General features: G+C 65.0%; 46 protein-coding genes and 2 rRNA genes (2 of these 48 running past the window's edge). 18 read left to right on the top strand and 30 right to left on the bottom strand.

The features are described 5' to 3' along the window. The 4 genes from ACN9MX_RS16750 to hmgA form a co-directional block, all read right to left on the bottom strand. Positions 1–385, bottom strand: the 5' portion of a protein-coding gene (locus ACN9MX_RS16750) for a formate dehydrogenase subunit gamma (RefSeq protein ID WP_363755824.1). It extends 83 nt beyond the left edge of the window; only the first 385 of its 468 coding nucleotides appear in the window; it begins with the start codon at positions 383–385; its stop codon lies beyond the left edge, outside the window. Positions 386–491: 106 nt separating this feature from the next. Further along, a complete protein-coding gene (maiA, locus tag ACN9MX_RS16745; RefSeq protein ID WP_363829650.1) occupies positions 492–1136 on the bottom strand; it encodes a maleylacetoacetate isomerase in 645 nt (214 codons plus the stop codon). Beyond that, a complete protein-coding gene (gene fahA, locus ACN9MX_RS16740; protein ID WP_363829649.1) occupies positions 1133–2434 on the bottom strand; it encodes a fumarylacetoacetase in 1302 nt (433 codons plus the stop codon). Before fahA ends, maiA begins: the two co-directional genes overlap by 4 nt. Then, a complete protein-coding gene (hmgA, locus tag ACN9MX_RS16735) occupies positions 2431–3738 on the bottom strand; it encodes a homogentisate 1,2-dioxygenase (RefSeq protein ID WP_363830432.1) in 1308 nt (435 codons plus the stop codon). Before hmgA ends, fahA begins: the two co-directional genes overlap by 4 nt. 158 nt (positions 3739–3896) lie before the next feature. Here hmgA and ACN9MX_RS16730 point away from each other — a divergent pair, with 158 nt between their 5' ends. Next, positions 3897–4346 (top strand): MarR family winged helix-turn-helix transcriptional regulator, encoded by a 450-nt coding sequence (locus ACN9MX_RS16730; RefSeq protein WP_363829647.1) that lies wholly within the window; start codon positions 3897–3899, stop codon positions 4344–4346. A 22-nt stretch (positions 4347–4368) separates the two neighbouring features. On the opposite strand, the gene ACN9MX_RS16725 is transcribed toward ACN9MX_RS16730, so the two are convergent. Next, positions 4369–5265: a LysR family transcriptional regulator gene (locus ACN9MX_RS16725; protein ID WP_363829645.1), complete on the bottom strand. Its 897-nt coding sequence runs from the start codon at positions 5263–5265 to the stop codon at positions 4369–4371. A 98-nt stretch (positions 5266–5363) separates the two neighbouring features. Here ACN9MX_RS16725 and ACN9MX_RS16720 point away from each other — a divergent pair, with 98 nt between their 5' ends. The 5 genes from ACN9MX_RS16720 (at position 5364) to ACN9MX_RS16700 (ending at position 12699) form a co-directional block, all read left to right on the top strand. Further along, positions 5364–5972 carry a TetR/AcrR family transcriptional regulator gene (locus tag ACN9MX_RS16720; RefSeq protein ID WP_363829643.1) on the top strand — a complete coding sequence of 203 codons (609 nt, stop codon included), beginning with the start codon at positions 5364–5366 and terminating at the stop codon, positions 5970–5972. Between the two features lie 347 nt (positions 5973–6319). Further along, complete coding sequence (locus ACN9MX_RS16715) at positions 6320–6688, top strand: hypothetical protein (RefSeq protein WP_363755816.1); 369 nt, start codon at positions 6320–6322, stop codon at positions 6686–6688. A 40-nt stretch (positions 6689–6728) separates the two neighbouring features. Continuing rightward, positions 6729–7979, top strand: a complete 1251-nt coding sequence (locus ACN9MX_RS16710) for an efflux RND transporter periplasmic adaptor subunit (RefSeq protein ID WP_363737393.1) — start codon at positions 6729–6731, stop codon at positions 7977–7979. Positions 7980–8083: 104 nt separating this feature from the next. Further along, positions 8084–11281 carry an efflux RND transporter permease subunit gene (locus tag ACN9MX_RS16705; protein WP_363829641.1) on the top strand — a complete coding sequence of 1066 codons (3198 nt, stop codon included), beginning with the start codon at positions 8084–8086 and terminating at the stop codon, positions 11279–11281. 11 nt (positions 11282–11292) lie between these two features. Next, complete coding sequence (locus ACN9MX_RS16700) at positions 11293–12699, top strand: TolC family protein (RefSeq protein WP_363829638.1); 1407 nt, start codon at positions 11293–11295, stop codon at positions 12697–12699. 25 nt (positions 12700–12724) lie between these two features. On the opposite strand, the gene ACN9MX_RS16695 is transcribed toward ACN9MX_RS16700, so the two are convergent. From ACN9MX_RS16695 to ACN9MX_RS16685, 3 genes are all read right to left on the bottom strand, one after another. Beyond that, positions 12725–14512 carry a glycoside hydrolase family 127 protein gene (locus ACN9MX_RS16695; RefSeq protein WP_363830430.1) on the bottom strand — a complete coding sequence of 596 codons (1788 nt, stop codon included), beginning with the start codon at positions 14510–14512 and terminating at the stop codon, positions 12725–12727. A gap of 312 nt (positions 14513–14824) precedes the next feature. Continuing rightward, entirely contained in the window at positions 14825–15712 is an 888-nt protein-coding gene (locus ACN9MX_RS16690) for a hypothetical protein (protein ID WP_363829636.1), read from the bottom strand. Further along, positions 15709–16704 carry an isopenicillin N synthase family dioxygenase gene (locus tag ACN9MX_RS16685; protein WP_363829634.1) on the bottom strand — a complete coding sequence of 332 codons (996 nt, stop codon included), beginning with the start codon at positions 16702–16704 and terminating at the stop codon, positions 15709–15711. Before ACN9MX_RS16685 ends, ACN9MX_RS16690 begins: the two co-directional genes overlap by 4 nt. Positions 16705–16807: 103 nt before the next feature. Here ACN9MX_RS16685 and ACN9MX_RS16680 point away from each other — a divergent pair, with 103 nt between their 5' ends. The 5 genes from ACN9MX_RS16680 (at position 16808) to ACN9MX_RS16660 (ending at position 21239) form a co-directional block, all read left to right on the top strand. Then, the gene (locus ACN9MX_RS16680; RefSeq protein WP_363829632.1) at positions 16808–17746 is read left to right on the top strand and encodes a LysR family transcriptional regulator; all 939 of its coding nucleotides are present in this window, start codon (positions 16808–16810) and stop codon (positions 17744–17746) included. Positions 17747–17895: 149 nt separating this feature from the next. Further along, a complete protein-coding gene (locus tag ACN9MX_RS16675) occupies positions 17896–18843 on the top strand; it encodes a sterol desaturase family protein (RefSeq protein WP_363737399.1) in 948 nt (315 codons plus the stop codon). Beyond that, positions 18840–20408, top strand: coding sequence for a tetratricopeptide repeat-containing sulfotransferase family protein (locus tag ACN9MX_RS16670; protein WP_363829629.1), 1569 nt, complete (start codon positions 18840–18842; stop codon positions 20406–20408). Before ACN9MX_RS16675 ends, ACN9MX_RS16670 begins: the two co-directional genes overlap by 4 nt. Before the next feature lie 19 nt (positions 20409–20427). Next, positions 20428–20787, top strand: coding sequence for a hypothetical protein (locus tag ACN9MX_RS16665; protein ID WP_363829627.1), 360 nt, complete (start codon positions 20428–20430; stop codon positions 20785–20787). Positions 20788–20906: 119 nt separating this feature from the next. Next, positions 20907–21239: a UrcA family protein gene (locus ACN9MX_RS16660; protein ID WP_363737402.1), complete on the top strand. Its 333-nt coding sequence runs from the start codon at positions 20907–20909 to the stop codon at positions 21237–21239. Between the two features lie 225 nt (positions 21240–21464). Here ACN9MX_RS16660 and ACN9MX_RS16655 read toward each other — a convergent pair whose 3' ends face one another. From ACN9MX_RS16655 to ACN9MX_RS16615, 9 genes are all read right to left on the bottom strand, one after another. Continuing rightward, complete coding sequence (locus ACN9MX_RS16655) at positions 21465–22445, bottom strand: DUF6923 family protein (protein WP_414714647.1); 981 nt, start codon at positions 22443–22445, stop codon at positions 21465–21467. 2 nt (positions 22446–22447) lie between these two features. Then, positions 22448–24217, bottom strand: a complete 1770-nt coding sequence (atzF, locus tag ACN9MX_RS16650) for an allophanate hydrolase (RefSeq protein ID WP_363829625.1) — start codon at positions 24215–24217, stop codon at positions 22448–22450. After that, positions 24214–27810, bottom strand: a complete 3597-nt coding sequence (gene uca / locus ACN9MX_RS16645) for an urea carboxylase (RefSeq protein ID WP_363829623.1) — start codon at positions 27808–27810, stop codon at positions 24214–24216. Before uca ends, atzF begins: the two co-directional genes overlap by 4 nt. Then, positions 27807–28442 (bottom strand): urea amidolyase associated protein UAAP2, encoded by a 636-nt coding sequence (locus tag ACN9MX_RS16640; RefSeq protein WP_363829620.1) that lies wholly within the window; start codon positions 28440–28442, stop codon positions 27807–27809. The genes uca and ACN9MX_RS16640 overlap by 4 nt, the downstream gene beginning before the upstream one ends. Before the next feature lie 110 nt (positions 28443–28552). Beyond that, positions 28553–29377, bottom strand: a complete 825-nt coding sequence (locus tag ACN9MX_RS16635) for an urea amidolyase associated protein UAAP1 (protein ID WP_363829618.1) — start codon at positions 29375–29377, stop codon at positions 28553–28555. After that, positions 29374–29847, bottom strand: coding sequence for a CopG family ribbon-helix-helix protein (locus tag ACN9MX_RS16630; protein ID WP_133652750.1), 474 nt, complete (start codon positions 29845–29847; stop codon positions 29374–29376). Before ACN9MX_RS16630 ends, ACN9MX_RS16635 begins: the two co-directional genes overlap by 4 nt. After that, positions 29840–30643: an ATP-binding cassette domain-containing protein gene (locus ACN9MX_RS16625; protein ID WP_363829616.1), complete on the bottom strand. Its 804-nt coding sequence runs from the start codon at positions 30641–30643 to the stop codon at positions 29840–29842. The genes ACN9MX_RS16630 and ACN9MX_RS16625 overlap by 8 nt, the downstream gene beginning before the upstream one ends. Continuing rightward, the gene (locus ACN9MX_RS16620; RefSeq protein ID WP_363829613.1) at positions 30640–31455 is read right to left on the bottom strand and encodes an ABC transporter permease; all 816 of its coding nucleotides are present in this window, start codon (positions 31453–31455) and stop codon (positions 30640–30642) included. Before ACN9MX_RS16620 ends, ACN9MX_RS16625 begins: the two co-directional genes overlap by 4 nt. A 36-nt stretch (positions 31456–31491) precedes the next feature. Next, positions 31492–32574 (bottom strand): putative urea ABC transporter substrate-binding protein, encoded by a 1083-nt coding sequence (locus ACN9MX_RS16615; protein ID WP_363737410.1) that lies wholly within the window; start codon positions 32572–32574, stop codon positions 31492–31494. A 775-nt stretch (positions 32575–33349) separates the two neighbouring features. On the opposite strand from ACN9MX_RS16615, the gene ACN9MX_RS16610 reads away from it, so the two are divergent. Further along, entirely contained in the window at positions 33350–35776 is a 2427-nt protein-coding gene (locus tag ACN9MX_RS16610) for a TonB-dependent receptor (protein WP_363829611.1), read from the top strand. A 177-nt stretch (positions 35777–35953) separates the two neighbouring features. Next, the gene (locus ACN9MX_RS16605; protein ID WP_363829609.1) at positions 35954–36892 is read left to right on the top strand and encodes an MBL fold metallo-hydrolase; all 939 of its coding nucleotides are present in this window, start codon (positions 35954–35956) and stop codon (positions 36890–36892) included. Between the two features lie 145 nt (positions 36893–37037). On the opposite strand, the gene ACN9MX_RS16600 is transcribed toward ACN9MX_RS16605, so the two are convergent. The 5 genes from ACN9MX_RS16600 to ACN9MX_RS16580 form a co-directional block, all read right to left on the bottom strand. Beyond that, a complete protein-coding gene (locus ACN9MX_RS16600; protein WP_363829607.1) occupies positions 37038–37643 on the bottom strand; it encodes a hypothetical protein in 606 nt (201 codons plus the stop codon). Between the two features lie 31 nt (positions 37644–37674). Further along, positions 37675–38670 carry a sterol desaturase family protein gene (locus ACN9MX_RS16595; protein ID WP_363829605.1) on the bottom strand — a complete coding sequence of 332 codons (996 nt, stop codon included), beginning with the start codon at positions 38668–38670 and terminating at the stop codon, positions 37675–37677. 250 nt (positions 38671–38920) lie between these two features. Continuing rightward, entirely contained in the window at positions 38921–40519 is a 1599-nt protein-coding gene (locus ACN9MX_RS16590) for a HAMP domain-containing sensor histidine kinase (RefSeq protein ID WP_426387721.1), read from the bottom strand. Then, complete coding sequence (locus tag ACN9MX_RS16585; protein ID WP_363829600.1) at positions 40492–41202, bottom strand: response regulator transcription factor; 711 nt, start codon at positions 41200–41202, stop codon at positions 40492–40494. Before ACN9MX_RS16585 ends, ACN9MX_RS16590 begins: the two co-directional genes overlap by 28 nt. A gap of 11 nt (positions 41203–41213) precedes the next feature. Continuing rightward, a complete protein-coding gene (locus ACN9MX_RS16580) occupies positions 41214–42830 on the bottom strand; it encodes a DUF4153 domain-containing protein (RefSeq protein WP_363829598.1) in 1617 nt (538 codons plus the stop codon). A gap of 254 nt (positions 42831–43084) precedes the next feature. Between ACN9MX_RS16580 and ACN9MX_RS16575 the strand changes: the two genes are divergently transcribed. Beyond that, entirely contained in the window at positions 43085–44614 is a 1530-nt protein-coding gene (locus ACN9MX_RS16575) for a vWA domain-containing protein (protein ID WP_363829595.1), read from the top strand. 33 nt (positions 44615–44647) lie between these two features. Here the strand turns inward: ACN9MX_RS16575 and ACN9MX_RS16570 are convergent, their stop codons facing one another. Together ACN9MX_RS16570 and ACN9MX_RS16565 are read right to left on the bottom strand one after the other, a co-directional pair. Further along, positions 44648–45454 (bottom strand): OmpA family protein, encoded by an 807-nt coding sequence (locus ACN9MX_RS16570; RefSeq protein ID WP_363755784.1) that lies wholly within the window; start codon positions 45452–45454, stop codon positions 44648–44650. Next, positions 45429–47414, bottom strand: coding sequence for a YadA family autotransporter adhesin (locus ACN9MX_RS16565; protein WP_363829593.1), 1986 nt, complete (start codon positions 47412–47414; stop codon positions 45429–45431). The genes ACN9MX_RS16570 and ACN9MX_RS16565 overlap by 26 nt, the downstream gene beginning before the upstream one ends. 325 nt (positions 47415–47739) lie before the next feature. Between ACN9MX_RS16565 and ACN9MX_RS16560 the strand changes: the two genes are divergently transcribed. Then, positions 47740–48636, top strand: a complete 897-nt coding sequence (locus tag ACN9MX_RS16560) for a PAS domain-containing protein (protein WP_363737421.1) — start codon at positions 47740–47742, stop codon at positions 48634–48636. Positions 48637–48646: 10 nt separating this feature from the next. Here the strand turns inward: ACN9MX_RS16560 and ACN9MX_RS16555 are convergent, their stop codons facing one another. Genes ACN9MX_RS16555 through ACN9MX_RS16540 form a run of 4 tightly spaced genes read right to left on the bottom strand, consistent with a single transcriptional unit; the run spans position 48647 to position 52779 of the window. Continuing rightward, on the bottom strand, positions 48647–49123 hold the full coding sequence (locus ACN9MX_RS16555; protein WP_363829591.1) for a Csu type fimbrial protein: 477 nt from the start codon (positions 49121–49123) through the stop codon (positions 48647–48649). Then, positions 49120–51438 (bottom strand): fimbria/pilus outer membrane usher protein, encoded by a 2319-nt coding sequence (locus ACN9MX_RS16550; protein WP_363829589.1) that lies wholly within the window; start codon positions 51436–51438, stop codon positions 49120–49122. The genes ACN9MX_RS16555 and ACN9MX_RS16550 overlap by 4 nt, the downstream gene beginning before the upstream one ends. Before the next feature lie 58 nt (positions 51439–51496). Next, positions 51497–52234: a fimbrial biogenesis chaperone gene (locus ACN9MX_RS16545; RefSeq protein ID WP_363829586.1), complete on the bottom strand. Its 738-nt coding sequence runs from the start codon at positions 52232–52234 to the stop codon at positions 51497–51499. Between the two features lie 14 nt (positions 52235–52248). After that, positions 52249–52779 (bottom strand): Csu type fimbrial protein, encoded by a 531-nt coding sequence (locus ACN9MX_RS16540; RefSeq protein ID WP_363829584.1) that lies wholly within the window; start codon positions 52777–52779, stop codon positions 52249–52251. A gap of 35 nt (positions 52780–52814) precedes the next feature. On the opposite strand from ACN9MX_RS16540, the gene ACN9MX_RS16535 reads away from it, so the two are divergent. From ACN9MX_RS16535 to ACN9MX_RS16525, 3 genes are all read left to right on the top strand, one after another. Continuing rightward, a complete protein-coding gene (locus ACN9MX_RS16535; RefSeq protein WP_426387720.1) occupies positions 52815–53120 on the top strand; it encodes a hypothetical protein in 306 nt (101 codons plus the stop codon). Positions 53121–53321: 201 nt separating this feature from the next. Beyond that, positions 53322–55475, top strand: coding sequence for a hypothetical protein (locus tag ACN9MX_RS16530; RefSeq protein WP_363829580.1), 2154 nt, complete (start codon positions 53322–53324; stop codon positions 55473–55475). Between the two features lie 3 nt (positions 55476–55478). Then, positions 55479–56216, top strand: a complete 738-nt coding sequence (locus ACN9MX_RS16525) for a DUF3142 domain-containing protein (protein WP_363829578.1) — start codon at positions 55479–55481, stop codon at positions 56214–56216. A 354-nt stretch (positions 56217–56570) separates the two neighbouring features. Here ACN9MX_RS16525 and rrf read toward each other — a convergent pair. Then, positions 56571–56685: ribosomal RNA gene (gene rrf / locus ACN9MX_RS16520) — 5S ribosomal RNA — on the bottom strand. Between the two features lie 119 nt (positions 56686–56804). Further along, positions 56805–57671, bottom strand: a 23S ribosomal RNA gene (locus ACN9MX_RS16515) (it continues 1934 nt past the right edge of the window).

Raw genomic sequence — 57671 nt, 5'->3', positions numbered from 1 at the left:
GTCCGATGGCGCACAGGCCCAGGCAATAGACAGGTTCCAGCGTCACCTGACCATCGCGCCGCGTTTCGCCCATGGCGACGCCCAGCCGATCGGCCGCCGCCCTTTCCATCGCTGCGCCGCCGCGGGCCTGGCAGCTTTCGGCGCGGCAGAGTTTCACCACATGGCGGCCGGCGGGGGCGCGGCGGAAATCATGGTAGAAGGTCACGACTCCATGAACGTCCGCGCGAGAGAGGTTGAGTGCAGCGGCGATGGCGGGAATGGCCGCGTCATCGACAAAGCCTATCTCTTCCTGCAACATGTGCAGCAGCGGCAGCAGGCGGTCGCGGGTGCGGCCATGAACCTGCGTCCATTCCTCTATCAGCCTTGTCGTCTCTTCCTGCTGCATCTTCCTCGCCTTTCCGGGGCGCTATGCTGCGCCCTGGAAGAGGCTGCGTCAAATTGAAGAGGATCATGTTTGATAGAAATTATCTATCAAACTCCTGGAAGGGTGCTCATGGATCGGCATCGGGCTGGACCGAGGGATGGGCGGCCGCGAACGGGGCTAAGGCCCGCGCCTTCTCTCCTGCCGCGACGAGCGCGGGAAAGGGCGACAGGTCGACCTTGAACCGCTCCGCCGAATAGAGCTGCGGCACCAGATAGCAGTCCGCCAGTCCCGGCCGGTCGCCAAATGCGAAACCCCGGCCGTGGCGCGCCACCCATATTTCCAGCGCGGCGAAACCCTCGGTAATCCAGCGGGCCATCCACCTGTCGATCGCGCCCTGATCCCCGCCGAGATCGGCCTTGAGGGCCTTCAGCACGCGCAGATTGTTGAGGGGATGGATGTCGCAGCCGATCAGCGCCGCCATGGAGCGCACGATCGCCCGCTGGTCCCGGTCGGACGGCAGCAGGGGCGGCCGGGGCCAGCGTTCCTCGATCCATTCCAATATCGCCGGGCTCTGCGCGAGGATGAGGCCGTCCGCCTCGATCACCGGGACCAGCCCCTGGGGCGACAGCGCCTGATAGCCCGCATCCCGCTGGGCGCCGACGCGCAGGTCATGGGCCACCTGGTCATAGGCCAGGGCCTTCAGGTTGAGCGCGATCCGCACGCGATAGGCGGCGCTGGACCGCCAATAGCCATGGAGCGTCAGCGCGCTCATCGCGCAGGCCCGACCAGGGCGCGGCATTCGCCAAAGCCGATGGATATATGGCCCGGCGCCCGCGCCACCGCGGTCAGCGCCAGTTCGTCGCCATCCTCCAGGAAGGCGCGTTCCTCGCCGGTCGGCAGGGTGATCCGCACCTTGCCGCCTTCGGTCAGTTCCATGAGGCTACCATAGCTGTCCGGGGTCGGGCCGGAGAGCGTGCCCGTGCCCAGCAGGTCGCCGGGATTGAGATTGCAGCCGTTGGAGGCGTGGTGGGCGACGATCTGCTGCGCGGTCCAGTACATCCACGAGGCAGGCCCGCGCGAAAGGCGCATCGGCGCCATGCCGGCCGCCCGCATCCTTGCGCTCGACAGATGGACCTCCAGGTCGAGGGCCAGCGCGCCGCCGGCCTGATCGGCTTCGTCCCACAAATAGGGCAAGGGCCGGGGATCGCCCTGCGGCCGGGGAGGCTGGGCGATGCGGAAGGGGGCCATCGCCTCCGCCGTCACCACCCAGGGGGAGATGGTCGAGTGGAAATTCTTGGCAAGGAACGGGCCCAGCGGCACATATTCCCAGGCCTGGAAGTCGCGCGCCGACCAGTCGTTGAGCAGGCAGAAGCCGGCAATATGGTCCGCCGCCTCGGCGATCGGCACGGTTTCGCCCAGCGCATTCCCGGCGCCGATCCAGATGCCCAGTTCCAGTTCATAGTCCAGCCTTTGGCTGGGTCCGACGACGGGCACTTCGGCATCGGGGGCCTTGCGCTGGCCCTGGGGGCGGATCACCGGCACGCCGGACGGGCGGATGGAGGATGCCCGTCCATGATAGCCGATCGGCACATATTTATAATTGGGCAGCAAGGGATTGTCGGGACGGAACAGCCTGCCGATATTGGTCGCGTGGTGAATGCCGACATAGAAATCGGTATAGTCGCCGATCGCGGCGGGCAGATGCAGCGCGCAATCCGTCGCCCGGTGCAGCAGGGGTTCGACCGCCTGCCGCTGTTCCTCATCGCTGAAAAGCGCGCTCAACCAGCGACGCAGCGCCAGCCGGTCCGCCGCCGGGAGCGCCATCAGGGCGTTGAGGGTGGTTCCGCCCAGCACGGCGGCGGCCGAGGCGGGAAGCAGGCCCGCCTCCGCAGCGACACGCAGGTCGAATATCCGGTCCCCTATCGCGACGCCCGCCCGCGCTTCCCCGCCGGGGGGCGAGAAAATGCCGTAGGGCAGGTTCTGCACCGGGAAGTCGGTATGGCCATTGGCCCCCTCCACCCAGCTCGACCGGGCAGGGTCATGGGTTTCATCGATCTGCGGAAAGCTCATGCCCCCTCCTCTTCTGTCGAACCATCCCCCTGCGGCAGTTGCGCCTTGGCAAAGCCAGACCAGCAATCGTCATAATCCAGTTGACCGAGGGGCGTTTCCATCGCGAAACGGGTCGGGCGGAAAGGGAAGCGGCTTTCGAACATGAAGGCCATGGTGTCGCTGATCCGGTGCGGCTTCAACTGCGCGGCGAGCGCGCCTTCATAGCTGGCCCTGTCCGGGCCATGCCCGGCCATGCAATTGTGCAGCGAGGCGCCGCCGGGCGCGAAACCGCCCGCCTTCGCATCATAGGCGCCGTGGACCAGCCCCATGAACTCGCTCATCACATTGCGGTGAAACCATGGCGGGCGGAATGTATCCTCTGCCACCATCCAGCGCGGCGGGAAGATCACGAAGTCGCAATTGGCGGTTCCGGCGCGATCGCTGGGGGAGGTCAGCACGGTGAAGATCGACGGATCGGGATGGTCGTAGCTGACCGTGTTCATCGTGTTGAACCGCCGCAGATCGTAGCGGCAGGGGGCGAGATTGCCGTGCCAGGCCACCACGTCGAAGGGAGAATGGTCCTGCGTCGTGACCCACAGGCTTCCGCCGTATTTCTGGACGATTTCATGAGGGGTATCGTCATCCTCATAGCAGGCGACGGGCGTTTCGAAATCGCGGGCATTGGCAAGGCCGTTGGCGCCGATCGGGCCGAGATCGGGCAGGCGGAACAAGGCCCCGTAATTTTCGCAGACATAGCCGCGCGCCGTCCCGTCGGGCAGGTCCACGCTGAACCGGACGCCACGGGGGATCAGCGCGACCTGTTCCGGCGCGACCTCCATCACGCCCAATTCGGTGGTGAGGCGCAGCCTGCCCTGCTGCGGCACGATCAGCATTTCGCCGTCGGCATTGGTGAAGGCGCGCTTTTCCATCGGGCGGTTGGCGGCGTAGAGATGGACGGCCAGCCCCTCGCCCGCCGCCGGATCACCCGCGCCGCAATAGCTGACCAGCCCGTCGAGGAAATCGACCGGATGTCCGGGCAGCGGCATCGGATCCCAGCGCAGGCGGTTGGGCGTGGGCGGCACTTCATCGAAGGGGCCGCTGCGCAGCAGCGTATCGCGGGCATAGGGCCGATAGGGCGGATGGTTGGCCGCCGGCCGCAGGCGGTAGAGCCAGCTTCGCCGGTTCTCGCCGCGCGGGGCGGTGAAGGCGGTGCCCGAAAATTGCTCGGTAAAAAGGCCATAGGGCGCATGTTGCGGCGAGTTGCGGCCCACCGGCAGCGCGCCGGGCACGGCCTCCGTCGCGAAATGATTGCCGAAGCCGGGCATCATGCCTGTCATGCCGGCGGCGTCCTGCCCGGCGTTCCGTGCCATCCCATCCTGCCTCACTTGACCGAACTCCTGGCCGATTCCCCGGCCGCTATCTGGTATCAATTGTTACCATCATAGCGCTTTGCCAGGGAAGTATCAAATGTTACCAGATGGCAATGACCGGGAAAACGCTGCGCCTTGACGATTTCATCCCCTATCGCCTGTCCTTCACGGCGGCGTTGCTGAGCGACAGCATCGCGCAAAGCTATGAACGGCTGTTCGGCATCAGCATCGCCGAATGGCGTGTCATCGCCTGGGTGGCGGAGCGGGGGACGATCACGCAGCAGCAGATCTGCGCGCAGAGCCGCATGGACAAGGTGACGGTCAGCCGGGCCGCCATCGCGCTCACCGAACGCGGGATTGTCCAGCGCCTGCCCCATGCGCAGGACCGGCGATCGCATCTGCTGGCGCTGACGGAGGAAGGGCAGCGTCTGCATGACGCCATCGCCCCCAAGGCGCTGGAACTGGAAGGCCGGGTTTTTTCGCATTTCAGCGCGGAGGAAGTGGAGACGTTCGTCGCCATGTTGCGGCGGATCGATGCGATCGTGCTGGGTGATGCGGGATGAGGAGCGGAGGGGGAGATGCTCCTTAAATCCCGTCGATCCGCCCCGAAATGTCCCGCGCCACGGCCAGTACCGCCTGGGCTAGCGGCCCCAGCGGCGCACGGTCCGAGACGATCACGCCGATGCGGCTGCCGTCCTCCGCGTCGGGCAGGGCGAAGGTGCGTACCCAGTCCAGCCCGTCCAGCAGCATCGCATGGCTGTCGGGCACGATCGAGCAGAGCCGCCCCTGCCGGACCAGCGCGAACAGGGCGACATAACTGTCCGCCGTCACCACCGGACGCAGCGCGAGGCCCCGCTCGCCCAGGCGCGCGTCCAATATGCGCCGGTTCTGCATGCCCTGGTGCAGCAGGCACAACGGCAGGGCGGCCACATCCTCCCATTCGGGCGGACGCTTTTCATCCAGCACGCCCCGCGCCGCCACGAGCATGTAGCGTTCGACATAAAGCGGGGCGGCCAGCATGTGGGAGGGCGGCTCGAAATCCAGATAGGTGAGGCCCGCATCCAGTTCGAAGGCGGACAGTTCCCGCTCGATCTGGCGCGAGGTCAGCGCACGCACCGAGATGTTGAGGCCGGGATGCCGTTCCAGCAGCGACTCGACCAGCGGGCCGACGGCCGGCATCGCCGCGGGGATCGCGCCCAGCCGCAATTCGCCCTGCAACGGCCCCTTGGCGACGGCGGCCGCCTGCATCAGATTGTCGGTCGCCGCGACAAGCTGCTGCGCCCAGGGGAGGATCGCCCGGCCTTCCTCCGTCAGGCCCGCATAGCGGCGGTTGCGCAGGATCAGCCTTTTGCCCAGTTGCGCCTCCAGCGCGGAAATGCCGGCGGAAAGCGTGGGTTGCGACACATGGCATGCGGCCGCCGCCCGCGCGAAATGCCCCTCCCTCTCCAGAGCCAGGAAATATTGAAGGAGACGGGTCTGCATGCGTTTTACTCGCTGTTTTCCGGCTGATAGGACAAAGTGGCGCGCGGTAGAAGCCGGGTCTGGACGATGGGCGCCATCCGCACTATATACCGCTCGGTATGGAAACACAGACTCAGACAACGAGGGGAAGGCCGAGGGAGTTCGATCCCGAACAGGCGCTTAGCGCTGCGCTCACCGTTTTCTGGCGGCGCGGCTATGAAGGCGCGTCCATGGCCGAGCTGACCGAGGCGATGGGCATCACCAAGCCCAGCCTCTACGCCTGTTTCGGCAACAAGGAGTCGCTGTTCCGCAAGGCGCTCGACCTCTATGAGCGCGACAAGCTGTGCTACATCAGGTCGGCGCTGGATGAACCCACGGCGAAGGGCGTGGTCGAGCGGCTGCTGCGCGGTTCGCTGGCGATCCAGACCGGGGCGACCGATCCGCATGGCTGCCTGGGCGTGATCAGCGCGGTCGCCTGCGCCACCCAGGCCGAGTCGATCCGCGACGAGGTCATTGCGCGGCGCGCCTCATCCGACGCGGCCCTGGTCGCCCGGCTGGAACGGGCGCGCGAGGAAGGCGACTTCCCCGAGACGATCGAGCCGCAGGCGCTGGCCACCTATCTGACCGCCGTGATGCAGGGCATGGCCGTGCATGCCAGCGCCGGAATGTCGCGGGAGCTGCTGGAGCAGCTTGTGGAGACGACCCTGGCCGTCTGGCCAGGCAAGTGACGGAAAAGCAAGCCTTTCGGAATTAGATACCGAAAAATTACCAATCGGTATAAAAGTCCCTTGACCCTGCTGCTGCAGTACATTATATACCATTCAGTATTGAATGGACCTGCCACCGCAAAGGGGTCATAGGATGCGGACATTTCTGAAACTCTGTCGTCGCTGACGACCTGACGCGTGCAGCCCACCGGGGCAGCGCGACCTGACCATCATTTCATCCTTCGACGCGTGGCCCGACGGTCGCGCGGCGGAGAGGTTTTTTCCACGTTCGGCCGGGATGGCTTGCAGCGGACGACGACTTGTCGGCCCGGACATCCCGCCCTTGCGTCCTTTACAGGGGAATTGCCATGGCATTTCTGCAACTTGCCACGCTTGGCGAAGATGGCGGGACGATCGGTGCGGCAGCGGCGCCGAATGCCGGTTTCGCGCCCGTCGAATGGCAGATCATCCAGCTTGCACGGCGGGACGGGCTGGCGTCGCTGCGCGCGCCGAACCGTTGGGACCGGCTGATAAGCTGGATATTCGGAGAGCGGGCCAATCCGCGCCTTGCCAACGGGCGGCTGGAAAGCCTGCGCCGCCTGGCGGTCGACGCCTGGCATCGCGGCTATACGGTGCGCCCGTCCTTCCTGAAGGCGTTTCTCAAGGCTGGCTTCAGCGAAGGCCAGCTTGAGACGCTGCTCGCCAATATCAGCGCGCAAAGACGCGCCGCCTTTTGATCAGGGCGCCTGCCGCCCCAAGGTTCCCGGAGTTGACACTATGAACATGCACAGCCCCATCGACATCGACACCCGGTCGGCAAGCCCCCTTGTCCGCTGGCGAAAGCGTCATGTTTCGCTGGGCGTCATCGCGCTGGCCCTGGTCGGGGGCGTGACGTGGAAGCTGCTCGACAGGCCGGAGGCGCAGGCCGCCGCCACCCCGCTGGTCACCGTGGGCATATCCGCCCCGCTGACCCGCGCGGTGACGCAATGGGACGAATATGTCGGTCGCTTCGCCCCCAGCCAGACGGTGGAGATCCGCCCGCGCGTCTCGGGGTCGGTGACGGCCATTCATTTCAGGGACGGCGACTATGTGAAGGCCGGGCAACTGCTCTTCACCATCGACCAGCGGCCCTTCCTGGCGGCCCTGGCGGAAGCGAAGGCCAGCACCGCCAGCGCCCGCAGCGCGCTGCTGCTGGCGCAGAATGACTATAGCCGCGTCCAGCGCCTGACCGGGGACGAGGCGGTTTCGGCCAGCGAGGTGGATTCGCTGAGGTCCCGCCTGCAGGCGGCGCAGGCCGCGCTGGCGGGCGCGCAGGCACGCGAGCGGCAGCGGGCGCTGGACGTCGAGTTCACGCAGGTCCGCGCGCCGATTTCGGGGCGCGTTTCGGACCGGCGGGTGGATATCGGCAATCTGGTCTCGGCGGGCGAAGGCACCGGCGCGACGCTGCTGACGACGGTCAACAAGCTGGACCCCATCTACTTCAACTTCGACGCGTCGGAGGCGCTGTACCTGAAGTCGCAGCGTGACAAGGGCGCGGGCGGCGCGGTCGAGGTCCGGTTGCAGGACGAAGCCGACTACCGGCACAAGGGCCGGCTCGACTTCACCGACAATGGGCTGGACCCGCGTTCGGGGACGATCCGGGTGCGCGCCGTGTTCGACAATGCGGACATGTTCCTGACGCCGGGGATGTTCGGCAATATGCGGCTGGCCAATGGCGGCAAGGTCAATGCCCTGCTGGTGCCTGACGAGGCCATCCAATCCGATCAGGCGCGCAAGACCGTGCTGGTGGTCGGGCGGGACGACAGCGTCGCGGCCAAGCCGGTGGAACTGGGCCCCGTGGTCGACGGGCTGCGCATCATCCGGTCGGGGCTGACGCCCGGCGACCGGGTCATCGTGTCGAACATCCAGGCAGCCATGCCCGGCGCGAAGGTCGCGACCAGGCCGGTGGTCATCACGGCCAGCCCGGCGCCGGTTGCGCCGACGGATAGCGCCGCGCCGATAGCTGCCCAGGCAACCTTCGCGCGATAGCCCCCGGAACAGCGTGCTCCTGCCTTCGCAGGGGCACCGAGAATATAGCCGATCCGTCCCCCCGGATCGCAAACCCCTTTTCACGCCATCGAGGAATTCGTCCGATGCGCCTCTCCCGTTTCTTCATCGACCGGCCGATCTTCGCCGCCGTGATCGCGGTGGTCATCACCGTGATCGGCGGACTCGCCTTTGTCGGCCTGCCCGTTTCGCAATATCCCGACATCGTGCCGCCCACGGTCACGGTTTCGGCCCAATATCCCGGCGCCTCCGCCGAAACCGTCGCGTCGACCGTTGCCGCGCCGATCGAGCAGGAGATCAACGGCGTCGACGACATGCTTTACCAGAGCAGCCAGTCGACCGGCGACGGCAAGGTCACGATCACCGTCACCTTCAAGGTCGGCACCGACCTGGACGCCGCGCAGGTGCTGGTCCAGAACCGCGTCGCCGTCGCCATTCCGCGCCTGCCGGAAGAGGTGCAGCGGCTGGGCGTCGTCACCCGCAAGACGACGCCGGAATTCCTGATGGTCGTCAACCTGCAGTCGCCCGACGGGACGTTCGACCGCAATTATATCTCCAACTATGCGCTGACGCAGGTGCGCGACCGGCTGGCGCGGCTGGACGGCGTGGGCGATGTGCAGCTTTTCGGATCGCGCGACTATGCCATGCGCATCTGGATCGACCCCGATCGCGCCGCCGCGCTCAACCTGACGGCGGGCGAGATCGTGCAGGCCCTGCGCGCCCAGAATGTGCAGGTGTCCGCCGGGGCCATCGGCCAACCGCCCTATGACGCCGGTTCGCATGGGAGTGAAGCCTTCCAGCTTGGCGTCGAGATGCAGGGCCGCCTGACCGAGCCACAGCAATTTGCCGACATCGTCATCCGCAGCGATGCGGACGGCCGCCAGGTGCGCGTGGGCGACGTCGCCCGCGTCGAGCTGGGCGCGCAGGATTATGGCATCAACACCTATCTGTCGAACAAGCCCACCGTCGTCATCGCGGCGATGCAGCGTCCCGGCTCCAACGCGCTGGACGCGGCGGAGAAGGTGAAGGCGGAGATGGAGCAGCTGTCCAGGCGCTTCCCCAAGGGGCTGGAATACAGCGTCATCTACAATCCGACCGAATTCATCAGCCAGTCCATCGACGCCGTCTATCACACGCTGTTCGAAGCCGTGATCCTGGTCGTCATCGTCATCCTGGTCTTCCTCCAGAACTGGCGCGCCGCGGTCATCCCGATCATCGCCATTCCGGTTTCGCTGATCGGGACGGCGGCGGTCCTGGCCGCCCTGGGCTATTCGCTGAACAACCTCTCCCTGTTCGGGCTGGTGCTGGCCATCGGCATCGTCGTCGACGACGCCATCGTCGTGGTGGAGAATGTGGAGCGCAATATCGAGCGGGGCATGTCGCCGCTGGAGGCCGCCCGCATCTCCATGGACGAGGTCTCGACGGCCCTGATCGCCATCGTCCTCGTCCTGTGCGCGGTGTTCGTGCCCACGCTGTTCATCACCGGCATTTCGGGCGCCTTCTACAAGCAGTTCGCCGTCACCATTTCGACCGCGACGATCATTTCGCTGATCCTGTCGCTGACGCTGTCTCCGGCGGCGGCCGCGCTGCTGCTGAAGTCGAAGCATGACGGACATGACCTGCGCGATGCGCCGCGCTGGCGCCGGCTGGCGGCGCGGGCCGCCGACCGCTTCAATCGCGGCTTCGACCGGCTGAGCGCGGGCTATGGGCGGCTTACCCGCTTCCTCGTCGCGCGGCCCAAGAAGATGCTGCTGACCTATTCGGGGCTGATCGCCGCCACCATCGCCCTGTTCTGGGTGACGCCCGGCGGCTTCATCCCGGCGCAGGACCAGGGCTATTTCCTGGCGGTGGTGCAGCTTCCCTCCGGCGCGTCGCTGGAGCGCACCGACAAGGTGACGCGGGACGTCGCGGCGAGGATCCTGCCCATCAAGGGGCTGCGCGGCGCGGTGATGTTCGCCGGGTTCCACGGGCCGTCCCAGACGCAGGCGCCCAACAGCGCCGCCATCTACTTCCCGTTCAAGACCTTCGCCGAGCGGAAGGCGGAAGGCGTCACCTATGCCGGGATCATGGAGCAGGCGAGCAAGGCAGTCGCCGGTTATGACAAGGCCCGCATCCTGTTGCTGCCGCCGCCGACCATCACCGGCCTGGTGCCGCCGGGCGGTTTCCGCATGATGATCCAGGACCGCGAGGACCATGGCTATGCCGAACTGAACAGGCAGGCGCAGGACTTCATCGCCAAGGCCAACCAGACCCCCGGCCTCAAGATGGTCTACACCCTGTTCGACGTCGGCACGCCCCGCATCTATGCCAATGTGGATCGCCGCAAGGCCGACCTGCTGGGCGTACCGCCGGAACGCGTGTTCGAAGCGATGCAGGTCTATCTGGGTTCGGCCTTCGTCAACGACTTCAACCTGCTGGGCCGCACCTATCGCGTCACGGCGCAGGCCGATGCCGGCCATCGCGACACGGTGGCGGACATCGCCAACCTGAAGACCCGGTCGAACAGCGGGCAGATGGTGCCGATCGGTTCGGTCTCGACCTTCAGGGACAAGACCGGCCCCTATCGCGTGGTCCGCTACAACCTGCTTCCCGCGGTGGAGATCGACGGCGATACGGCGCCCGGCTACAGCAGCGGCCAGTCGCTGACGACGATGGAGAAGCTCGCCTCCACCACCCTTCCCGCCGGTTATGGCAGGGAGTGGACAGGCGTCGCCTATCAGCAGGTGATCGCCGGCAACACCGCCGGGATCGTCTTCGCCATGGCGGTCTTCTTCGTCTTCCTGGTGCTGGCGGCGCAATATGAAAGCCTGACCCTGCCGCTGTCGATCATCCTGATCGTGCCGATGTGCCTGTTCGCGGCCATGCTGGGCGTGAACCTGCGCGGGATGGACAACAACATCCTGACGCAGATCGGGCTGGTCGTGCTGATCGCGCTGGCGGCGAAGAACGCCATCCTGGTGGTCGAGTTCGCAAAGCAGGCCGAGGAGGAACAGGGGCTGTCACCCGTCGACGCCGCGGTGCAGGCCGCCCAGACCCGCCTGCGGCCGATCCTGATGACCAGCTTCGCCTTCATCCTGGGCGCGGTGCCGCTGGTGATCGCGAGCGGGGCCGGCGCGGAACTGCGGCAGGCCTTGGGTACGGCGGTCTTCTTCGGCATGACCGGCGTGACGGCGTTCGGCCTGCTCTTCACCCCCACTTTCTATGTCGTGTGCCGCGCATTGGGCGACCGCTTTTCCCGCAAGGGCAAGGGTCAGGCCCCCGCCGCGCTGCAACCCGCCGAATAAGGAACGGCACGATGATCAAGACTCTCCTCCCCCTCCTGCTGGGCGCGTCCGCCCTGACGGCCTGCGCCGCGGGGCCGGACTACAAGGCCCCGGCAACACCCACCGCCGCTGCGGGCGCGTTCATCGGCGCGACCGGCCCGGCAGTCAGCACGGCGCAGGCCGACGACCATTGGTGGCGGCTCTACAGCGATCCGGTGCTGGACGGGCTGGTGCAGGATGCGCTGAAGGCCAACACCGACATCCGCGTGGCGGTCGCCCGGCTGGAAAAGGCCCGCGCCCAGTTGCGCGGCGCCCGTTCCGACAGATTGCCGCAGACGAGGTTGAGCGGTTCGCCCAGCTATGGCCGGGCGTCGGCCGCGCAGACGCTGCCTGGTGCAGACCGCGAAAACTGGACCATCGATGCGGGGATGAACGTCGCCTATGAGGTCGATCTGTTCGGGCGCGTGAAGCGCAGCATCGAGGCGGCCAGGGGCGACGTCAACGCCGCGTCGGCCGATGCCGACGCCGTGCGCGTGGCGGTGGTCGCCGACACGGTGCGCGCCTATGTCGACGCCACCAGCTCGGCCGAGCGCATCGCCGTGGCGCAGCGCACGGTCGCCCTGCTCGACAACAGCATCCGCATCACCAACGCCCGGTTCGAGGTCGGCCGGTCGGACCGGCTGGACGTGATCCGCGTGACGGCGCTGCGCGACCAGCAGGCGGCGATCATCCCCAGCCTGATCGCGGACCGGGACGGCGCGCTGTTCCGGCTGGCGACGCTGACGGGCCGGGCGCCGCAGCAATTGCCCGCCCCCATCCGCGACCAGGAGAAGACGCCCGACCTCAGCCAGCCCATCCCGGTCGGCGACGGCCGCGCATTGCTGGCCCGCCGGCCGGACGTGCGCGCGGCGGAACAGAGGCTGGCCGCCGATACCGCACGGATCGGCGTGGCGACGGCGGATCTCTATCCGCGCATCACGCTGGGCGGATCGATCGGCACGACGGCCATTGGTGGCGGCGATATTCTGGGCGGCGGCCCCTTTCGCTGGCTACTGGGGCCGCTGATCAACTGGGCCTTTCCCAACCAGGAAGCCAATCGCGCCCGGATCGCGGCGGCCAGGGCCGATGCCGACGGATCGCTGGCGAGCTTTGACGGGACAGTCCTGCAGGCGCTGGAGGAAACGGAAACGGCGCTGTCGGTCTATGCCCATGCGCTGGAGCGCCGCGATACGTTGAAGGCGGCGCGGGAGGCGGCGGACAGGGCCGCGCGCATCAGCCTCGCCCGGCAGCGGGAGGGGCAGATCGACTTTCTGACCGTGCTGGATGCGCAGCGGACGCTGGCGGCGGCGGAAGGCGACCTTGCGGCGGCCAACCGCGCCGTGGCCTTCGCGCAGGTCGACCTGTTCAGGGCATTGGGCGGAGGGTGGACGACAGGCTGACCGTTTGGGACTTGGCGGGGACGCTCTATGCCGGCTCCACCCGCCAATAGGTCGCATAGCGTTCATGCGCGATGCGGTGATAGGGGATGAGCCGGACCGGCGTGCCGTCCTTCGCCGCGATGGTGAATTCCAGCGGGGCTGCGCCGGGCCTGATCTGTTGCGCCAGCGCCTTCGGATCGCCGGCAAGGGTCGGCACGGCGACGGCGCCCCCATTATATTCGCCATATTTGCGTTCGTTGACGATGATGTCGGCGCCCGGGGCCAGGCCCTGCCTGCCAAGCGCGCCCGCCAGGACGATCGGTCCATAGGTGAAGGCGACGATGTCCGGCGCGGCGGGTGTGCTTTCGACCACAGCTTCCATGGCGAGGCGCAGCTCCACCCGGTCGCCGTCCTGCCACAGGCGGTCGACCTCGACATAGCTGCCGGGCGTCGAGGAGCGCAGCACCTCCTGTCCGTTGACCGACACCGTGGCGGTGCGGCTCCAGCGGGGATGGCGCAGGCGCAGCGCGATCTGCGCTGGGGCGCGGAGTTTCCATTGCAGGCTGGTCACGGGTGCGTCGGGGAAGGCGGTGCGCTGGACCAGTTCCGCGCCCTTTTCCCGCCACAGCACCGAGGATGGCAGGAACAGATTGACATAGAGCGCGCGGTCATCGTGAAAATAGATGGAATCCCGGTATTTCACGTGATTTTCCATGCCGGTCCCGGTGCAGCACCAGAAGCTGTCCTCCGGCGTGTGGTAGAGCTTCATATAGCCGGGCCGCGCGCCCTGGAAATAGGTCGTCATGCCGCTGTCCGGATCCTGCGAGGCGAGGATGCCGTTATAGAGCGTGCGTTCATGATAATCGGCGTAATCCGCCTGCGGATCCTGCATGAAGAGCAGCCGCGCCAGTTTCAGCATATTGTGCTGGCAGCAGGTTTCCGATCCCTTGGCCGAGAAGACGTGCCGGTCGAAATCCGCCATGGCGAAGAAATGTTCATTGTCGCCATGGCCGCCCGTCGCGAAGGAGCGGGTGTGGGCGACCGTGCGGAAGAAGAAGGCGGCCGCCCTGGCGTAGCGATCATCGCCGGTTACTTCATAGACGCGCTGGAAGCCGACGACCTTGGGCACATTGGTGTTGGCGTGCATGCCGTCCAGCAGGTCGCGGCCCTCCGCCAGGGGTTCCATCACCGCCTGGTGGGAGAAGCGCCGGGAGAGATGCCGATATTCCTCCCTGCCGGTCATGGCGAAAAGGTCGGCATAGATTTCGTTCATGCCGCCATGTTCGGTGGCCAGCATCGCTTCGAACTGCGCGGCGGAAAGCGGGCGGGTGGCGGCCACGCCCCAGTCGGCCAGCCGGATCAGCACGTCGCGCGCCGCTGCGCTGTCGGCCAGCAGCGCGCCGTCGCGAAGGCCCGCATAGACCTTGTGCAGCGTGTACCAGGGAACGCCGGTGATCCTTTCCCCGCGGATGTGCGCAGCCACCAGCGCCGGGCCGTCGGGAAAGGCACAGACCAGCCCCGATCCCGCCGCCTTCTGACAGGCCGCCAGTTCGCCCGCTATATAGTCGACGCGCTGCCTGAAGCGCCGGTCCTTCGTGGAGCGATAGGCAAGCGCGCAGGCGGAAAGATAATGGCCCAGCGTGTGGCCGTGGCAGTTTATGTCAGCCCAGGTCGGTTCCGATTCCCATCCGCCATAGACCGGCGCCTTTGGCTTCAGCCCCGCATTGGCGCGGAAATTATGCAGCATCCGGTCGGGCTGGAGCCGCAGCAGATAGGCCTCCGTCATGCGCTGGGCGTGGAGGAACGGCCCCTCCCCCAGGGTCACGTCCGCCATGTCGAAGGCTTTGAGCCGGGGCGGCCGCGCCACGCTGTCCGCCGCACCCGCCTGCGCCGCGAAGGATGGCTGCACGCCGCCGAAGCCGGCGGCGATCGCGGCCGCACCCGCGCCGCCGAGCAGCCCCCGACGCGTGGGTTGGATGCTGGGCAGTTGGTGGGACACGCGCTTCTCTCCTGGCCGGGCATGGGTCGCCATGCCGCTGCCGAGAATTGGTATCGTTATACTCATACAAAATGCAAGGCCGATGATCGGCTGGTTGTTGACGACGGCGCCGACCGGACCAGCCGTCGCAGCGCGATCGGGCGGCGGTCAGGATGCGATCGCGGCGTGCCGGAAAAGATGGGATCGCTCCTTCTCCATCCACTCCGCTGTCTGGGACGCGCCCTCCGTCTGTCGATCGAATGTGAAATCAGGCAGGTGGATGTCGATGGCGAAGCGCAACCGGCAGCGCCTGCCTCCCACCCGCCGCGAGAGCAGGACGCTGCCGTCCGGCTGAAGCGCGAACGTCCCCGACGCGATCTGCCGGCCGACCCTGCCGCCTTGCGTACTGTGCGTGATGGTCCGGCCATCCAGCGCCACCGACACCTCATAGCTTTCGATCTCTTCCGGCGTGAGCAGCCGGTCCGTCAGCGCCTGGTCCAGACCGGTGGCATTGCGCAGGGCCGCGTCCAGTCGCGGCAATCGGGATTGCGCATAGGCGACATGGTTTCCCGCGATGATCAACCCGCCGTCCATCGGCAGGTCCTGCCCCATATCCTCGTCATGCAGGCTCAGGAGCCGCAGGCCAAGGAGAGGGCCGCGAAAGGATTGTTGCCGCCAATCCTCGACATAGGCGCCCGATGGGGCGAATTCGAGCACGCTGTTGCCCATGAAGCGCAGCTCCGCCGGTTCCGGCCACTGGTTGCGCGGCTGGTAGCTTCTGGCGATCGACCAGGACATTTGCTGCCTTTCCTCATCCCACAGCGTGTCGCCGACCCAGCCCTGCCGGTCGGACACCGATGTGGCGGCGCCGTCGGGCAGCCGCAGGTCGAGCGTGAAGCTGCGCGACTGGAACCAGTAGACCACGGTCGCCTCATCCGTCACGCCGGTGCAGAAGGTGATGCTCTTGCGCCGGAAAGCCCCCAGCAGGCGGCGCGGAAAGGCCGGCTGGGCCGGAACCACCGGGGGCAGCGCATGAGGCAAGTCGGCCAGCCTCATGCGCCCGGCTTTCCCGCACGCCGCCCGAAGGAATCGAGCGGCATGGCGTTGGCCAGCACCAGTTCCCCCTTCGCGATCCGGCGCTTGAGATAGGCGAAGGTCTGCGCCGTCTGGTTGAACAGGTGTTCACCACCCCTGAGCGGCGGATAGCGGGGTGTTTCGCCCGGCACCAGCGGGGCCACGACATAGTCATAGTCGCAGGCGTGGAAGAAGGGGAAGGAGTAGCGCTGCTGCGCCACTTTCTTCACGCGATGGGTCGTCGCGACATAGCGCCCGTTGGACAGGATCTCCATCATGTCGCCAATGTTCATGATCATCGCGCCATCCATCAGCGGCACGTCCACCCAGTCGCCGTTCCGGTCGAGAATCTGCAGGCCCGCCGCCGTGGCGAAGAGCAGGGTGAAGCATTCATAGTCGGTATGGGCGCCTATGCCCGGCCTGTCCTGCGCGCTGGAATCGAACGGATAGTGGATGAGCCGCAACTGGCTGGGCGGGTTCCGGCGATGCGCGTCGAAATGATCCTCCTCCAGCCCCAGCGCCAGCGCGAAGGCGCGGAAAATCTGGCCGCCAATGTCCGACAGGTGCCGGTAATATGCCGACACGTCCTCGCGAAATCCGGGCATTTCGGGCCAGTTGTTCGGGCCCAGCAGCGGCCGGCGATCGTCAGGCCGCAGATAGTCGCGGTTGATGTCATAGGCTTCCTTGAGATCGCTGGTGCCCGTGCCGAACTGCTCCTCTCCCACGGGCACATAGCCGCTGTGGTTCTGCGAATGGCCGATATAGCTGGCCATCTTCGCCTCATGGTCCAGCGCGAAATACGCCTTGGCCCGCGCGACAAGGCGGCGAAACAGTGCCCAGTCCAACTGCGCCCCGCCAATATAGAGAAAGCCCGCATCGGTGCAGGCGCGGTCCAGCGCGCGGGCTACGTCAAGCCTGTCCTTGCGGGAAGCGCTTGCCAGCCTGGATATGTCGACAAAGGGAAGGACAGCCATGGCGCAACGCTAGGCGAAGCGGGGCATAGGCATAGATGGGACGATTCGATGATTTCCATTGATTTGATCTATGACCACGTCATTCTGGCGAAGGAGGCGGAACATGAGTGATCGATCGATCCTAGTCGACAAGAGGTTCGCAAGCCGTGTCGACTGGAACCTGATGCGCACCTTCGTCGACATCGTCCGCGCCGGCGGGATCGGTGCGGCGGCGCGGCAGCTCAACCGGCAGCAGCCGAGCATCAGCGCGGCGCTCAAGCGGCTGGAGGATCATGTCGGCGTCACGCTGCTCCACCGCACGGCGACCGGCGTGGAGATGACGGCGGCCGGCAAGGCGATGATGGCGCTTTGCGAGGACATGCTCGAATCGGCGCAGATGATGCCGCACCAGATCGCCCAGGCGACCAAGCGGGTCGAGGGGATCGTTCGCATCCAGATCATATCCGGTCTGGTTTCGCCGGAATTCGACGAGGCGATCGCAAGCCTGCACCGGCGCAACCCGGCCATCCACATCGAGATCCGGGTGTCGCCCTGGCGTCAGGTGCTCGATGCGCTGGAACAGGGGGAGGTCGAGATCGGCGTCGGCTATGACAGCAGCGTTCGCGGCAGCCTGATGTACGAGCCGCTCCTGGTGGAGCGCCAGCAGCTCTATTGTTCCCGCTACAGCCCCTATTTCGGATATCGGCTGAACCGCCTCCACGACCTCAGGGACGAGGGATTCGTCCTTACCGGAGACGATGAGATCGAGTTGATCACCCATCTGCGCCGCCGATACCGGCTGGGAACGAAGGTGAACGGCCTGGCCGAGGACATCAACGAGGCGAAGCGGCTGATCGTCCAGGGTGTCGGCATCGGCTTCCTGCCGGTGCTGGCGGCCGAGGATGATGTGGCGCGCGAAAGGCTGTGGCCGATCCTGGATGTGGATACCGAGCCGTCCTACGACATCTTCCTCCTGTCCCGTTCCGAACGCGCCCGCGACACGGCCACGCAGCTTTTCTGGGACGAGGTGATCCGCAGGTTGCGGGCAAAGACCAGGACATAGATCTGATCTATGCATTGCATCAAAACTTTGCGTCTGCCCGATTGACGCAGCGCAGCACAGCCTTCCCATCCGAATGAAAGCCACGCCTGTCCGACGGAATCGCCTGTCGGCGCAAGCGGGCGGGAAACGGCCGGGGAACGGGAAGCGCGATGAAGGACAGGATCTTCAACTCCATGCCGCCCGCGATGATCGCTGCGGTGTTGCTGTTCTGGGCCTATGGTCCGAAGGCCTTGCTGGATCACCCGTGGACGTTCGTGGTGATGTCGCCCCTCATCACCATCATCGTCCTGCTCCTGGAGCTGGTCCATGAACGCCATTCGGGCTGGCGGATGAACAGGCAGGAATTCTTCACCGACCTGTTCTACAATATTCTGAGCGCAACCGTCATATCCTGGGTTTCGACGAAGCTTGCCGAGGATCCGCTCAAGGCGGCCAAGGCTTCGCTGGGCATCACCACGGAATGGGCCATGCACATGCCATGGCTGCTGCAGGTGGCGCTGGTGGTGTTCCTGATCGAATTCGGCCAATATTGGATGCATCGGTTGATGCACAACAGCACGCCCTTCTGGCTGACGCATGCCCCGCATCACCACCTGACCCAGTTGAACGCCGCGAAGGGCGCGGTGGGCAACCCCATAGAGCTGGTGCTGATCAGCCTGAGCGTGGTGGCGCTGTTCGACCTCGACAACAGCGCCGTGTTCGCGGCGATCAACGTGCTGGGGGTGATCTCCACCTTCGCCCACGCCAATGTCCGCGCCGATCCGCCGATCTGGTACGCCTTCTTCTTCACGACGATCCGCCACCACAGCCTGCACCATTCGACGGATTATGAAAGCACGCGCTGCAATTACGGCAATTCGCTGATCCTGCTGGACCGCATCTTCGGCACCTATCGGGAAGGCGAGTCCGCGCTGGTCGGCCAGGATGACCGCCGCCGCCTGTCGATCTGGGAACAGACCCTATTCCCCTTCCAGCCCCTGATCGACAGGGCCCGGGCCGGCAAGGGCGCGGCGCGGGTCCGGGGGAGCATGGCCGACGGCCAGATCGAGGCCGATGCCGCCGTCCAGAACGCCGTGGAAGGCGCGGCACCGGCATGACGACGATGTTCGCCCGGCAGGTCAGCGCCGCGCGAAACGCGCTGATGCGGGGCGACATCCAGGCGACGCGCCAGATTGCCGCCACAATGGTGGCGAACAATCCCACGGAGGCCGAAGGCCATTTCCTGCTTGGCGTCGCGGAGTCGAATGCCGGGCACATCCAGGCCGGGCTCCGCCATCTGGATCAGGCGGTGGCGATCGACCCCAGGGGGGAATATCGCGCGCAGCTCGCCAGGCTGCTGATCATGATCCGCCGGGACGGCGATGCCGCAGCGACGCTGCGGGAGGCCGAAGCGGCGCCGCCCGCCGATGCGTTCAGCCGCGATACCATCGGTTGCGTCTATGCCCGGCTGGGGAACCATGCCGCCGCGCTGGCGCATTTCAACGAAGCGGTCCGGCTGGAGCCGCAGAACGGCAATTATCGCTACAATCAGGCCGTCACGCTCAACTTCCTGGGCCGGGCGGAAGAGGCCGATGCCGCGCTGGAGGCGCTGATCGCCCTCGCGCCCGGCGATGCCCGCGCCCACCATCTGCTGGCCGGCATCCGCAAGCAGACGCCGGCATGCAATCATGTCGAGCGGCTGGAACGGACGCTGGGCGGCACCGGCGACGGTCGAGGGCGGCTGCTGCTCAGCTATGCGCTGGCGAAGGAGCTGGAGGACATCGGGCGGCCGGACGACGCGCTGGCGCGGCTTTGCGTCGCGAACGCCGAACATCGCCGGACCTTGCCCTATGCCTTCGCGCGTGACGCCGCGCTGTTCGACGCGATCGAGGCAGCCTGGCCGCTGCCGCAGGCGATCGGGCCATCCACGGCCGATCCGATCTTCATCATCGGCATGCCGCGCACCGGCACGACGCTGGTCGACCGCATCCTCTCCTCCCATCCGCAGGTCGAAAGCGCGGGCGAACTGCAGGCCATGCCGCTGGCCGTGAAGAAGGCTGGCGGCACGCGCACGTCCACGGTGATGGATGCGGAAACGATCGCAGCCGCGGCGCAGGCCGACATGGCGGCGATCGGGCGCGACTATCTGGAACGGGCCAGCCACCATCGGCGCGACGCAACCCTTCGGTTCATCGACAAGTTTCCCGGCAATTTCTTCTACGCCGGTTTCATTGCGCGGGCGCTGCCCTCGGCCAGGATCATCTGCCTGCGCCGCGATCCCATGGATACGGTGCTCAGCAATTTCCGGAACCTGTTTGCCGTCGGCTCTCCCTATTATGACTATAGCTACGACCTTCTGGATACCGCCGCTTATCATGTCCGCTTCGATCGGCTGATGGTCCGGTGGCGCCAGGCCCTGCCCGGCCAGTTGATCGAGCTGCGCTACGAGGATCTCGTTGCCGATCTGGAGGGTGAGACGCGCCGGCTTCTTGCCCATTGCGGGCTGGACTGGTCGGAGGATTGCCTGTCCTTCCACAGCAATAATGCCCCGGTTTCCACCCCCAGCGCCGCCCAGGTGCGACAGCCGATCTACACCGGATCGGTCGGGCGGTGGAAACGGCATGCGGCGGTGCTGGAGCCGGTGCGCCGCTATTTCGAGCAGGCCGGGATCGACATCCCATGAAGCGAGGGACGCCAACGCCATGACCCCTTTCGGCAAATTGATGCTGGGCGCGATGCTTGCCGCTGCCGCAACGCCCGCCCTGGCGACCGAAGAGCCGGGCACCCGGCTGGTCCATTGCCGATCCGGCAGTTGCCTGCTGGTGTCGGGCCGTCGCGATGACGCGGGCGCCCCGGTCATGATCAACGGCCATGCGGTATCGGTGGACGGCGCGCGCAAATGGCGGGTGCGGCTGCCTGTCGATACTGTCCGCCAATGGTCGCTTCCCCATGCCCGGACGATCACGGTTGCCGTTGGCGGTGGCGAGAGCGAGGTCCACCTGCCAACAGGCCTGTTGGGCCGGAGTGAAAGGCTGACGATGCTGGTCGTTCACGCCAAGTAATAAAACACTTCGCTATCAGTAATAAAATAACGATTTGAAGTCTTGTATTGAAAGTTTCATCTCCCGGAACTATGTGATCCGCAGTCGCCGGAGAGCGGCATTGGTTCAAGACACAGGAGATGATGATGAAGATTGGCCTTGCCGCCCTTGCCGCTGTCGCATGCGCCATCCCGGCGATTGCCAGCGCCGCCGACAATCCCTTTGCGCAGGATCAGGCGATATTGGACCTGAGGGGTCTGGACCTGTCGTCCGCGCAGGGACAACAGCGTCTTGCCATCCGCATGGAGCAGGCGGCCAATGCGGTCTGCGGTGACCGGCTGGCTGGCATCCACCTCGCCCTGGAAGCCAAGGCCCGCGCCTGCCGCGCATCCGTGGTGGCCGACATCCACGCCCAGGTCGAAGCGCAACTGGCAATGACTCCGGCGCCGGTGCGCGTCGCGGCGCTCCGCTAGAGCATTTCCACCATGAGCGGAAACGCTCTGGTCTTTTGATACCGCATTTTCAAGCGATCGGAACCGATCGCTGGTCAAGAAATCGCGGAAAACAAGGAATCCAGAGCGGTGATCTGATTCAATCAGATCGAAATCCAGAAGGACGGTCTGGAAATGCGCCTTTGACGCATTTCCAGACAAATTCCGGAAGAACAAGTACGCGACATGATCAGGGCAGCGCCCCGGTCATTTCGCCAGCCTGGCCGGATGGGGCCACCAGCTCAGCGTATGCACGTCATGCGCCGATGTCCAAAGGCCCTTGCGGGTATAGCGCAGCGCGCCGCTGCCTTCGACCTTGCCGACGCGAGCCTTGATCGTCAGCGTTTCGGGATCAATCGCCACGAAGGTCTGCCCTTCGGTCGTGCGCAGCCATATGACGCCGCCGCCCGTGTCGATATCGCCATATTGCAGCACCTCGCCCACCTTGACGCGGCCGGTCACCTCGCCGCTGACCGGATCGACGCGGGCGACCGTCCCGTCGCCCTGTTCCTGAACCCAGACGGCGCCTTCGCCGGCCGCCAGAAAACCCGGCTGCTTGCCCAGCGCCGTGGTCTTGACCACGCTGTTGGTCGCCGGGTCGATGCGCTGGATCGTCGCGCCGTCGCTGCTCACTGCCCAGACCGAGCCGAAGCCGGAGGCGAGATAATAGGTTCCCGCATTGACCGGGACGGTCGCCGTCACCTGGTTGCTCGCGGGATCGACGCGAGAGACGACACCCTTCTGGTCGCTGGCGACCCAGATCGATCCGGCTTCGGCGACGATGTTGAGTTCGCCCTTCGGATTGGCGATGCCGGTGGCTATGGTCGCCGTCTTTTCGGCGGTGGCGGTGTCGATCCGGACCAGTGCATTTTGCGCGCAATCGGCCACCCATAAGGATCCGGCCAATATCGCCATGGCGCCGCAGGGGCGCCCCATGGCGACTTCCGCCTTCTTGCCCTTCCGGGTCCAGCGTTCGACGCGACCGGCGTTGGTCACCCAGACGCCGTCGCCATCGACCGCCAGGAAATCAGCAAAGCCCGGCACCTGGATCACCTGCTCGGCGCTTGCGGGGGAAGCGAACAGGAAGGTGGCGCAGCTTGCCGTCAGCGCGGCGGCAAGCGCGGATTTCCTGGCCAGCGATCGGCGCCGATCGCCGGGAAATCGCCCCATGATGCGGAGCTTCGGCATCGCTAGGCCCTTCCGTCCATATAGGCGCGCCAGCCGCCCAGCGCCGTAATGTCCTCCGCGCCCGTCAGCGCGCGCGGCTCTGCGACAAAGCCCTTGACGCTGCTGCCGTCCGCCAGCGTCACCGTGCCGATCGCCAGCGGCGCAGGCACTTCGGCCACGAAACTTCCGAACTCCGCCACACCCAGCTCGTAAACCTCAAGCGCGATCGGGCCGCCATCCTCGCTGTGCACGAGCGCCGGCTTGGGCGGGACGCTGTTCGCCATGGCATAGAGCCGGTAGGTCGGCGCCGTTTCAAAGGCGCCGACGAACTTCGCCTCGCGCGATGTCAGTTGCCAGTGAAGCGGCATGTCCTTGAGATGAGCGCCCACGACGGCGAGTTTCACGGTCTGCATTTTGCCCTCCAGATCAAGCGGGGGTGGGGAAGGAAGATCAGCCTTGGCGAGATAGGCGTCCGCCGCGTCGAGCAGGGCGCGATCGCTGTCGGCGGGGCCGATCAGGGTAATGCCGAACCCGGTGCCATTGGCCCTGATGCCGGCTGGAACAGCCACGGCAGCCATGTCGAGCAGGTTCACGAAATTGGTGTAATAGCCAAGCGCGCTGTTGAGCGCGACCGGCGCGGCGAGCAGTTCGGCAACGCGGAAGGTGGTGCCTGTGGTCGGGAAGGCCATCAGGTCGATATCGGCCCATTGCTGGTCGGAATGCCGCTTGAGTTCGGCCAGGCGATAGATGCCGTTGAACAATTCCACCGCGCCAATCGTCAGCCCGGGTTCCACGACCTCCCGCACGGTGGGGTCGATCGCGTCGGGATCGTCGGCGAGCAGCGTCGCCATGGCCGCGGCCCGCTCCGCCACCCAGGGTCCGCCGTAGAGAAGTTGCGCCGCTTCGAGGAGCGGTGCGATGTCGATCTCCACAATATCGGCCAGCCCTGCCAGCCGCTGCAATGCGCGATCGTACAGATATTCGGATTCCACGTCGCCGAACCAGGCGCGCTGGTCCCGGCGGGGCACGCCGATGGTCCTGCACCGGCGCGGGAGGTCCGACAACGGCTTCGAATAGGGGTCCGCCGGATCGAAGCCGGCAATGATCCCGTCGAGCAAGCCGGCGTCAGCGGTATCGCCGGTGAAGACGGTGATGCAATCCAGCGTGCGGCAAGCGGGCACCAGTCCGCGATTGCTCCATCTCCCCTTGCTCGGCTTGAACCCGACCAGATGCTGGAAGGCGGCGGGCACGCGGCCCGAACCGGCCGTGTCCGTCCCCAGCGCGAAGGGGACCAGCCCGGCCGCCACCGCCACCGAGGAACCCGAACTGGACCCGCCACTGACATAGGCGAGATCATAGGCGTTGCGCGGACTGCCATAGGGGCTGCGCGTGCCGTTGAGGCCGGTGGCGAACTGGTCGAGATTGGTCTTGCCGACGCAGATCGCGCCGGCCGCGGCCAGGCGTTCGACGACCGTCGCCGACCGTCCCGGACGATAGGCGAAGGCCGGGCAGGCGGCGGTCGTGTCGAACCCGGCGGCGTCGATATTGTCCTTGACCGCGAACGGAACGCCGGCCAGCGGCAGGTCCTCTCCCGCGGCGAGGCGGGCGTCGATGGCCCGCGCGGCCGCGATCAGGTCGTCGGGCCTTGCCCGGCTGATCCAGATCTGCGGCTGCACGGCGTCATAGGCGGCGATCCGGGCAACCGTCTCCTCCATCACGGCAACCGCACTGGCATGGCCCGCCCTGATGTCTCCCGCGATTGCCGCAGCGCTGCGCCGGTCGAACGCGGTCATGCCCCGGCCCTCAACGCCAGCACCGGTGCGCCGGGCTGCAATGCCTGCCGCTCCTGCACATAGATGGCCGCGACCGTGCCGGTGAAGGGGCTCTGCACCGCGCATTCCATCTTCATGGCCTCGATGACGGCAATCGTATCGCCCGCCTTCACTTCGTCGCCGACCTCAACCAGCAATTTCCAGATACTGCCGCCAAAGGGCGTTTCGACCAGATCGGCCCCCTCCGGCACGTCGATCACGTCCGGCTCGGCCGCGTCGGCCTCCGTCAGGCTGGTGATGCGGTCGAACTCGCCGCTGCGCTGCCATTCGGCACGCTCCTCGTCGAAGGCGTCCTGCCGGTGCGCCTCGAAGGCGGCGATGGCATCGGCATTTTCAGCCAGGAAGGCGCGATAGTCGGCCAGCCGGAACTCCGACGGTTCGATCCGGATGGAACGCCGCCCGCTCGGGAAATCGCGGCGCCATTCGGCCAGTTCCTCCGCGCTGACCGGATAGAATCGGATCTGATCGAAGAAGCGCAGCAGCCAGGGCTTCCCCTCGACAAAGACATCGGTCTGGCGATGCGTGTTCCACACCTGGATGGTCCGGCCGAACAGTTGATAGCCGCCCGGTCCTTCCATCCCGTAGATGCACATATAGGCGCCGCCGATGCCCACGACATTGGGCGGCGTCCAGGTGCGGGCGGGGTTGTATTTGGTGGTGACGAGCCGGTGCCGCGGATCGACCGGGGTCGCGACCGGCGCGCCCAGATAGACGTCGCCCAGCCCCAGGACGAGGTAATTCGCCTCGAAGATCAGTTGCTCCACCGCCGCCGCGTCGGGAAGGCCGTTGACGCGACGGATGAATTCGATGTTGTCCGGGCACCAGGGCGCGTCGGCGCGCACGCCGCCCATATATTTCTCGATCGTCTCGATCGTCGCCGGATCGCGCCAGCTGAGCGGCATATGGACCACGCGGGAAGGAATGGTGAAATCCTCAAGGTCGCCCAGGCGCTCCTCCGCAGAGATCAGCGCTGCCAGCGCGGCACGCTGATCCAGTTGTTCGCCGTCGAAATGCAGTTGCAGCGAACGGATGCCCGGAACGACATCGATTATGCCGGGCAGGGCGATCCGTTCCAGCTCCGTCATCAGTGCGTGGACCCGAATCCGCAATTCTATGTCGAGTATGATGGGACCATATTCGACCAGGATGTTGCGATCACCCTGCTGGCGATAGACAGTCCGTGGACGGCCGGGCTGCTCCGGCATCTCTGCAAGGATGGGCGAGAGCATTTCGATCGGCCGCACCGGCGCGGCATCCTCCACCGATCCGGAGGCGAGCAGCCGCCGCTGCAACGCATCCGCCACGGCCGCATCGTCGATGTTGACGGGGGCGAAACGCAGCTTGTCGCCCGGCGCAAGCTGGCCGATTTTCCACCGATCGGCCGCGATCACCACGAAGGGGCAGACGAAACCCCCAAGCGAAGGGCCGTCAGGGCCCAGGATGATCGGCATGTCGCCGGTAAAGTCGACGGCACCGATGGCATAGGGATTGTCGTGAATGTTGGATGGGTGCAACCCGGCCTCGCCGCCGTCGGCGCGGGCCCATTGCGGCTTGGGTCCGATCAGGCGGACGCCGGTGCGATTGCTGTTGTAATGGACCTGCCATTCGGCGGCGACGATGGCCTCTATATCGGCATCGGTGAAGAAATCCGGCGCGCCGTGGGGACCATAGAGGACGCGCAACGTCCATTGCGTCGAAAGAGCCGGCAGGTCGGCGGAAGCAAGCGGCGCGCCTGTTCGATCGCGCGCGAGGTGCAGGGTATCGCCCGCCAGCAGCCGGCGAGCGGCGTGCCCGCCGAACTGGCCGAGTTCGAAGGTGCTGCGGCTGCCGAGATAGGGCGCGATGTCGAGACCGCCGGCGAACAGGATATAGGCCCGCAGGCCGCCGCCGGACGCGCGGCCAAGGGCAAGCGTCTGGCCGGCCACCACGTCGATCGCGACGCCCCGTGCCACGGCCTGGCCATCCAGCGTCGCCCCGAAATCAGCGCCCATGAGGCAGATGCGCGCCGGCGCGGTGAAGTCCAGCGTCGGGCCGGTCACCGTGACTTCCAGTCCGGCGGTCCCTTCGGGATTGCCCAGCAGCCGGTTGCCCATGCGGAAGGACTGATCGTCCATCGGCCCCGAAGGAGGGACGCCGACCGCCCATAATTTCTGCCGGCCCGGCCAGTCCTGAACGGTGGTGGCGGTGCCGCCGCTGATCACGCGGATGCTGCTGGGATGGGAAACGACGCCGTCAAGAGCGCGGGTGGACACCTCGCCGCTGACGAAGGCGTCGGACCGGACCACATCGCGCAGCCAGCGCAGATTTGTCTCTATGCCATCGACGCGGCTCTGGTCGAGCGCGGCCTGCATCTTTGCGATCGCCTCATCACGCGTCGGGGCATGGACGATCAGCTTGGCCAGCATCGGATCGTACCAGATGCTGACGTCGCTGCCTGCCATGCACCAGGTTTCGGCGCGGATGTCGGGGGGGAACTGAACCGCCGTCAGCGTTCCGGAAGTCGGACGATAATCGAGCGTCGGATCTTCGGCATAGAGCCGCACCTCCACCGAATGGCCGCGCGGCTGGGGCGGCGGCGCGTCGAGAAAGGCAAAGTCGCCCGCGCCGCCGCGGATCATCCATTCGACCAGATCAATGCCCATCACCTCTTCGGTGACGCCATGTTCGACCTGCAGGCGCGTATTCATCTCAAGAAAGAAGAATTGCTGGCGCTCGGCGTCGTAGAGGAATTCCACGGTTCCGGCGGAGCGGTAGACGGCGGCCTGGCCCAGGCGGGTGGCGGCGGCGATCAACTCGCGGCGGACGGCGGGCGGCAACAGGGGCGCGGGGGATTCCTCGACCACCTTCTGGTTGCGGCGCTGGAGCGAACAGTCGCGCTCTCCCAGCGGCATGACCCGGCCTTCGCCATCGCCGAAAAGCTGCACTTCAATGTGCCGCGCCCTGCGGATATAGCGTTCAAGGAATATGCCCGCGTCGCCGAAATTGCTCTGGCCCTGGCGCGCCACGGCGGCAAAGCCCTCCCGAACGTCGCTTTCCTCCTCGCAGATGCGCATGCCGATGCCGCCGCCGCCGGCCGTTGCCTTCAGGATGACGGGGAACCCGATATCCCGCGCCGCCGCCACGGCCTCCTCCTCATCGGTCAGCAGGCCGGTGCCCGGCGCCAGCGGCACGCCATGGGCCGCCGCCAGGGCGCGCGCGCTGTGCTTCAGGCCAAAGGTGCGGATATTGTCGGTCGTCGGGCCGATGAAGACGATGCCGGCTGCGGCGCAGGCTTCGGCAAACTCCACATTTTCGGCAAGGAAGCCGTAGCCCGGATGGATCGCGCCGGCGCCCGTGGCGCGGGCGGCGCTCAATATGGCATTGATGTCGAGATAGCTGTCCGACGCCCGCGCCGGGCCGATGCAGACCGCCTCGTCCGCCTGCGCGACGTGCAGGGAATTTTCGTCCGCTTCGGAATAGACCGCGACCGAGCGCAGGCCCATGCGCCGCAAGGTGCGAATGATGCGCGTGGCGATAGCGCCGCGATTGGCGATGAGGACCGTATCGAAGCTCATGCGGTCACGATCATGCGGACGGGGGTTGGGTTGAAGCCGTTGCAGGGATTGTTGATCTGCGGGCAGTTCGACACGACGACGATCACGTCCATTTCCGCCTTCAGGTCCACGGTCAGGCCGGGCGCGGAGATCCCGTCGACGATGCCGAGCGAACCGTCTTCCTCGACCGGCACGTTCATGAAGAAGTTGATGTTGGAAACGATGTCGCGCTTGCCGCGCCCTTCCAGCAGATTGGCCTCCAGGAAGTTTTCCACGCAGGCATGTTCGGACTTGGTGTGGTGGCCGTAGCGCAGCGTGTTGGATTCGCACGAACAGGCGCCGCCGATGGTATCGTGATAGTCGACCGACGTCGCCGCGATGGTCATCATCGCGCGCCCCTCATTGGATCGCAGCACCGTGCCCTCGCGCAGGAACAGATTGCCCTGCGCGGCCACGGTATCCTGCGCGCTGTACCGTTCAGCGTCGTCCGCCGCCGAATAGAGGAGGAAGTCGACGGCCTGGTTGCCTTCCAGGTCGACGATGCGCAATGTCTGGCCGGCATCGACATGATGCAGCCACGGCGCCCGTGCGGGCACCACGACATCATGGACAATGGCCCCCGAAAGGCCCGTCAAATGGGGATCAAAGCTCATGCGGAAACCCGTTCTTTCCTGGGCATTTTTCCAGTTGGCCCCTGATGGTCGACAATCCGGAAGATGCGGGATCAAAAGACAGAGCGTTTTCGCTCAAAGGCAAAGGCGCTCTAGCGGCGATAATAATCTTCGACATTCAGGAAGGCGCGCAGTCCCTCCGGCGTGGCATTGCGGATGACGTCGTCCTCCGGCGTCACGGGGCCGCGCCAGGCGCTGGCCCGCAGCGGCGTCACGGTCCACCGCTCCCGCGGGTCCAGGACATGGGGGCAGTTGGCGATGACCAGTGTCACGTCCATCTCGGCGCGCAGCACGACGCTGCGGCCGGCGGGAAAGGGTCCGATCAGCGGCGTGATCGCGCCATCCACCTCGATCTTCGCGCCCTTGAACAGCGTCACGCAGGGATGGACGTCGCGCCGCTGCAACCCGTGCTTCGCCGCGCCCAGCAGGAAACGGTCGCGTCCGTTGGGACAAGGCCCGCTATTGGCGCCATTGCCGTAGCGGGCGGCATTGGTCGCGGCGTTGGAAGTCCCGCAGAAGCTGTCATGCGTGCCCGCGCTGTCCTCCAGAAAGCTCATGAGCACCCTGCCCATGTCCGACAGCAGCAGCTTGCCCTGGCCCAGATAGGCGTTCCATTGCACCTTCACCGTATCGGCCACGTTGAGCCGCTCGGTCGGCATGTCCGCGTTGAACAGCAGCATCGATGCGCAGGCATCGCCCCTGAGGTCGATCAGGCGCAGGCGCGCGCCGCGCGGCAGGCGGCGCGTGGCATAGCCGCCGGCCGCGATCGTTTCTTCCCACAACAGGTCCTGGGCAGGCACGTCGGCCGGAAGGTCATCCGCCGCCGGCGGCAACAGCGGCATCGCCTCCACCACCGTCCCCGCCATGCTGCGGGCGTGATCACGGGCGGCCAAGGGATTGGCGAGAGATCCGGTCATGCGGCATTCCCCTTCTGGCTGCCGTTTTCCTGCTCATAGAGCGGCGGCAGCAGCGCGGTGGTCGTGACGAGCTGAAGCTGGTGGACCCCCCGGACCCGGCGCAGCGCGTCGCACAATTCCTTCAACAGGGACGCAGGCCCCTGCACCAGCAGCACTTCAAGCGACTGGTCCCCTTCCAGGAACACATGCTGGGACGAGATCACCTCCTTGAGATAATCCGCCTGCGTCTGGGCAAGCTGATGCCGCACCCGCCCCCGATCGCCGCGATAGACGATCGTGATGGTGCCCGCGAGCATCTCGTCCGGGCGGGTGAAGGCCTCATGCTCGGCCAGCGCGTGGCGGATCAGTTCGGCAATGAGCTGGGACCGCGACGGCAGCCCGCGTTCCTCCACCATGGCGTCGAGTTGCCGGAACAGATCGCCCGGCAGGCTCATGCTGAGCCGCGCCAGAGTTCCGGTGTCGCTACTCATGATCCGTCCTTTCCTCTTCATTCCGTTCGCTCTCGTCCGGAGCGTCGGATTCTTCGCTCGCCGCCGGTTCTGACCGGTCGCGCAGCGGCAGGTCGTAAACCGCGGTCGCGCCGAACCGATGGGGCGCGTGCGGGTCATGGCGGCGCTTGTCGAGCGCAAGCACCCGCGTGCCGAGCGAAAAGGCTTCCCTGATGTCGTGGGTCACCATGATGATCGTCAGCGAATAATCCCGCCAAAGCCGCGTGATCAGCACATGCATGTCCGCGCGGATGCCGGGATCCAGGGCGCCGAACGGCTCGTCGAGAAGCAGGATGCGAGGCTGTTTGATGAGGGCCTGGGCGATGGCAAGACGTTGCTGCATGCCGCCCGACATCTGCGCGGGATAGAGATGCATCGAATCGCGCAGGCCGACCGCGTCCAGCATCTCCTCCGCCTCCGCCCTGGCTGCGCGGCGCGCATGGCCGAACAGCCGGCCCGCGAAGGGAGCCTCGGCGCATTCCAGCCCGAAGATCGTGTTCTGCAGGGCGGAAAGGTGCGGGAACACCGAATAGCGCTGGAACACGACGCCGCGATCGGGCCCGCATTCCGGCGTAAGCGGCGTTCCGTCCAGCAATATGGTCCCGCGGCTGGGCACTTCCTGGCCCAGGACGACGCGCAGCAGGCTGCTCTTTCCGGCGCCGGAGGGCCCTATGATCGAGACGAAGGAACCCGTTTCGATGTCGAGGTTCACCTTCTCCAGGACGATCTTGTCGCCATATTCGACCCAGATGTCGCGAAGGGACAGCAGCGCGCTCAATGCCGCTCTCCATGTGCCCAGGGGTAAAGCCATTGGCTGGCGAGGGTCAGCGCCACATCCATCAGGATCGCAAGGATCGCGATCCAGGCGACATAGGGTATGATCACGTCCATCGAGAGATAGCGGCGGACCAGGAATATCCGGTAGCCAAGACCCACATCAGACGCGATCGCCTCCGCTGAGATCAGGAACACCCAGGCCGGACCAAGCGACAGGCGGACCGCGTGCAGCAGGCGCGGCATGGCCTGCGGCAGGGCGACGCGGATCATGATCTGCCAGGAACTGGCACCCAGCGTCTGCGCCTTGATGATCTGCTCCCGCGGGAGGGCTGCCACATGGGCGGCGATGTCGCGCATCATGACGGGCGCGATGCCGATCACGATGAGCGCAACCTTCGCCGTCTCCCCCAGGCCCAGCGCGATGAACAATATCGGCAGCAGCGCAATGGGGGGGATGACCGCGACCGCCGTCACCAGGGGTCCGAAGGTCGCGCGCACCGGCGGCAGGACGCCGAGCACAAGCCCCGCCACCAACGCCGAGAGCGTGGCGATGCCCAGGCCCAGCCCCAGGCGCTGAAGGCTGGCCAGCGTGTCGGCCCAGAAGACAAGCTGGCCGGTCAGCGGGTCCGGTTGAAAGAGCAGCGCGGCCATCGCCGTTGCCATGCTGCCGGGAAGCGGCAGGATCTTGTCCAGCGGATTGGCGGCATGGCGCTGCGCCGCGATGAACAGGTAAAGCAGCACCAGCAGCAGGATCGGCAGCGAACCCCAGAAGATCCGTTCGCTTCGGCGCGCATGTCGATTCACCCAACGCATCGTCTCATCACCTTCGGCAGGATCGAATGAACGCGATCAGAGTTTTCCGTCCGCCGCCAGCTTCATGAAGCTGTCGTCGAACCGCAGCGTCACCCGCTGCGGATCGCCAAGCGTCTTTCCGCCGGGAAAGGCGATGCCCACGGCGTCGGCCGACGACGCGCCCTTGAACAGCCCCTTGGAAAAGCTGAAGTCGCGAACCTGGGTCATGGTCTTGACCAGCGCCGGAGCAACGGTCGCGGCCACCGCTGCCTTGGGATCGGCATAGAGATGCGTGGTCGACAACTGGCCGTCGAAACTTTCCGGCGTGGCGCCCGACAATTTGGCCATGGCGGCGCGCGCCGCCTTGCCCTGCGCGTCCTGCCGCTGCATCAACGCGACGGTTTCATACCAGATGCCTGTCAGCGCCTTGCCAAGATTGGGGTTCGCCTTGAGCGTCGCGGTATCGACGGCGAGCAGGTCCAGTATTTCGCCCGGGATCTGGGCCGAGCTGAACACCTGCTTCACGCCCGGCTGCGCCTTCATGACCGAAAGCTGCGGATTCCAGGCCACCGCCGCATTGGCCGCTGGGCTGCCAAAGGCGCCCACTATGTCCGCGTCGGACGTGTTCACCGTCCGGACGTCGGTGGGCTTGAGGCCCGCCGTCTGGAGCCCGCGCGCCAGCAGATAATGCGACACGGAAAGCTCGACCAGATACACCTGCCGCCCCTTGATCGCGGCGAGCTGATCCGCGCCCTTCAGCAGGATGCCATCATTGCCGTTCGAATAATCGCCCACGATGATCGCGCTCGTATCCTTGCCGCCGGCAGCGGGAATGGTGAGCGCATCCATGTTCGTGACGGTCACGCCGTCGAACTTGCCCGCAGTATATTGATTGATCGATTCCACATAGTCGTTGACCTGCACGACATTGATCTTGATGCCGTATTTATCGGCCCACTTCTTCACGATGCCCGCCTGTTGCGCATAGGGCCACGGCATCCATCCGGCGTAGATTGACCAGCCGATGCTGAACTCTTTCCGCTGCCCGGTCGCGGGATCGGGCGCCTGTGAACAGGAGGCGAGCATGAGAGCCCCGGCGAGCGCTGCGATCATGCCTGCCTTGCCAACCGTCCTGATCATGATTCGATCCCCTTTCGCAATGCAGCATCGCCTTGCTGCATGGCCTTGTCCATAGAAAATATTACGACATTCATAAGATGTAATAACGTCGGAACCAGACATGGGCCGGCCCGGCGCTGTCGGAAAATCGTCAACGTGCGGGGACATCGTCGAGATCCTTCTCCCATCCTGCTGCATTAAGCGGATTATCAGACGATTCGGAACAGGTTCGCCACCGGGGCGATTCGCCGGGTCGAAGCCTTTCCATCCTTGGGCGGCACACGGGTCTGACGAGGTGTTGCAAGAGATGCCATCTTGTCGGACAAGATGCTCATCCCGCCAAAATCCGCCATTTAATGCAATGCAACACGTTCCGTCCTTCATACTGAGCAGGTGCGGAATTATTACGCTTGACGCGATAGGTAATATCCATACCGTGTCCTGTGTCGTTCATGCGAGCGGCGGAACGGGAAAGGGCGATCTGCCGCAAAGTGAGGGCATGTGGATCGAACAGGGGTCAGCGATGCAGCAGTGCCGGGCGAGATACCGGCTGTCGCCCGCATAGCGCGCGCGGCATTCAAGCGCGGAACTCCATGTGATTTGCGCGATGTTCGGAAATGTATCGTCACCTTTCCGCTTCGCCATGACAGGCTGTTCAGAAACGGCTGCAGTGTAAGCCATTATAAAAATGATCGGTCCTGCGGCGGGCAAATTATGTGACAAGACGCCGGCTCGTCCAGAGCGTCAAGAGGAAGGATGTCACTCAAGGCTCAACGGCAAGGGGGTCGGAGAGACTATGAAATTGCTACGCAATACGCTAATGGGCGCGACCATTTTGATGGGCGTCGGCACCAATACGGTTTTCGCGCAGGATGCCGCGGAAAATGACGGATCGAGCGGCGACCGCAACGAGATCGTGGTCACGGCCACCCGCCGCGCAGCCACCATCCAGGACGTTCCGATCAACATCAGCGCCGTGGGCGCGGAGCAGATTGCCAAGCAGCGGATCGACGATGTGCGCGATCTCGCTGACTTCACGCCCGGCATGACCATTTCCGACACTGGCCCCGGTTCGACCGGCACGATCGTGCTGCGCGGCCTCAACGCGTCGGACACGGACAGCTCGGGCAATTCCTATGACGATGCGATCGGCGTATATCTGGGCGAGGTTCCGCTCTATTACGACTTCAAGATGCTGGACATCGCGCGGGTGGAAACGCTGCTGGGTCCGCAGGGCACGCTTTACGGCCTGGGCACCCTGGCGGGCGCGATCCGCAACATCCCGAACCGGCCCAACCTGACGACCTTCGGAAGCGAGGCGCATGGCCGCCTTTATGGCAAGGATCATAGCGGCAATACCGGCTTCCAGCTGGACGGGGTCATCAACATACCGATCTTCCAGGATCATGTCGCCTTCCGGTCGGCGACGGGCTATTATTACGATCCCGGCTTCATCGATTCCCCCCTGCTGTTGCAGCAGCCTGGCGTGTCCCTGCCGCAGCCGAGCGGTCCTGACGCCGTCACCCCCGCGGATTATGCCGCGAATCTGAAAAGGCGGGACGACGTCAACTTCGAAAAGACCTTCACCACACGCAACCAGTTGCTGGTGCAGTTCAGCGAGGATCTGCAGGCCAATTTCACTTATGCCTATCAGCAGACCAGGACCGACGGCGGCCAATATAACAGCAACGGCGTTCTGGGGACGGGCCGATATGAAAATGCCGCCCGTTATCTCGAACCTGTGAAGCGGCGCGCGCATCTTGGCAGCATGGAAATCAACGCGAATCTGGCGGACTTCGCCGATCTCGTCGCGACGACTGCCTATACCGACGTCAGGAACCAGAGGCGGAGCGACAATACCGACCTGCTGCTCGACCTCGATTATGGCTATGAGACGTTTCCGGCCTTCTCCAGCTGGAACGAGTCCGTCGATCGACGCAAGCAATTCAACCAGGAGGTCCGCTTCGTTTCACGGCATGGCGGGCCGTTCAGCTGGGTGCTGGGTGGATTCTTCAACCGTCAGAAGCTGCATCGCGACTATGTCGAGCATGTGCCGAACCATCCCTGGGTCGAATTCGGAACGCAGCCCAATCCGGACGAAGTCGAATATGCATCCTATGTGAGCTCGAAAGTCACCGAAAAGGCAATCTTCGGCGAAGGCACGTTCAGGGTGACGCCGAATTGGCAACTTACGGCAGGTGCACGATACTTCGGATATACTTCGAAGATCGCCGGCGCGCTTGTGGTGCCGCTGATCGGTGATCCGGTCAGTCCCTATGACATGCCGCCGGCCGGGGGCAAGGCGAAGAAGAGCGGCTGGGTGTGGAAGTTCAACAGCTCCTATAATTTCACGCCCGACATCATGCTCTATGGGACATATAGCAAGGGCTATCGCATCGGCGGTCCGAACAGTGTCGCCCCCTGCCCCAATCCGCTGCCCAACGATCCGGACGGCGACAATATCAACAATACCCAGCTGCCCTGCGGCCTGCCGAACGAAGTCCAATATGGCCCGGATACCACCAAGAATGCGGAAATCGGCATCCGCACCCAATGGTTCGACCGCAAGCTGACGTTCAATTTCAACATCTTCCATATCAAATGGGATGGTATTCAGCTTGATTCGGCCACGCTGAACGGAATTGTCGGCATCACGGTGAACGGCGGCAAGGCGAAGTCAGAAGGCTTTGAAACCTCTTTCCAGGTAAAGCCTGTCGACGGCCTGTCGATCCAGGGCACCTATTCCTACACGAATGCCAAATTGACCCAGAATGTGCCGGACAACATACCCGTCAACGATCCGGCGGGAACCTATCCCAGCGTTCCGATCAAGCTCGACGCGCTATCCGGCGACCGCCTGCCCGGTTCGGCGAAGAACAGCGGCAGCCTGGGCGCGACCTACACCCTGCCGTTCAAGGAGGGCAACATCGTCGCAGACTGGACGGCGACCTATCGCGGCAGCGTCGTGACGCGGCTCGGCTGGGATCGCGCCTTTGGCGACAAGCTGCCCGGCTATGTGCTCCATCGCGCCTCGCTGGCCTATGAAACCGAAAGATACAGCCTGGGCATCTTTGCCAACAACATCTTCGACAAATATGCGGTGTCTTCGGTCGCCAACGACCGATCCCGCGTCGGGCTGAACGATGGAGTGGTCCTGCGTTACTACAAGCGGGCAGTCATCAGCCCACGAACCTTCGGTATTGAAGCACGGTTCAAATATTGAACCACATCCGGGAACGGGGAGTATCCATGACGGATCGCTCCCCGTTTTCCATATATCGATCATTTTGAAGTCGATCTCTTGCATCCGATGTTACCGAGGATTCGACATCTACGGAAAGCTTGCTTTCCTTCCCATGAGAATGTTCCGGAAGATATTGCAAGGAAAGGGAGGCGGGACATGACAGCGCGCGGCACTGCGGTCGTTCGATCGGCCAGGCTGGCCGGGATCATGCTGGCGATCATGGTCCCTTGCGGCCAGCCATCCCTGTCGGCCAAGGGAGCTGCGGCGCCCCGGCTGTTTGCCGAGAGTTGGATCGACGGGACGTTGCCGCAGGAACCGGAAGTCCAGGTGCAGGCGCTGGACAACGACAGTTTCGTCATCCGCCAGTCGGTGAAGACCAATTTCGAGGCACCTTTTCTCTACCTGCTCTTCGGCCGCGACAAGGCGCTGCTGATCGACACCGGCGCGGAGGGCGGCCGCATCCGACCCGCGGTGGACCGGCTGGTGGCGCAATGGTCGGCGGCGCATGGACGCCCCGCGGTTCCGCTGGTCGTGGCGCACAGCCACAGCCATGGCGATCATGTCGCCGGCGACAGCGCCTTTCGCGACCGGCCCGACACGACGGTCATCGGGCTTGAGCCCCAGGACGTGGCCCGCTTCTTCGGCATTGCGCGCTGGCCCGACAGCCTGGCCACATTCGACCTTGGCGGCCGCGCGCTCACCATCATTCCGACTCCAGGCCACCAGGCCGCGGCGATCATGGTCTATGATCCAAGGCTGAAGATCCTGCTGTCAGGCGACACGCTTTATCCCGGCCGTCTCTATGTGCCCGTCAATTTCCTGCCTGACGATCGCGCCAGCGTCGATCGGGTGGCGGCGTTCGCGGCCCGGCATCCCGTCCGCGCCGTGCTGGGCGCGCATATCGAAATGACGCGGTCGCCCGGCCGGGATTATCCCCACGAAGCAAAGGCGCATCCTGACGAACATCTGCTGGAATTGCCGGCAGCAAGCATCACGGAGCTTCAGACCGGGCTCAAGGCCGCCCTGAATGTACCGGAGCAACCGCAGGTGCATGACGATTTCATCATATATCCGGTCGCCCCACGTCCCAATTGAGGATGCATGGCCGGAGCGTTTTCGCTAGAGCGCGTTGCGTTAAATCCGAGTCATGCAGCGCGCTCTATACTTTTGACGTCGCATCGTTTTTGCGCAAAACCGGTTCTCACTTTTGCGCACGACGCTCCAGGCGGACGGAAAGACGCTATGCGCCTAGCAGGCTCTTTCGAAACAGCGACCTGACCAGCCTGCCTTCCAGAACGCGCCCGACGACATAGAGGCAGGCGAAGATCGCGGCGAAGATATAGGCGGCCCTGGGGGAAGGTTTCTTGTCATCCTCCTCCGACTTCGCCTTGTCCTTCTTCGGCTTTTCGGGCGCGGGCGCACCCAGAAACTTGTCGATCGGATGCAGCTGCAGGATCGCATCCTTTTTCTCGGGCTTTTTCGCCGTCGCATGGGCGGTTGCCTTCTCGATCTTCCCGGCGACGATGGTCAATTGGGCAAAGCCCAGGAAAAGCAGGGGCGCCAGAAAGCAGAACAGCAAGGCCCGGCTGCTGAGATGATAGTGCAGCACAAGTCCCGCCGCACCCTTCCTGATCTGAAGCACGCCGCCGTCGAAGATCGACATCCTGTCCTGCGCCCCCTGCCCCTTTTTGCGGAAGGTCAGGGTATCGTCCGTCCGGTCGTGGCTGGTGCCCGCCTCGCGGAACAGGGGGTCAAGCCTGCCAAAGGCGTCGTCACGCGATTGCCCCGGCGCGAGCGGCAGGCTGCCCCGGACGTGCCAGAGCCAATCGATGAAGCGACGGTTCACAGGATGTCCCCTTGCAGGCACCGGGGGTCGATCATTCGGCCGGCTGGGCGGTCACCGGGGCGGAACGCGCCTTGCCGAAACGCTCTTTCAGCGATTTCCAGCCCTCGGTGAAGGGATAGGTCATCGTTTCGGCGATCGACATCTTGCGCCCGCCCTCCATGCCCAGCAGTTCCGCCTCGCCATCCACGCAGGTGCCGAAAAGGCGGTCGATGACGATCCAGGTGCTCGCATAGTTGCTGCGCGTGGCTTCATAATCCTGCGAATGGTGCATGCTGTGATGTTCCGTCGTATTGAACAGGAAACGCCACCAGCGCGGCGAGTTGAAGCGGACATTGATATGCTGGTAGGTGCCGACGGCCAGGCCCAATGTACCCGCGAGCAGGGCGGCGCGGGGCAGGAAGTCGAAGAAACCGCCTATGCCGAGGCCGATCAGGAACAGTTCAACCGGATTGCCGACCGCGCCCTTGTTGATGTTCAACTGGGTGATGTAATGATGCGGCGCATGGGTCAGCCACAGCGGATACCAGTTGTGCATCCCGCGATGCATCCAATATTGGCCGAAATCGAAGATGAACGAGATCAGCAACGCCTGCAGCAGCAGGGGCAGGCCCGTGAACCAGGCCAGCTTGTCCCAGTCGAAATCATGCTGCACCGCTTCGATCACGACATCGCTGCCGATATAGCGTTCCACCAGGTTCAGCAGCGTATAGCCAAGCCCCACATAGAAAAGATCGCTGGCGAGTTCCTTCCATGTCAGGCGCCAGCTTGCGTGGCGCGGGTTCACCCACTCAAGCGCGAGCAACAGGATTCTGACGCCGATGCCGATACCGATGGCGGTCGATGCCTTGGCGATCGAATTGGGCGCATAATACCAGAAGGCGATCAGCGCGAACAGCAAGCTGGGCTGGAACCAGGTGAAGACGAACCGCTTCAACGGTCCTCCTTCCACGCGCGGTATGTTTTCCCACCCCACGACGACGGGCGCCTGCGCGCCTATGATCCTTTTACCTACCCGAACTCCGTCCATACCGTCCTCACATCGCTGCCCGGCCGTTGCGGGTCCTGTACGGCGCGCTCCAGGACGAGGACCATGTCCCGCCCCCGTGCGCATGACGTCGATGCAGGTTCGCGAAACCGCCCCCATCACGCCAGAGGTCATTCCGCTATATATCCCATAGATGGGGTCTATGCCTTAGGCCGCGCCCGGCTATTCCCGCTGATGCCGCCTGGATGATGGACCAGGAGCGCTGACCGGCTGAATCGCGCCTCGGTCCGCTTCAACCTTCTGTGCCGACCACAAGCCTGAAACCGGCGCCGCGCGCTGTTGGGAGCAGGTGGAGTTCGCCATGATAGGCGTCGAGCAGCGACCGGGCGATGGCGAGGCCAAGGCCCGTCCCGCCTTCTCCCCTCCGGGTGGTGAAGAAAAGGTCGAAGATGCGGCTCCGGTCCCCCGGCGGTATGCCGGGCCCATCATCGGCAAAGTCGATCCATGCCGCGCCCTCACGCAAGGCGACGTCGATGTCCAGGCGCGACGCCCCCGCCTGCCGCGCATTTTCCGCAAGCGTCGTCAACACGGCTTCCAGCGCCCCGGCGTCCACTTTCAGCGGCGGCAGGTCCTGCGGCAGACGGAGGTTGATGACGAAATCCTCTGCGGACAATGCATCCGCCACCGACGCCAGCAATGGCGCGGCATCGGTTCGCGCATCGCTTTCGCCCACCAGCACGTCGGCGCGTGCCAGTTCCATCAGCCGCCGCACCAGCCGCGCCAACCGCTGGGCATCGGCCGCCATATTGGTGAGGAAGCGTTGCCGATCGGCGGGCGCCATGTCGGCCCCATGATCCTGCAACAGTTCGATCGCGCCGGAGATGCCGGCCAGCGGCGTCTTGAATTCATGGCTGACCGAAGAGGCAAAGTCGCGCAGATAGCGGGATCGCTTTTCGATACTCTGGGCCATCTGCTCGAAATCCCGATAGAGGGCCCGGATTTCCACTACCTGCAGGGAGGGATGGCGCGGCGCGACGCGGCGGCCCAATGCCAGATCGCGTGTGGCGCGGCTCAGGCTTTCGATCGGGCGGACTATGGCGCGCGACAATATGGCCGACAGCAGCACCAGCATCAGGAAAATCGCCACCACGCCGAGCACGATCTTGCCGCGGTCCTCATATAGCCCCAGGGAAAGGGCGCGCGGCGAGCGCGACACCAGCAGCACGCCCGTCACTTGCCCATCGACGCTGATGGGTCGGGCATGGTGCAGGCGAATGCCCGCCGCCCGGCTCAGCCATTCCAGCGGATAATGGGTGGCGATGCCTTCATTCTTCCGCAGCACGGTCACGGCCCTGCCGCCGAGTGCTGCCCTGATCTCCGGCAGGGCAGCCAGGCTCCGTCCGCCTTCCGGGCCGTTCAGGACTATGCCGTGCCGATCCAGCATCAGGATCGAGGACAAGGTCGTCACCTTGGTTTCGGCAAAGGCAGGCATCATCCGCTTCGCAAGCGCAAGGGCGGCGCGATCAGGGCCGACGCGCGTCGCCGCCGCCCGGGGGCGCGACGGCAGGATCGGGGAAGAACGCAGGTCCACCTCCGTCATCCGGTCATGATAGCGCACCGGCGAGGCAGCCGCGGCGTGATCGGCGCCCATGCCGCTCCCCACGACCGCCGCGCTCGCCGCCAGCGCCGCGCCCTGCGCCACCAGTTCCGCCTCGGTCCGTCGCACCAGGGCATTTTCATAGACCCGCAGGAAGATCGCCCCCAATCCCGGCAGCGCCGCCACGAACAGCAGGGTGCCGAGCAGGATCGTGCGCAACCGCAAGACCGGCCAATGCCGGGCGATCCAAGCCTTCAACGCCGCGCTCATGCAGGCGGCGCCGTCCCGTTGCATCCGCCCAGCCGATAGCCGATGCCGGGGCGCGTCTCTATGATGTCGATGCCGCCGACATCGGCAAATTTGCGGCGCAGGTTGCGGACATGGCTGTCCACCGTCCGATCGGTCAAGGCAAAGCCTGGCCCACGAAACCGATCGATGATCTGGTCGCGGGAGAAGATGCGGGAGGGCATGGCCAGCAGGGTGCGCAATATGGTGAATTCCGTCACCGTCAAGCTCACCTCCTCCGTGCCCCAATGCGCCGACCAGCTTTCGGTATCCAGGGCAAGCCGCCCATGGCGGATCGTGCCAATCGCCTCCGCCGCCGGCGGCCGGGCCGAGGTGCGGCGCAGGATCGCCATGGACCGCGCCACCACCTCCCGCGGGGAAAAGGGCTTTACCACATAGTCGTCGCCGCCAAGCTCTATGCCCAGCACCCGGTCGATCTCATCATCGCGGGAGGACAGGAAGAAAATCGGCACGTCATTATGCGCCCGCAGTCGGCGACAGACCTCCAGCCCGTCCATGCGCGGCATGTTGATGTCGAGGATGACGAGGTCGGGCGCGTGCCGTTCGACCTCCGCCAGCGCAGCCTCTCCATCGGCGGCCTCGATCGTCCCGAGCCCCGCCTTGCCGAAGGCGAAGACGAGCAGTTGGCGGATATGGGGATCATCGTCGACGATCAGGATCGTGCTGGGCATGGGGCATAGGATCATCTCCCCGTCTCCGCTGTCAACGCGCGATCCGTCTGCGGACCAACATTCCCATTGGGTGCAGCCGCCGCCGCGGGCGGAATCAGCGCGCCAGAGCAATCCCTCGCTCCCGCATCGACGGCGACAGACCCGATCGCCGCCGTCATGGTCCGCGCCATTTCCAGCCGCCGCTGCCCAAGCAGGGTCCAGCGCTGGCCAAGTTCCCGCGCCAGCCTGGCATGAAGGTCCATCCTCACCGTCCTCACCCGCTCGCGAAAATCAGGTCGCAGGTCGGTCCGTTGCTCCAGCGACAGCAAAGGCAACAGCGCGGAATCGCCCAACTGGCGCAGGTAGCAGAGGTCCAGCGCTACGCCTTGTCCACCGACATCCCGCGCATGACGCACATTCCATTGGGCCGCCACCGCCCCCAGATCGACAAAGCAGATCACGCCCAGCACCAGCCCGGCGGCCGCCAGATTGACGTTGATGAGCCATGCCGCGCTTCGCGCCCGCAGCAGCCGCCAGCAGATCGCGGCGAGGCCGAAGGCGACGAGCGCCATCCAGACCAGCGCGGCGATCCGGAGCCGGGTAAGTGAATAGGCTTCGATATAATCCGCCGTGCGCAGCATGGACGATGCGACCAGAAAGACATTCTGTCCGATCCAGAACATCACCAGGCTGCGGACCACCCGATTCTGCGCCGTTTCCGATCCGGGCCGCAGCGTCACGAGCACGAACAGCGCCGCAAGCAGTGCGGTGGCGACCAGCGGATAGGCACCGCGATGGGCATAGCCGGCCATGGTCATGCCCGCGGGCATCGGCGCCCAGCCCCAGAGCCAGGCGACATCCATCAGGTTCTGAAGCGCGAAGATCAGGTTGAAGACCACCAACGACAGCGTGACCGAAGCGACCGACACGCCCGGCAGGCGCCGGTCGTTCCAGCCATCAAATGCCGGCAGCAGGCGCCGGGGCAGGCGCGGCCGCAGCAAGGCCCAGGCCATCGCAAACAACACCCCCCAAAAGGCCAGTCTGACGATCAATTCAGGCGACAGGTCCGGCAGCAGCAGCGAGGAGAAAAATTGCTCGAACAACGGATTGGCCGCGGAAAAGAGAAGCAGGATCACCGCGCTGCCGATCACCGGCAAGGCCAGCGTCCCCAGCGCCGCATGCAGGCTCCAGGCCCCTGCGCGTCCCGCCGCGCGCAGCTTCAAGATGCGCTTCAGATCGATCAGCGGCCCGAACGGCGCGCGCAAGCCAAACCAGATCAGCCGCTGGAACCAGCGCCAGCCATCGTCGAAGCGCGCCGTTGCCGGGATCAAAGCCGCCACCCCCGCCGCCGCCCAGAACAGGGTCCAGGCCAGCAGGCTTGCGTCGTAGAGCAGGGCAAAGGCGAACAGCCCCGCCGCCGCCATCGCCAGCAAGGCCCCGCCTTCGCGCCGCAGCACGGGCCGCCCCGCCAGCAGAGCGCCCAGCACGGCCAGCGCGAAAAAGCCGAGATAGCCGCCATATAGATGCCGCTGGTAGAACAGCCAGTCCCCGGTCCCTACGATCAGCAAGGCAGGCGCCAGCTTCCAGCGAAAGCGGGCAAAGAGGGGCCATGATGCGGCCAGGGACGGCCGCGCGGCGGAGTAGCGCATCAGTCTTTCTCCCTGAATGTCCGTGCCAGAATGCCGCTGTCCCAAGCAGATCGGTGAGAGCCGCCGATCAATAATCGGCGCAGTTCCGGTGCAGAAAATGTGCAGGCCACCGCGAGAAGGACGGAATTCCGCCGAAAAGATACGAACCCCGGCCTCGACACTCATCGATGCGTGCCGTTCACCATCGATTCGTCGCTTGCAAGCCTCGCTTTGCCGCCCCTATTTCTCTCTATCGAAACAGTGGAGAAACGCGCATGCGATCACATCTGGCGATCACCCTCACCCTTCTGCCCGGCCTCCTGCTCGCGGGCTGCGGCCAGGCTCCCGGCGGTTCCGTCGCCTATGAAGCCGTCAACGATGCCGGTCCGGCCGCAAGCAACGAGCGCTATGACGGTCATCCTGTCAGCCCGATCCACCAGGTCGCGGCCGAGCCGGTCTCAACCTTCGCGGTCGATGTGGATACGGGCGCCTACGCCAATGTCCGCCGCATGTTGCTGGGCGGCCAGGCCGTTCCTGCGGAAGCCGTGCGCACGGAGGAGATGATCAACTATTTCCGCTATGATTATCCGCTGCCCGATGACCGCTCGGCGCCGTTCAGCGTTACGACGGAGGTTTCGACGACACCGTGGAATGCCGGCACGCGACTGTTGCGCATCGGCCTGCGCGGCTATGACGTCGCCCGGTCGCAACGGCCGCCCGCCAATCTGGTGTTCATGGTCGATGTGTCCGGTTCGATGCAGGACGCCGACAAGCTGCCTCTGGTCAAGCAGTCGCTTTCCATATTGGCGGACGCGCTGCGGCCGGACGACAGCATATCCATCATCACCTATGCCGGGTTCGTCGAAACCTTGGTCGAGGGCAGCCACGATCCGGCGGAGATCAAGGCCGCGCTGGACGGGCTGGACGCGAATGGTTCGACCGCTGGCGGCCCGGCCCTGGCACGTGCCTATGACCTGGCCCGCGCCCACTTCATTCCGGGGGGCATCAACCGCATCATCATGGCGACCGATGGCGACTTCAACGTCGGCCTGTCCGATCAGCATGGCCTGGAAGAGATGGTGAAGCGCAACAGGGACGACGGCGTAACGCTCACCACCCTGGGCTTCGGGCAGGGCAATTACAATGATGCGATGATGGAGGCGGTGGCCGACCTGGGCAATGGCAATCACGCTTACATAGACAGCGCGATGGAAGCGCGCAAAGTGCTGGACGATGAACTGTCCTCCACCCTCTTCACCATCGCGAAGGATGTGAAGGTACAGGTGGAGTTCAACCCGGCCCTGGTCAGCCAATATCGCCTGATCGGCTATGAGAATCGCGGCCTTGCCGAACAGGACTTCGCCGATGATCGTGTCGACGCGGGCGAGATCGGCGCCGGTCATCAGGTGACGGCGCTGTACGAGATCGTCCCGGCCGGCGAAGCGGGTTGGGTCGCTCCGCGCAGATATGCCGGCAATCGCGCGCCTTTCCCTCCCGCGGCGGACAACAGCGAGTTCGCCACCGTCCGCCTGCGCTACAAATTGCCCGAAGAGACGCATAGCCGGCTGATAGAGCGTCCGGTTGCCGCCTCGCTCCTTGCCGACGCCAACAGGCCGCGGGGCGACATGGCCTTTGCCGTGGCGGTCGCCGCCTTCGGACAAAGGCTGCGCGGCGACACGCGGCTGGGCGACTACAGCTATGCCGACATCGCCCGGCTCGCCGGCGGCCAGAATGACTATTGGCGGCAGGAATTCGTCCAGCTTGCGCGGTCGGCCGGCCGGGACGGCGATGCATGGCTGCGGTGAATTTTCCGCCGCCCGGCAGCAACCCTCCCGGCGTCAACCGGCGCCCGCCGTCCACTCCAGAAGAACGCGCCGGTTGAGGGGCTCTTTCGCCGGACCGTCGGATGATCGGGCCGGGGATCGCTCCCCGGCTCCGGAAATTTGCAGCTTCGACAGCGGCACGCCCATCGCCACCAGATGCCTGGCGACATTGTCCGCGCGCATCAGGCTCAACCGATCATTATAGGCGTCAGGCCCTGCACTGTCGGTGAAGCCCGTGACGGAGAGCATCCCGCCGTCAGGGCCTGCTTCGGTCATGAAGGCGGCCAGGTCGCGCTGCGCTTCTTCACTGAGAGCGGCCTTGTCGAAATCGAAATGGACAGTGAGCGACCGGGGCCGGACCGCCGGAACCGGAGGTGGCAGCGGTCCGGCGGCGGCCTGCGGTTGCGCGGGAGGATAGACCATGTCGCGACACGACGCGTCGCTCCAGGCGATGCGTTCCAGCCGCATCCGCCGATCCCAGCGCAATTGCAGGCGGCAGATCCGATATTCCGTCCCCTGCCCGGTGTAGAAGTCCAGAATATAGTTCCACCGCCGTTCACCCAGCAGGCCTTCATGAAAATGCGGGACGCCCAACAGGGCATAGACCTGCCGCTTCGTCATGCCGGGCGTCAGCAGGCGCGGCGCCTGCGGCGGCAGGAAGACGCCCTCGCGCCGTGTCGCGCTGCCCGCGTCGGGAAATTCCGACAGGGGCGCAACTTCCGGCAGGAACTGGGGCTCCGCCGCATGGCCGGGCCATGGATGCAGGGCCAGCGCCAGCAGGGCGATCCACCGCCGGTCAGAAAGCAATGCCCATGCCCGCATTGGCGCCTCCCTGATTGCGGCTGTTATAGGCTGCTGAAGCCCGGATGATGAAGCGGCCATTGTCCGACACCTTCGATATTCCCATGGCGATCGCATGTTCCCCCTGCCAGGTGCTGACGCCGACGCCCAGCGTACCGCCACCCGCCTCCGACAATTGGGGTATGCCGGCAATCGCCATGGCGGCGGCGGTACCCCCCTCCGCGTCGCGCCGCAGGTCGCGCAGGCCGGCATTGATCAGGTTGAAGCGGATGTCGGTATAGGCGTTGGCGCTGTCGACCGCCCCTGCCATCCCGCCCTGAAGCTGGCGCAGGTTCACCGCATCGGTCGGCGCGATGCCGTCGGCCACATGGACGATCTGCCGTTCGGCCCCCGCGCTGCCCACCGATACCGTATTGGCCCGGTCCGCGACGGAAGCATAGCCCAGCGCGACGCTGCCCGGCGCGATCGCCTGGGCCTGCGTCCCCAGCGCCAGGCTGCCGCTGCCGGAGGCGACCGCGCCCGCGCCGGCGGCCATGCTGTCCGCGCCGCTGGCGACCGGCGTGGCGTAGCCGGAACTGTTATTGACCTGTAGATAGCCTGCGCGCCCTTGCTGAAGCTCGGTGATCGCGGTCAGATTATAGGCCAGTTGCACATTGGTCGCATGAAGCTGCGCACCGTTGACCGCCTGTGTCGAGGTTTCGCTCAACTCACCGGCGGCAACGCCGCTGATCGTCTGGTCGATGCCGCCGCGCGCCGCATTATAGGCCTGGATCGACGGATCATAGGGCAGCGCGTCCTGCGGTGCAGTCCCGCCTCCGCCAGTTCCGCCGCCGCCGCCCCCGCCTCCACCGCCGGTCCCTCCGCCGCCGCTACCCAGTTGCGACAGGTTGACCGCGTCGGTCGGGGCGCTGCCGGCCGCGACATTGGCTATGGTCGTGCCGCCCGCGCCGCCCAGCACGACGGTGGCCTTGCTGCTGTCCTGATATTTGACGGCAAGGTCGTTCAGCACCGCCAGGTCATAGCTCAACTGGGTGATGGCCGCGCTGTTCTGCGCCACCAGATTGTTGGTCGCCTGCAACTGGGAACCGTTGATCGCGTCGCTGCTGGTGCTGTTCACCGCCCCCGCGCCAACATTGGTGATGCGCGTGCCGCCCGAACCCTGCAACGTCACCTGCGTCCTGGTGCCGTCATCATATTGCACCGCATTGCCGGCAAGCGTTCCGAGCGCATCGTTCACCGCCTGCAATTGGGCGACATTGACGGCGTCGCCGGGATCGGCGCCGCCCGCCAGCCCCGTCAGGCGGCGGCCGCCGATATTGACTTCCGCGCTGGCCGTGCCGCCGATCAGGAAGGCGGGCAGGTTCAGCGTCATGCCGTTCGCCAGCGATCCCGAACCCAGCGCCACGCTGCCCGCATGGGTGGCGGACGCGCCCGCGCCGATCGCGATCGCCCCATAGGCGCCCGTGGCCGTGCTGGCGAGATTGCCGATGGCGATGGCGTCCAGCTCGCCCGCGCTGGCTTCGGACCCCGGCGTGCCCAGTCCGGTGATCTTGTTGCCGCCAAAGGAGATGCCCTTGGGCGTGGTCAGGCTGAAACTGTCGGACGTGGTTTCGCATGTCGGGTCCGACAGCAGGTCGACGGCATTGCCGTTCACGTCCAGAACGTTGAGGGTGATCGGCGCGCCTGCCGCCGCGTTGGCCAGGGCGGCGTTGATGCCCAGATCAACCGTCCCGAAGGTCAGGGTGCTGAGGGTCGATTCAACCGGCGCCAGCACCGGCGTGATGACATCGCCGATCGTGTCGGTCAGCACTGATTTCGGCAGGCTGACGCCCGAACAGGCGCTGACCACATTGGCATGGGCGGTCATCCCTGGCGCCAGGCCGGCGATCAGGCCGGCGCCCGCCAGCCAAGCCCAGCGGCCCTTCCCCCGGCTGATGCTTCCGGCAGTCCCGGTTCGATGCCATTTCGCCCCTCGGTCCATAGATCCGCCCCCTGAAGGCAGGCCTGATCATCCCGGTGACGGCTCGATCAGGCTTTGCGATGTCCCCAGGCCAGAATGGAGGCGTCGCCGCTAAGGCCGCGCGAAGGCGAAAGGACAGGATTTTACGCAAAATTCGTATCTGCGCATTATGCTGGAACCATCTTGCCCGTCTGGCCCTTCTGCATTTTCCGAAGGCGGATGGGCGAGTCGAGGAAATATCTGATCGGCAAAGACAAAATCGTTACGATTCCGTTTTGATGATTTACACCCCTTCGAACATATAATACCGATATCGACAGGGATGGAGGCAAAGGGGAGCCAGTCCGTGGACGATCTGCCGCCCGGCCAAGTGGTCACCGCCACAGCGTTGATTCGGCATTTTGCCGTGCATTCGCGCCAGGCCATGACCGAACCCGTCCATATCATGAACCATGGGCATGTCGGGCTGACGCTCATCGCGACGGACCTGTTCCATCGGCTGGCGGGCGATCAATCCACCGGCCCCGACCAGGGCGCGCAGCTGGAAATCCTGCTCGACATGATTCCGACCCAGGTCCTGCTGACCGACCGGGATCTGAAGCCGGTGCGGGTCAACCTCGCCGCCCGCCGGCGGCTGGGCATCAGCGAGAAGCATGTCGGCAAGCTGTTCCTGCCGCAGATGCTGGAGAGTTCGGACGCGCACTTCCTGTTGCGCGCGCTGGAAAGGGTCCATGACACCGGCGTGCCGGAGACGTTCGAACATAATGTCGCGGGACCGCCGCCGCTGGTCTATCGCGTGCAGGCCGCGGCCTTTCCGGGCGGATTCATCGTGCTGGTCGACGAGATTGCCGATCGGGTGACGCTGCGCGCGCAGGATGCGCAGATCGCGGCCTATGAGGATCTGATCGACGGGTTGCCCGGCCTTGCCCGCGGCGCATTCAACGTCCGGTCGGTCATCACCGACATCTCACCCGCACTTGCGGCGCTGGTCGGGACCGAGAAAGGCCGGCTGGCCGGCACCCGCTTCGCGACCCTGTTCGATGCTTCCGCGCGCGGCGCGATCAACGATGCGGTCGAGGAACTTCTCACCCACGGCAAGCCGTTCGGCATGAGGGCGAGGCTGCTGGGCGGCCATGGCGAAAGCCAGCTCGTCCAGGTCAAGGCCGTGCCGCTTCTGTCTGCCTCCGGCCAGAGGGAGGGCGTCTTCATGATCGGCCCCGTGGCGGCGGACGCGGGCAGCTGAAGCCGAAGGTTCAATATGTGATCGTGACGATCAGGCTGTCGGCATAGGCCCCCGCCTGGGGCCACTGGCCCGCGGCTATTCGGCCATAGACGGGGACGGTCTGGCTGAACGACAGCAATCCGTTCAATGACGCGGTCACGGTGCTGGTCCCCGACGATCCATTTCCCCAAATGGTGGTCCGGCTGGCGGTGGTGTAGAGATTATAGTTGAGCCGCGCACTGCCCTGCGCCATCTGGCGCGCCAGGGCATCGCCCGACAGGCCGGGGCTGATCGCTATATCAATGGTGCCGGCCAGCGAGATCACCCCTGTGCAGCTCAGCGTCACGCTGCCCGCGCCATCCCTGGGCGCGGAGGCGGTGGGATCATAGCCGCCGAAGCTGATCCCCGTCGTCGATGCCGAACAACTGCAAAGCGTGCAGGCCCAGGCCGGGCTTGCCAGCCCCAGGCCAGCCGAAATGGCAAGCGTCCATCCGATCAGCTTCATCATTTCCCCTCCTGATAGGGCAGGCAGGCACGAGGCGCCGATTGCGAGATACCGGCGTCGGCCCGCCTCGTCGGAACGGTCGCGCGGCACGCGATGGCCGGCCCCGCCAGCAGGATTTCCTGCCCGTCCTGCGCGTCGGCCAGGTAGATTTCGCCATCATGCCCCGAAATGCCCGACGACGTACCCTCCAGCGTTACGGTCAGCCCCGCCGGAACGGGAAGGCCGCTGCCGTCCACCAGCCGCAATGTCAGTGGCCGGGCGGCCGGGCCGCCGAAGCTGACCCTCACCGCCTGCCTGTACCCCGGCACCACCACCTGCTCGGCCGCGGTCACAAGGGTATCGATCGGCAAGGCATCCAGATCAATGGCGATGCGGTTGGCGGCATAGGGTTGCAGGCCCGCGACGATCGCCGACCTGCCCGACCCGGCCCGACCCGCGACGGGCCGGTTCTCGAAGAAGACCGTCACATCCTGATCGGCCGACACGTCCACCACCGCGAAGGCATAGTCGAGCTGCGGCGCGGCGACGATCTGTCCCCCCACCCGCAGCAGCGCGCCATGGGCCTGGAAACGCACGCCCTCCATTCCCCCCATATGCGATGCGGAAAGGTCGAGATCGCCGGCCGCGGTGCGCCATGTCACGCCGCCTTCCACCTGCGTTGGCGCGTCGGACCCGCGCGACGCCAGCATGCGATAGCCCCACCCCTGGTCGGGCGGCGGGCTTTGGTTGAAACTGGCGGCGGTACGCCCGCCATCCGCGAACAGGCCGACACTTGAACGCGCGCCGAGCGGCAGGGTGAGCGACCCGAAAAGACTGCTGGTCCGGCTTTCCGAGAGGCGCGTCCGCCGCGCGCCCAGCGTAATCCAGGCCGGGCCCAGGCCAGCGGCATAGGAAAGCGAACCCATGGAGAAACGGTCTCCATCGCTCCGGCTTTCCAGATAATGGGCATTGATGCTGCCGCGGCGGCCCAGGTTGATGCTGCCCGCGACCGCCAGTTCCCGACGTCCCGCGGCGGCCCGCTCATCCTCTCCGACCTGCGTGAAATGCGCATCTTCCTCCATATAGCTCGCCGTCACCGAATAATGCGGGGTGATCCGCTGGACCTGCGCCCGCCACATCAGGCCGTCGCCGTCGCGGCTGTGCGATGCGGCGGCCGACAGCGACAATTCGCCCCAGGAGGACAGGAGCGCGCCAAGTCCCAGCCCAGCCATCTGCACCTTTTCGCTCGCCTCGCCCCGTCCAGCCAGCGTCATCCCCGCCGCCAGTCCATGACGCCAGAAACCCGCGGCGAACGGCGCGCCATAGGAAAAACTGCTTTCCCCGAAATTCCTGCGCAGAAACCCCGCTTCCAGCGAAAAATCGTCCAGCCCCTCGCGCAGGAGCCGGGGGCTGGCATAGAAGCTCTGCGTGACGACACGGGCGGTGCCGGTCGCGTCGCGGATGGTCATCGTCACCTCGCCCGCGCCGTTGAAGAGCGGCTGATAATCGATCCGGAAATCGCCGGGCTGGACCGCCATGCTCTGGCGACTGCTGGCCGCCGCCAGATCAACGACCGAGGGCAGCGCCGCAGAGCCCGAAAGCCGGGGCAGCGGATAGGTCACGGCCTCAGGCGTCAGCGAGAAGTCGGTGCCCAGCCGCAGCCCGGCGAAACGGACCGGCCGGTTCCAGTCGGCCCCCCGCGTCATGGTGTCGCCAAGCACCAGCCGCAAACGCCGATCGGGAAAGTCGCGGATGACATTGCTGTCGAGACGCACCGCAGCCGGACCATCCACGCCCTGCTGCACCAGCGCCGTCGTACCGGCGACGCCCCAGGCGCCCGACAGGCCGGCGTCCAGCAGCAGGGAAGCGGCCCAGTCCCGCCCCCATCGCGCGACCGACAGGTCATAGCCGACATATTGCAGCGGCACCGGCGCCATGACCGGTCGGCCGCGCTGTTCGGCACCGACATGGGTGGGGGAAAAGAGCGAGGGCGCGGCATCGATCAGCAAGGTGCCGCCTGAACTGTCGAGTTGCGCCGAAAGGCCGTCCATGCCGTCCAGCAGGGCGTAATCCGCTCCTTCCACCTCGATGCGCTGCAGTGGCACGGCCCTTTGCAGGCCCCATTGGCGCAGCACGTCCTGGCGGACGAACAGCCTGCCCCGGTCCAGCACGACAAGGCCGGTATCGCTGATCGGTTGGCCGTTGATGATGACGCCCACGGGCACCGGGCGTTGGCTGTCGCCGGGCCTGCCCATGACGGCGAGCGTCATGGGAAGATCGGACGCGGCGGACGGCTGCGCCAGCGGCAGGCAAAGCGGGATGAGCGCCCTACCCAGCATCGAAAGCCCCTGCCTTGCGCCAGGCCATGCCGGAGCGGGCGACATCCGCTGCGCGCCTTCACTGCCCAGACGCTGCGGGGCGGGCGGTGAGCGGTCCCTGGGTCGTCTCCACCTGGACGGTGGCGACCGCGCGGCCGTCCGGCGGCTGGACCGGAAGGTCGATGCGCCCGCCCGCCAGCAGGTAGAAGCCCCTGTCGACGCGCGCGATCGCGTCTCCGCCCGCGGCGGTGCGAAGGGTCATGCCGGTCACCTGGACATGCCGGTCGCCCTGGTTGAACAGGCTGAGCGTCCATCCTCCGTCGGCGACCTTCGCGGTGGACCAGCGGAGCGAAGGCGCTGCACCGGGGGGTGCGCGGAATATGGGCATGCTGATGCGCAGCAATGCCCGCACCGTGCCCGGCACGGTCGTAGCCGTCGGCAGTTCATCGATGATCAGGCGGTAACTTTCCTCGCGCGGTCCAGTGCGCGCCGGCAGGCTGCATCGCACGAGCCTGCTCGCTCCGCCGGGGATGCTGACGATGGAGGGATTGACGACCGGGCCGTCAACGGGGTCGAGCTGGTCCGCGCCGCTTGCATCCTTGCGCCAGCCAAAGCCCCTGATCTGGACCGTCGCAGGGGTCGCGTCATCATTGGAAATGGTAAGCGAGCAGAACTGCTTGTCGGCGGCCATCTCGATCCGCACGGGCAAAATGCGCAGCGTCGCGGCGTCCACCGCCTGCGCCATCCCGAAAAGCGCACAAAGTCCTATCGCCGCCAGAACCCGCGCGGGTCCGGCACCATGGCATGATCCTGTCATGACGAAATCCGCCTTCAATAGCTGACGGTTACGGTCACCGTATCAGCGTAATTCCCCGCAGCCACGCTCTGCCCGACCGGAATGCGGCCGTAAACAGTGAAGGCCGATGGCAGGATGGTCGACGCGGTCTGCGACACCGTGTCCGATCCAACCGAATTTCCCCAATTGGTGCTGCGTCCCGTATTGCTGTACAATCCGTAGTCCAGGGGAGTGGCGCCATTGAGCATCTGGCGCGTGGACACTGTCGCTCCACCGGTACTTCCGGCATTCAAACCTATGTTGAATACTGTTCCCGGCGTACAAGTCACTGTTATGGTACTGGTCGTATCCTTCGGCGTTGCCGATGTCGGATCGTAACTTCCAAACGCCATGTCCGTGGCCGAGACAAGACAGGCATTCAACACTGTCGCGGAAACACCCATTGTCGTAGTGGCGTCTGTCGCCGCTGCCTTGCCTGGCACGAGAGCCAGCAGGATAAACGCATAATATTTGCGCATGACGATCCCCGTCCGCTGAAGTCGATACGCCTTAATCTGCATCAACATTGCATCCAGAAGGTTAGAAAAGCGTTAGCGAAACCATGCATATGCCCGGAGAAGAAGGAAATTTGACGCCCAAGGAGCTGATTTTTAAAGGATATATACCCTTTGGAGTAGCCATTTTTGATATCTTCCCGAATTGGCGCAAACCGGATATTCGCATCCTCTATCCTTTACAGTCTTCGGTGACTCCGGAATACAAACATGATCTGAAAACAATTTTCAGATCTGAAATATTCTTCGCCATTCACCCATTGCCTGTCCGCTTCAACTGTTTTCAGTTCGTCATTATCAGTTCTCAATGCGCGATGATTGTTCTGCCATTGCCCCGGCAAGGCACCCGATGACGCGCGTCGTGGAGGCATTTCGACGCAGCATCCACCCGCAATCACCACTACCCCTGCCTTGTCGATCGGAACCATCCTCCTCATGCGGGCGAAGGTGGCGTAAACGACCTGCCCCTTGCCCTTGCGTTCCTGATTGCCTGGACGCGATCTTTTGTTCAGTCTGGGCCGGATGAAGACAGAAGATGATCGGCAGGAATTCCCATGGGCCAGAATTTGACCTTCCCGCGAAAGCATCCGGTCGCCGTCACGCTGCTCCTGCTGTCGCTGTCGGGGATCGGCCTGGGCGGCGCGCTCTGGGCCTGCGCCGACTCCTCCTGTTCGCCGGGCTGGCAACTGGCTTCGCCCGATTATGATTGCGGCGGGCGGGCGGCGATCAGTCCGGGCAATGATACGCGGATCAACATCCTGCTGCTGATGCGCAGCCTGAAACCCGTGAACAGCGATCGCGCCGGGGCCGACGGCGATGTGAACAATCCGCAGTTCGGCCGTACCTTCATGACATGGCCCGGCCTGCGCGCAGCCTTCTGGCCACAAGCGGGGGAGAAGGACCAGGAAAGCAGCGCCATGGGCAATGGCGATGCCGCCGGCTGCGCGGTTTCCCCGGATGGCGTGGCCGCGTTCAACGCCGCGCTTGCGGTCGAGACGGACCTGCCGGCAGCCGAAAAGACCGAGCTGACCGGGCTGCGCGCCAGGACCGGCTGCGATGCCGCCCATTGGGACGATGCGCCGATCTCGACCAGGCTCGGCCGCGAATATCTGTCCTATCTGAAGGCGGCCGACGCCTTCCACAAGGGCGACTGGCAAAGCGCGCGACAGGGCTTTGCTTCGCTGACGCGCAGCCGCAGCAAATGGGTCGCGGAAACCGCCCAATATATGCCGATCCGCATCGGCCTGCGCGCGGCGGTGACCAAGGCGGTGGACGAATATGGCGATTTTGCCGGGCCGGAAAAGGTCGATGCGGCGGCGGTCAAGCAGGCAGGCGACGCCATCGGCGCCTATCTCAAGGCCTATCCCAAGGGCCGCTATGCCACGTCGGCACAAGGCTTGACGCGCCGCGTCGCATGGCTGAGCGGAGACATGGCGGCGCTTGTCCAGAGCTACGAAAAGCTGGTGGCCACGATGCCCGGCGACGATGAAGCGGCAGCCGACCTGGCCGAGGAAATCGATATCAAGCTGCTGGAGCGCCCGGATGCGGGCAGGATCATCGGCAGTCAGAACGGCGTACCGCTCTTGCTGGCGGTCGCCGATCTCAAGCAGATGCGGGGGCAGAATACCGATCCCGCTCCTCTTTCCGCGAGCGAATTGACGGCGCAGAAGAGGCAGTTTGCGGCCCATCCTGATCTTTATGGACTGCTTCAGGCCAGCCGGGCCTATTATGGTGGAGACGATCCGAAGGCGATATTGGCGTTGCTGCCGGATGCGGCGCGCAGCAGCGGCTTCACGCCCCTCGCCTTCAGCCGGCAGGTCCTGCGCGGCATGGCCCTCGGCCGGACGCGCGATCCCAATGAAGCGGGTTTCTGGCGCGACCTTCTGAAGGGAGCAAGCCCGCTTTATGAGCGGCCCCTGGTTGAAATGGGGCTGGCCATTCGCTGGCAGCGCGACGGACGGGTGGAGCAGGTCTTCGCCCCCGGATCGCCGATCACGGACAGCATGACCCGGACGATCCTGCTGCAAACCCTGGCGCCGCCCGCCATCCTGCGCATGACGGCCAGGGATGGCACCCGTCCCGCGCGCGAGCGGGACGTGGCCCGTTTCACCCTGCTCTACAAGGATCTGACAAGGGGTGCCTTTGGCGATTTCGGCAACGATCTGACTCTGGTGCCCGCCAATGCGGGGAGCGAAGGCGGACTATGGGACTTTTCCCAGCAGGACAGGATCCCGACCGGGCTGTTCCGAACCGGGCAATGGTCCGACGGCTTTCCTTGCCCCAGCATAGCGCAGATCGCCGCGACACTGGCTAAGTCGCCCGGCGATGCAAAGGCGCGGCTGTGCCTGGGCGATTTCTACCGGCTGAACGGTTTCGACGGGTTCGGCCTGTTCAATGCGAGCGAGGACAGGTCCATGCTCGGCAGCGGGCCGGACGGATTTTCCGGCCGTTCCCTCTCACGCTCGGATATCTACGCCGCGATCATCGCGGACAGGCGAGCGGCGCCCGACGACCGGGCCTATGCCCTCTACCGCGCCGTCATGTGCTATTCGCCATCCGGCTATAATGGCTGCGCCGGTCCCTATCGGACCTCGGAAGAAATGGATGCGGCGCAGGCGCCCCAGGCCGATCGGAAGGCCTGGTTCACGGAGTTGAAGCAACGCTATCCGCAAAGTCGATGGGCCAGGTCGCTGCGCTATTATTGGTGAGATATGGGCGCGGGCAAAGGCACGATGGCGCTGCTGGCGTTCCTGGCGCTGGCCGGTTGCCGGCAGGAGGCGGAAACGGACGCGGGAAAGGTCGTTCCGGCGGCCTATGACGCCTTCTACCTTTGGCCCGGCATACGTCCGACACGGGATGTTCATGCCAGGATCCTCTATCTTCTTGATGGAGAGGTCCGGCGCGGCGGAACGGCCCGCATGGAAAGATTGCGCATGGGCACGCCGCGCCTGCCGGGCAAAAAGGTCTGGCTGGTCGTCAGGGCGGATCGGCTGGATTGGAATGACGCCGTTTACAGCGCGATCTTCGATGATCTGGCGCATTGGCGGGCGGCAGGGAATGAAGTCGTCGGGCTTCAGGTCGATTTCGATGCCGCCACGCGAGGCATCGACGGCTATGCGCGCTTCCTGCACGATCTGCGCAAACGCTTGCCGCAGGACTGGAAACTGTCGATCACGGGTCTGATGGACTGGAGCGCGCATGGCGACCCAGATGCCTTGCTTCGACTGGCAGGACTGATCGACGAGGTGGTCATCCAGACCTATCAGGGACGCAGCACCATTCCCGGCTATGAGGATTATTTCCGCCGGATGAAGGACTTTCCCATCCCCTTCCGGGTCGCGCTGGTCGAGGGAGGAAGCTGGCAGGCACCGCTGATGCTGTCACGCCATCCACAGTTCAAGGGCTATGTGGTTTTCCTGCTGTCCCGCACTGGATCCAAGGAACGCTGATCTTCCTGGTCTTTCGTGGAAGGGCAGTCGCATCAGGCGGTTTGAGGCTGGTCTTGGGCTGTTAGAGCGATTTCCAAGCGATCGGAACCGATCGCTGGTTAAGAAATCACAGCAAAAAAGGAATCCAAGGCGGCAATCTGGTTCAATCAGATCGGAACCCGCGCTCGACTATTTTCGAATTGACCGTTTACGGCCAAGGGCTCGGAAAATGGCATCAAAAGACCAGAGCGTTTCCGCTCATAGTGAAAACGCTCTAGATTTTGGGGTATCAGACGCAAGAAAGCCCGCCGTTGCGGGCGGGCTTTCTTGCGTGAAGCAGATATTGTGGATGGGTATTGAAGCGCGAGCTATAATGCCTGGCGACGCCCTACTCTTCCGGGGCTTGAGCCACAGTACCATCGGCGCAGACTGGTTTCACGTCCGAGTTCGGGAAGGGATCGGGTGGGTCACAGACGCTATGGTCACCAAGCAATAGAGCTTGCGCTTCGTTTTTTAATCGATGTTTTCCGTGCAGATTATCTGGCTGTTTGATCACCACATTTGCTGACGTTTGCTGGAATATCCAGTGTTGTCATTGATGGTGGGACTCTCAGGCGCGATCAGAGCAATTAGGACCGGTTAGCTCCATATGTTACCACACTTCTACATCCGGCCTATCAAGGTCGTGGTCTACGACCGCTCGAAGAAATCTTATCTTGAGGGAGGCTTCCCGCTTAGATGCTTTCAGCGGTTATCCCGTCCATACATAGCTACCCTGCTGCGCCCTTGGCAGGACGACAGGTACACCAGAGGTATGTTCAACCCGGTCCTCTCGTACTAGGGTCAACTCCTCTCAAATTTCGACGCCCACGGCAGATAGGGACCAAACTGTCTCGCGACGTTCTGAACCCAGCTCACGTACCACTTTAATTGGCGAACAGCCAAACCCTTGGGACCTGCTCCAGCCCCAGGATGTGATGAGCCGACATCGAGGTGCCAAACGATTCCGTCGATATGAGCTCTTGGGAATCATCAGCCTGTTATCCCCGGCGTACCTTTTATCCGTTGAGCGATGGCCCTTCCACGAGGGACCACCGGATCACTATGACCGACTTTCGTCTCTGCTCGACTTGTCAGTCTCGCAGTCAGGCGGGCTTATGCCATTGCACTCTAACAGACGGTTTCCAACCGTCCTGAGCCCACCATCGCGCGCCTCCGTTACTCTTTAGGAGGCGACCGCCCCAGTCAAACTACCCGCCACAGAGGGTCCCTGCACCGGATAACGGTGCGAGGTTAGACATCAGAAAACAACAGGGTGGTATTTCACCTATGGCTCCACGACAACTGGCGTCATCGCTTCAAAGCCTCCCACCTATGCTACACAGTTCTTTCCTAATGCCACTCTGAAGCTGCAGTAAAGGTGCACGGGGTCTTTCCGTCTAACCGCGGGTACTCCGCATCTTCACGGAGAATTCA

Origin of the sequence: Sphingobium sp. R-21 (assembly GCF_049913335.1) — a bacterium.
GTDB lineage: Bacteria > Pseudomonadota > Alphaproteobacteria > Sphingomonadales > Sphingomonadaceae > Sphingobium.
This window is presented reverse-complemented; position numbering and strand designations above follow the sequence as displayed.

Excerpts from the sequence above, each read along its gene's own strand:
- maiA (WP_363829650.1), bottom strand. The coding sequence starts at position 1,136 with ATGAGCGCGCTGACGCTCCATGGCTATTGGCGGTCCAGCGCCGCCTAT.
- fahA (WP_363829649.1), bottom strand. The coding sequence starts at position 2,434 with ATGAGCTTTCCGCAGATCGATGAAACCCATGACCCTGCCCGGTCGAGC.
- hmgA (WP_363830432.1), bottom strand. The coding sequence starts at position 3,738 with ATGCCCGGCTTCGGCAATCATTTCGCGACGGAGGCCGTGCCCGGCGCG.
- ACN9MX_RS16730 (WP_363829647.1), top strand. The coding sequence starts at position 3,897 with ATGACCGGGAAAACGCTGCGCCTTGACGATTTCATCCCCTATCGCCTG.
- ACN9MX_RS16725 (WP_363829645.1), bottom strand. The coding sequence starts at position 5,265 with ATGCAGACCCGTCTCCTTCAATATTTCCTGGCTCTGGAGAGGGAGGGG.
- ACN9MX_RS16720 (WP_363829643.1), top strand. The coding sequence starts at position 5,364 with ATGGAAACACAGACTCAGACAACGAGGGGAAGGCCGAGGGAGTTCGAT.
- ACN9MX_RS16715 (WP_363755816.1), top strand. The coding sequence starts at position 6,320 with ATGGCATTTCTGCAACTTGCCACGCTTGGCGAAGATGGCGGGACGATC.
- ACN9MX_RS16710 (WP_363737393.1), top strand. The coding sequence starts at position 6,729 with ATGAACATGCACAGCCCCATCGACATCGACACCCGGTCGGCAAGCCCC.
- ACN9MX_RS16705 (WP_363829641.1), top strand. The coding sequence starts at position 8,084 with ATGCGCCTCTCCCGTTTCTTCATCGACCGGCCGATCTTCGCCGCCGTG.
- ACN9MX_RS16700 (WP_363829638.1), top strand. The coding sequence starts at position 11,293 with ATGATCAAGACTCTCCTCCCCCTCCTGCTGGGCGCGTCCGCCCTGACG.
- ACN9MX_RS16695 (WP_363830430.1), bottom strand. The coding sequence starts at position 14,512 with ATGGCGGACGTGACCCTGGGGGAGGGGCCGTTCCTCCACGCCCAGCGC.
- ACN9MX_RS16690 (WP_363829636.1), bottom strand. The coding sequence starts at position 15,712 with ATGAGGCTGGCCGACTTGCCTCATGCGCTGCCCCCGGTGGTTCCGGCC.
- ACN9MX_RS16685 (WP_363829634.1), bottom strand. The coding sequence starts at position 16,704 with ATGGCTGTCCTTCCCTTTGTCGACATATCCAGGCTGGCAAGCGCTTCC.
- ACN9MX_RS16680 (WP_363829632.1), top strand. The coding sequence starts at position 16,808 with ATGAGTGATCGATCGATCCTAGTCGACAAGAGGTTCGCAAGCCGTGTC.
- ACN9MX_RS16675 (WP_363737399.1), top strand. The coding sequence starts at position 17,896 with ATGAAGGACAGGATCTTCAACTCCATGCCGCCCGCGATGATCGCTGCG.
- ACN9MX_RS16670 (WP_363829629.1), top strand. The coding sequence starts at position 18,840 with ATGACGACGATGTTCGCCCGGCAGGTCAGCGCCGCGCGAAACGCGCTG.
- ACN9MX_RS16665 (WP_363829627.1), top strand. The coding sequence starts at position 20,428 with ATGACCCCTTTCGGCAAATTGATGCTGGGCGCGATGCTTGCCGCTGCC.
- ACN9MX_RS16660 (WP_363737402.1), top strand. The coding sequence starts at position 20,907 with ATGATGATGAAGATTGGCCTTGCCGCCCTTGCCGCTGTCGCATGCGCC.
- ACN9MX_RS16655 (WP_414714647.1), bottom strand. The coding sequence starts at position 22,445 with ATGCCGAAGCTCCGCATCATGGGGCGATTTCCCGGCGATCGGCGCCGA.
- atzF (WP_363829625.1), bottom strand. The coding sequence starts at position 24,217 with ATGACCGCGTTCGACCGGCGCAGCGCTGCGGCAATCGCGGGAGACATC.
- uca (WP_363829623.1), bottom strand. The coding sequence starts at position 27,810 with ATGAGCTTCGATACGGTCCTCATCGCCAATCGCGGCGCTATCGCCACG.
- ACN9MX_RS16640 (WP_363829620.1), bottom strand. The coding sequence starts at position 28,442 with ATGAGCTTTGATCCCCATTTGACGGGCCTTTCGGGGGCCATTGTCCAT.
- ACN9MX_RS16635 (WP_363829618.1), bottom strand. The coding sequence starts at position 29,377 with ATGACCGGATCTCTCGCCAATCCCTTGGCCGCCCGTGATCACGCCCGC.
- ACN9MX_RS16630 (WP_133652750.1), bottom strand. The coding sequence starts at position 29,847 with ATGAGTAGCGACACCGGAACTCTGGCGCGGCTCAGCATGAGCCTGCCG.
- ACN9MX_RS16620 (WP_363829613.1), bottom strand. The coding sequence starts at position 31,455 with ATGCGTTGGGTGAATCGACATGCGCGCCGAAGCGAACGGATCTTCTGG.
- ACN9MX_RS16615 (WP_363737410.1), bottom strand. The coding sequence starts at position 32,574 with ATGATCAGGACGGTTGGCAAGGCAGGCATGATCGCAGCGCTCGCCGGG.
- ACN9MX_RS16610 (WP_363829611.1), top strand. The coding sequence starts at position 33,350 with ATGAAATTGCTACGCAATACGCTAATGGGCGCGACCATTTTGATGGGC.
- ACN9MX_RS16605 (WP_363829609.1), top strand. The coding sequence starts at position 35,954 with ATGACAGCGCGCGGCACTGCGGTCGTTCGATCGGCCAGGCTGGCCGGG.
- ACN9MX_RS16595 (WP_363829605.1), bottom strand. The coding sequence starts at position 38,670 with ATGGACGGAGTTCGGGTAGGTAAAAGGATCATAGGCGCGCAGGCGCCC.
- ACN9MX_RS16590 (WP_426387721.1), bottom strand. The coding sequence starts at position 40,519 with ATGCAACGGGACGGCGCCGCCTGCATGAGCGCGGCGTTGAAGGCTTGG.
- ACN9MX_RS16585 (WP_363829600.1), bottom strand. The coding sequence starts at position 41,202 with ATGCCCAGCACGATCCTGATCGTCGACGATGATCCCCATATCCGCCAA.
- ACN9MX_RS16580 (WP_363829598.1), bottom strand. The coding sequence starts at position 42,830 with ATGCGCTACTCCGCCGCGCGGCCGTCCCTGGCCGCATCATGGCCCCTC.
- ACN9MX_RS16575 (WP_363829595.1), top strand. The coding sequence starts at position 43,085 with ATGCGATCACATCTGGCGATCACCCTCACCCTTCTGCCCGGCCTCCTG.
- ACN9MX_RS16570 (WP_363755784.1), bottom strand. The coding sequence starts at position 45,454 with ATGCGGGCATGGGCATTGCTTTCTGACCGGCGGTGGATCGCCCTGCTG.
- ACN9MX_RS16565 (WP_363829593.1), bottom strand. The coding sequence starts at position 47,414 with ATGGACCGAGGGGCGAAATGGCATCGAACCGGGACTGCCGGAAGCATC.
- ACN9MX_RS16555 (WP_363829591.1), bottom strand. The coding sequence starts at position 49,123 with ATGATGAAGCTGATCGGATGGACGCTTGCCATTTCGGCTGGCCTGGGG.
- ACN9MX_RS16550 (WP_363829589.1), bottom strand. The coding sequence starts at position 51,438 with ATGCTGGGTAGGGCGCTCATCCCGCTTTGCCTGCCGCTGGCGCAGCCG.
- ACN9MX_RS16545 (WP_363829586.1), bottom strand. The coding sequence starts at position 52,234 with ATGACAGGATCATGCCATGGTGCCGGACCCGCGCGGGTTCTGGCGGCG.
- ACN9MX_RS16540 (WP_363829584.1), bottom strand. The coding sequence starts at position 52,779 with ATGTTGATGCAGATTAAGGCGTATCGACTTCAGCGGACGGGGATCGTC.
- ACN9MX_RS16535 (WP_426387720.1), top strand. The coding sequence starts at position 52,815 with ATGCATATGCCCGGAGAAGAAGGAAATTTGACGCCCAAGGAGCTGATT.
- ACN9MX_RS16530 (WP_363829580.1), top strand. The coding sequence starts at position 53,322 with ATGGGCCAGAATTTGACCTTCCCGCGAAAGCATCCGGTCGCCGTCACG.
- ACN9MX_RS16525 (WP_363829578.1), top strand. The coding sequence starts at position 55,479 with ATGGGCGCGGGCAAAGGCACGATGGCGCTGCTGGCGTTCCTGGCGCTG.